This window comes from Streptomyces sp. PT12, from assembly GCF_003311645.1.
Taxonomy (GTDB): Bacteria; Actinomycetota; Actinomycetes; order Streptomycetales; family Streptomycetaceae; genus Streptomyces.
Map to the genome: position 1 here is coordinate 1 of NZ_QEST01000190.1, position 55,227 is coordinate 55,227.

Below are 55,227 nucleotides of genomic sequence, written 5' to 3' on the forward strand. Positions count from 1 at the left end.
ACACCGCTCAACGACCAAGCCCCAGGCGAGGCACTCCAGATCTCAAACGCGCTCTTAGAGCGCGTTTGAGATCTCCCGTGTCGGCGGGGCGGTGGGCTCGTTGGGCTGTGTATGAGTCGTTCGGGGAGGGGCTATCCGTCGGATCTGTCGGATGAGCAGTGGGCGTTGGTCGAGCCGTTGCTGCCGCCGCCGAGGACGGGGCCGAAGGGCGGACGACGGGAGAAGCATCCGCGTCGTCGGATCGTCGAGGCCATCTTGTACATGGCCCGTACCGGCTGCCAGTGGCGCTACCTGCCACACGACTTCCCGCCCTGGGAGACGGTGTACTGGTACTTCACGCGATGGCACGAGGACGGCACGGTCGAGAGAATCCACGACGCACTGCGGACGCGGGTCCGGCAGGCCGACGGCCGTCGCCCGGAGCCCACGGCCGGGTTGCTGGACTCGCAGTCGGTGCGTGCGGCGGACACCGTGCCGAGGTCCACCAGCGGGTACGACGCGGGCAAGAAGACCACAGGCCGGAAGCGGTTCATCGTCACCGACACCCTCGGGCTGCTGCTGGCCGTCCACATCACCGCGGCGAGCGTCCAAGACCGCGACGGTGCACGGCGACCACTGCTGTGGACACGCCTGGACCACCCCTCGGTACGGAAGATCTGGGCGGATCAGGGCTTCGCCGGCCGCCTGGTCACCTGGGCTGGCGACATCCTTGGCCGCACGGTGGAGATCGTGCGCAAGCAGCCCGGCCAGCGCGGCTTCCAGGTCCAGCCCAAACGCTGGGCGGTGGAACGAACGCTCGGCTGGCTCATGACGCGCCGCCGCCTGGCCCGCGACTACGAGACCAATCCCGAACACTCCGCCACCATGATCCGCTGGGCCATGACCGACGTCATACTCCGCCGACTCACCCGAGGACACCCCTCCACCCGACCCGGCCGCAAACCCCTCCGACGCACCACCTGAACCAGATCTCAAACGCGCTCTTAGGTCGGCCGAATTCGAGGAGCTCAGCGCTCGGCTGGGGTTTCCCAGCCGAGCGCTTGTGAGGCGGTTCGGTGCCCTCAACGCGAGCCCGGGGCGGGCGTCTTGGCCGCCCGCCGTCTGGCGTGCGGCGGCGGGCGCGCCGTGGGCGCTGCGGGCTACTCGCCCATCGCCGCGATCAGTGACTTCGGGCGCATGTCCGTCCACGTCGCCTCGATGTGGGCCAGGCAGGCCGCGCGGCTCTCGGGGCCGAAGGTGCGGGTCCAGCCCGCGGGGACGTCGGCGAACTCGGGCCACAGCGAGTGCTGGCCCTCGTCGTTGACCAGCACGAGGAAGACGCCGTCCTGGTCGTCGAAGGGGTTCGTCATGGCGTGGTCCTCCCGGGAGCGGGGATCGGAACGGTGGTGTCAACGGTGGTGTCGGGGACAACGGTGGCACAGGGAACGAGGTCGGTCACCGGGGCGTCGGGGGCGGCGGCGACCGCTTCGAGGAGCGAGGTCAGCTCGCGCACGATGCCCTCGGCCTCCTCGGGCGCGACCGCGCCTGGGAGGTGGTCGAGGCGCAGGCCCAGCGTCTCGTCGGCGGCGAACGCCACGAGCGTCAGCGGGTAGTGGGTCGCGTCGCGGCCCTCGGCGCCGGTCAGGCGCAGCCCCGAGGCAGGGCGCGCCAGGGCGACGCGGTCCAGCGGGTAGTTCTCGAAGACCACGTGGGTGTCGAACAACTCCCGCCGCCCGACGGCGCGTTGGATCTCGCTCAGCCCGATGTGCGCGTGCGGGAGCAGCGCGGCCTGCTCGTCGCGTATGCGGTGCAGCGTGGCCCGAACGGTCTCGGCGGGGTCGAGGCGCACCCGCACCGGCAGCGTGTTGATGAACAGCCCGATCATCGATTCCATGCCGGGCAGCTCCGGCTGGCGCCCCGAGACGGTGGTGCCGAACACCACGTCGAGCGCGCGGCAGCGGCGGGCGAGCAGCAGGCCCCAGGCCGCCTGGACCGCGGTGTTGAGCGTGATGCCCTCGGCGCCAAGGCCGCGCAACGCCTTGGTCGCGGTGTCGGGGAGCGACGCGGCCAGCGTGGCCGGGCCGCCGCCGTCCGCGGCGCCCGCGCCGGGCGCGGTCAGCCGCGGGGGCTCCCCCACGCCCGCGAGCGCGGCCCGCCACGCCTCGCGTGCCGCGCCCCGGTCGCGGGTGGCGAGCAGCGCGAGGTGGTCGCGGTAGGGGGTGACGCGTTCGAGGGTGTCGGCGGCGCCGCCGTGGGCGTGCAGCGCGAGCAGCTCGCGGATCAGCAGCGGCGCGGACCAGCCGTCGAGCACGAGGTGGTGGTTGGTCAGCACGAGCCGGTGCTCCTGCGGGCCCCAGCGGGTGAGGGTGAAACGGATCAGGGGCGGGCGGTCCACGGCGAAGCGGCGGCGCAGGTCGGCCCTGGCCAGCCGGTCGAAGACGCGCTCGCGGCGCCCGGGGGCGACGCGGGTCAGGTCGAGCTCGCGCCAGCCGGGTTCGAGCGGGGCGGGGATGACCTGGACGGGGTGGCGCAGTCCCTCGTGGACAAACGCGGCCCGCACGTTGGGGTGGCGGGTCAGCAGGGCCTTCGCGGCGGCCCTCAGGGCGGCGGGGTCGAGGGGGCCGTCGAGCCGCAGCACGAACTGCGCCTGGTAGACGTCGGTCGCGGCCGGGGCGTAGAGCGCGTGGAAGAGCAGCCCCTCCTGGAGCGGGGTGAGGGGCAGCACGTCGTCGAGCCCGGGGTAGGCGCGTTCCAGGTGGGCGATCTCGTCCTGGTCGAGCCGGACGAGCGGCAGGTCGGAGGGGCTGCGGCCACCGGCGCCCGGGGTCCTGGCGTGCAGGACGAGGGAGTCGAGCGCCGCGAACCACAGGTCGGCGAGCGCCCGCACCTCGGCCTCGGCGAACTGCCCTTCGGTCCAGGTGAGTACGGCGGACAGCCGGGGTCCGGCCTCGCCGTCGAGGGTGACGGCGTTGATGTCGAGCGCGTGGGAGCCGAGGCGTTCGGGCGCGCGCCCGCGGGGTGCGGCGGCGGGCTCGTCCGCGATGCCCCAGTCGGCGCCTGGGCCCGCGGTGAGGCGGCCCAGGTAGTTGAAGCCGAGCGCGGGGGCGGCGGGGCCTGTGAGCCCCGGCGCGGGATCGGGGTCGAGGTGGCGCAGGATCCCATAGCCGATGCCCCGGTCGGGAATGGCCCGCAGCCGTTCCTTGACCCGGGTCAGGGCGTGGCCGAGCGCGGGCGCCGCGGTCCACACGTCGGTCCAGGCGCACCCCGTGGGCGGCAGCCGCACCGGGTAGAGGGCGGTCAGCCAGCCCACGGTCCTCGACAGGTCGGTGTCGGGCAGGTCGGGCCGCCCGTGGGACTCGAGGTCGAGCAGCAGCCCACCGGTCGCGGGGCGCCCGCGGCGGCGGCGCCACTCCTCCACGGCGAGCGCGAGCCCGGTGAGCAGCACCGGCTCGACGCCGCAGTGGAACGCCGCGCCGACCTCGGTGAGCAACGGCCTGGTCCGGCCCGGCGGCAGCGTGACGGCCAGGTCGCGCGCCACGCGCGGGGCGCCGGGGGCGCCGGGCGGCGGGGCGGCGAGCGGGGGCTCGGGCTCGGCCAACGCGCCGGTCCACAGCGGCAGTTCGCCGCGGCGGCTGCCGTCGGCGCCCTGCGCGGCCAGGGCGCGGGCCCACGCGGGGAAGGTGACGGGCGGCGGGGCGGCGTCGGCGACGTCGGCGGCGTCGGCGGCGTCGGCGGCGTCGGCGGCGTCGGCGGCGCGGTCATCGGCCAGGGCCCGGGCGGCGGCGGCCAGTTCGGGCAGCAGGACGCGCCAGGAGACGCCGTCGATCGCGAGGTGGTGGACGACGAGCAGCAGCCGCCCGTCGCGGTCGGGCCCGCGGTCGATGAACGCCGCCGCGACCAGGTGCCCTGCCTCGGGATCGAGGCGGTCGAGCGCCGCGCCGAAGGCGTCGCCGAGCAGCGCTGGCAGGTCGCCGTCGGGGCGGCCTTCGGCGGCGACGCGGGTGACGCGCTCGGCCACGGGGACCCGCCCCGCGGGCAGCGCGGCCAGGTGCCACTCCCCCTCGGCGGCGCGCAGCCGCAGGCGCAGCGCGGCGTGCCGGTCGACGAGCGCGCCGAGCGCCGCGGTGAGCCGCCCGACGCTCAGCCCCGCGGGGGTACGCAGCACCATGTGCTGGCTGAACGAGCGCCGGTCGCCGCCCTGTTGGAGCCACCAGCGGACGATCGGGGTGAGCGGCACTGGCCCCGATCCGTCGTCGGGTTCCGCGGGGGCGGGGGCGTTCTTCGCGGCGTGGGCCTCGGCGCGGGCCTCGGCGCGCGCGGCGAGCCCGGCGACCGTGGGCGCGCGCAGGACGTCGTTGACGGTGATCCGCAGCCCGGCGTCGTGGGCGCGGCTGACGAGCTGGATGGCGATGATGCTGTCGCCGCCCGAGTCGTAGAAGCCGTCGTGGACGCCGATCGATGGCAGCCGCAGCAGCTCGGCGAAGATGTCGCGCAGCACGCGCTCGCGCTCGCTGGTGGGCGCGGCGGGCTCATCGGCCCGTTCCTCCGCGGTGGGGGCGGGCGGGGCGGGGGCGGGCAGCGCGGCGCGGTCGGGCTTGCCGTTGCGGGTCAGCGGCACGCGTTCGATGACGGCCCACGCGGCGGGCACCATGTAGTCGGGCAGGGTCGCCACGGCGTGGCGGCGCAGCGCGTCGAGGTCGATCTCCGCGCCTTCGGCGGCCACCAGGTAGGCGACCAGGCGCTTCTCGCCCGGCCTGTCCTCGCGGACCACCACGACGGCCTGGCCGACGCCGCCGTGCCCGGCGAGCGCCGTGGCGACCTCGTCGGTCTCGATGCGGAAGCCGCGCAGCTTGACCTGCCCGTCGGCCCTGCCGCCGAACGCCAGCGTCCCGTCGGGCAGCCAGCGCGCCAGGTCGCCCGTCCGGTACATGCGGGCGCCCAGGGGCCCGAACGGGTCGGCCACGAAGCGTTCCGCCGTCAGCGCCGCCCGCCCCAGATAGCCGCGCGCGACGCCCGTGCCCGCCAGGTACAGCTCGCCCGTCACCCCCGCGGGCACCGGCTGGAGCCAGGGGTCGAGGACATAGGCGCGGCCGCCGTCGAGGGGGCGCCCGATCGGGATGCCGCGCCGCGCGGCGGGCTCGGCGAGGTCGGCGTCGGTGACCCGGTGCCACGAGGCGGCGGTGGTCAGCTCGGCGGGACCGTAGCCGTTGACGACCTGGACGCCGGGGCAGTGCCGCCGCACGGCGCGCACCGCGCGGGGCGGCACGACGTCGCCCCCGGTCCACACGGTGTCGAGGCCGCGCAGGCAGGCCGGGTCCTCCTCGGCGACGAGCTGGAAGAGACCGGCCGTCAGCCACAGCCCCGTGGGGCGGGTCTCGGCGACGAGGCGGCGCAGGGTGCGCAGGTCGAGGTCGCCCGGCGGTGCGATGACGACCTCGCCGCCGCCCAGGAGCGGCACCCACAGCTCGAGCGTGGAGGCGTCGAACGAGTGCGGCGAGTGCATCACCATGCGGCGGGCGGTGGTGGGCTCGAAGCACGCGTCGTCGGCGAGGGCGAGGATGTCGCCGTGGGTGATGGCGACGCCCTTGGGGACGCCGGTGGAGCCCGAGGTGAAGATGGCGCAGGCGAGGCGTTCGCCCTGGATCGGGACGCGGGGTGGGGCGGCCGTGAACGCGTCGGCGGCACCGTTGAGTTCGTCGAGCTCGATGACCAGGGGCGCGCCTGGCGGCCGGTCGTCCGCGGGCACGCCCGGCCCCGTGACGAGCACCACGGCCTCGGCCTCGGCGATGACGCGGGCCTGGCGGGCGCGCGGCGCGCGGGAGTCAAGCGGCACATAGCAGCCGCCGCTCGCCAGGACGGCGAGGGCGGTCACCGCGTAGGCGACGCCGCGTTCCATGAGGAGCGCCACCCGCGTCTCTGGGCCCACGCCCGCGGCGGCCAGACGGGCGGCGAGCGCGTCCGACCTGGCCACCAGCTCGGCATAGGTCAGCGTCTCCGCGTCCGAGCGCAGCGCCACGGCGTCCGGCGTCCGGCGCGCGTGCTCGGCCACGCGCTCGGGAACGCTGCGCGCGCTCCCGCGGGCGCCCCGGCCGTGTGTGGCGCCCCAGCGGGTCAACAGGCGGGCGCGCTCGGCGGGTTCGAGGATGTCGGCGGCGTGCAGCGGGGTGTCGGGGGCGTCGGCGAGCAGCGTTAGCAGCCGGACCAGGCGGTCGCACAGCGCCCGCGCGGTGGCGGGCTCAAACAGGCCGGTGCGGTATTCGAGCAGCCCGTCGAGGCCGAGGAAGGCACCGTCGGGGGCGCGGCGGTCATGGAGGCTGAACGCCAGGTCGCACTTGGCGGTTCCGGTGGCGACCGTGCCGATCTCGGCGCGCAGGCCCGGCAGTTCGACGCGGTCGGGCGGGGGCGGGGTGACGACGAGCATCACCTGGAAGAGCGGCGGGCCGGTCTCGGGCCTGTGCGGCCGCACCGCCTCGACGACGAGCTCGAACGGCACGTCCTGGTGGGCGAACGCCGCGAGGTCGGCCGCGCGGACCCGGCCGAGCAGCTGGCGCAGGGTCGGGTCGCCCGAGGTGTCGGCGCGCAGCACCAGGGTGTTGACGAAGAACCCGATCAACGCGTCGAGCCGGGGGTCCTGGCGGTCGGAGACCGCCGTGGCGACGGGGATGTCGGTGCCCGCGCCGAGGCGGCTGAGCAGCGCGGCGAGCGCGGTGTGGACGGCCATGAAGAGGCTGGCGCGCTCGGCGGCGGCCAGCTCGGCCAGGCGCCGGTGCGGCCCAGGGGGGAGCGTGAACGCGACGGTGGCGCCCTCGTCGGTCGGCGGCGCCGCGTGGTCGGCGGGCAGCGCGATCCGGTCGGGCAGCCCTTCGAGGGCCGACGTCCAGTGGGCGAGGCGGCGTTCGGTGTGCGGGGTGCGGGCGTCCTCGGTGCCGAACACCGCACGCTGGTCCAGCGCGAAGTCGGCGTACTGCACCGGGAGTCGGGGAAGGAGCCGGGGCGCGCCCCGCAGCCTCGCGGCATAGGCGGCGCCGAGCTCGGCGGCGAGCGGGGCGAGGGAGGCGTGGTCGCACGCGATGTGGTGCAGCAGGAGCAGCAGGGTGCGTTCGCCGGTCTCGGTGGTGAACAGCTCGGCGCGCAGCGGGGGTTCGCGGTCGAGCCGGAACGCGTGGCGGGCGGCGGCGGCCAGCGCGGCGGGCAACTTCGCGGCGGCGACGGCCGTTTCGGCGAGGGTGGGGCGGCCTTCGGCGGGGGGAAGGATCCGCTGGTGGGGGTGGCCGTTCTCCTCGCGGATCACGGTGCGCAGGATCTCGTGGCGGTCGGTCAGGTCGCCGAGGGCGGCGGCGAGGGCGGCCTGGTCGGGGGCGCCGTCGAGGCGCACGGTGAGCGGCACGTTGTAGGCGCGCTCCACCCCGGCGTGGCGGTGCAGGAACCACAGGCGGCGCTGGCCGAACGACAGGGGCGGCAACGCCGGGCGCTCTCGCGGGACTTCGGGAGCGCCGGGCGCCGGGGCGCGCGCGGCGAGGTGGGCGGCGAGCGCGGCGACGGTGGGGTGCTCGAAGATGTCGCGGACGTCGAGGTCGGCGTGGCCCGCGGCGCGCACCCTGGCGGCCAGGCGGGCGGCGCGCAGGCTGTCGCCGCCGAGGTCGAAGAAGCTGTCGTGCGGGCCGACGCGCCCCGTGCCGAGGAGTTCGGCGCAGAGGGCGGCAAGCCGGCGTTCGAGCGCGGTGGTGAACGCCGGGGCGGGCGCGTCGCCAGGCGCGCGCTCGGGCGCGCCATCGGGTGCGGGGAGTGCGGCGCGGTCGAGCTTGCCGTTGGGCGTGAGCGGCAGGGCGTCGAGCGTCACCAGGCGCGCGGGGACGAGGTGCGCGGGGAGCCGTTCGCGCAGCCGGGCGCGCAGGAGTTCGGGCAGGCGTTCGGGCAGGTCGTCGGCCGGGGTGGTGCCGTCGGGCACGACGTGGGCGACCAGCTGCGGCTCGCCGCCCGCGGGGTCGGGCGCGGCGGTGACCGCGGCGGCGGCCACGCCGGGGGCGGCGAGCAGCGCGGCCTCGATCTCGCCCGGCTCGACGCGGTGGCCGCGGACGCTGAGCTGGTCGTCCGCGCGGCCCACATAGTGCAGGTCGTGGACGAGCCCGCCGTCCGCCGTCCACCGGGGCACCCAGCGGGCCAGGTCGCCCGAGCGGTACAGGCGCGAGCCTGGCGGGCCGAAGGGGTCGGCCACGAACCTCCCCGCGGTGAGGGCCGGTTGGCCGAGATAGCCGCGGGCGACGCCCTCGCCGCCGACATACAGCTCGCCCGTCACCCCAGGCGGCACCGGGCGCAGCAGGGCGTCGAGCACCCGCACGCGCGCCCCGGGGAGCGCGGTGCCGATCGGGCTGCCCGGGCGTTCGGCGTGGCCGGGGGTGAGGGCGGTGCGGGTGGTGTGGACGGTGGTCTCGGTGATGCCGTAGAGGTTGGCGGCGGCGGGCGCGCCATCGCCGTGCCGCGCGAACCAGCCGCGCAGGGCCGAAGGCGTCAGCTTCTCGCCGCCGAAGAGGAGCCAGCGCAGGGCGAGTCGGCGCCCGCGCGCGGGGTCTTCCGCGGCGGCGGCGTCGAGCGCGGCGAACGCGGACGGCGTCTGGTTGAGCACCGTGACGCGCTCGGCGGCCAGCAGGTCGAGAAGCGCCAGGGGCGAGCGGGCCACGTCGCGCGGGACGACCACGAGGCGGCCGCCGTGCGCCAGCGCGCCCCACAGCTCCCACACGGAGAAGTCGAAGGCGCACGAGTGGAACAGCGTCCACACGTCGCCAGGGCCGAAGCCGAACTCCCGCGCGCCCTCGGTCAGCAGCGCCACCGGGCCGCGGTGGCTGACCACCACGCCCTTGGGGCGGCCCGTCGACCCCGAGGTGTGGATCACATAGGCGGCGTGCGCGGGCGTCAGCGGCGCGCGCCGGTCGGCATCGGTGAGGTCCGCGGCGGGATCGAGGCCGTCGGCGTGGGGCTCGGCCAGCGCGGCGGCCAGCTCGTCGGGGGTGAGCACGAGGACGGGGCGCGTGCCGTCCAGGATCAGCCGGACGCGTTCGGCGGGCCAGTCGGGGTCGATGGGCACCGCGGCCGCGCCCGACGTGGCGACGGCGAGCAGCGCGGTCACCAGGTCGGCCGAGCGCGGCAGCTGGACGGCCACGGCACGCTCGGGCGCGGCGCCGCGCCTGACGAGGGCGCGGGCCAGGCGGTTGACGCGGGCGCTGAGGTCGCGGTAGCGCAGGACCGTTCCGCCGAAGGTGACGGCCGGGGCGTCGGGGAAGCGGGCGGCGGCGCGTTCGAAGAGGCGCGGCAGTGTGAGTCCCGTGTCGGGCACGGACGTTGGGCGCGCCACCAGGGCGCGGCGCTCGCCGCGCGACAGGTGCGGCATGCGGCCCGCGGCCCTGTCGGGGTCGGCGGCCAGGGCGGCGAGCAGCCGGACGCAGCGGCGCGCCTCGGCCGCCGCGGCGCGGGCGTCGTGCCGCGCCGGGTCGGCGTCCACGTCGACGCGCAGCCCGCCGTGCCCCTCGTCCGGGTAGACGGTGAGGGACAGCTCGCGCACCGGGCCGATGGCGACGTTGCGCATCGCCATGGGCCGCCCGGCGAAGTCGCGGCCATAGCCGAACGGCAGAACGTTGACCGCGACGTCGTACAACCCCCGCCCGCTGCCCGTCAGTTGGAGGTCGCGCAGCAGGTGCTCGTGCCGGTAGCGCGCGTGGGGCAGCACGGCCGCGAGCTCGTCGCGCGCCGCCCGCGCCAGCTCACCGGCCGCGCGCCGGGGGCGCAGGGGCAGCCGCAGCGGCAGGACGTTGGACGCGGTGCCCGCGGCCAGCCGGGACGTGGCGCGGTCGCGGCCCGCGACCGGAAGGCCGAGCACCACGTCGGCGCCGCCGCCCGCGCGGGCGTGCGCGAGCAGCGCGCCCGCGGCCACGACCGCGTCGGGCCAGCCGACGCCGAGGCGGCGCGCGGTCGCGCGCAGCGCGGCCAGGCCCGCGGCGGGGAGCCGCGCGGTGCCGCGCGCGGCGAGCCCGCCCCGGGGCGCGGCGCCCGACGGCGCGAGCCCTGCGGCCCTGGCGCGCCAGAAGGCGCGGTCGTCGGCGAGGGCGGGCGACGCGCGGTAGGCGCGCTCGGCGGCGAGCAGCGCGTCCGGCGCGTGGGGCGAGGGCGGTGGCGACTCGCCCCGTTCGAGCGCGGCGTAGAGCCGGGCGACGCGGCGGGTCAGCAGCGCGCTGCCGACGCCGTCGAGCACCAGGTGGTGACAGGCCAGGTGCCACACGTACCGGGCGTCGGCGAGCCGCAGCAGCGCGGTGCGGAACGGCGGCCCCGAGGCCAGGTCGAACGGGCGGGCCACGTCATCGCGCGCCCACGCCATCGCCGCCGCGGCGGGGAACGGCTCGCCGCGCAGGTCCACCACGGCAAGGCGCCAGGGCGGCACGGGCCCGTCCCACTGCCGCGGCTCGCCTTCGCCGCCGGCCGCGGGATCCACCGCGAACCTGGCCCGCAGCGGCCCCGTCTCGGCGACCGCCGCCGCGAACGCCGCCTCGAAGAGCCCCGCGTCGAGCGGCCCCCCGATGTCCAGGGCGACGCCCACGTGGTAACGCCCCGGCGCGGCAAGCCCCGAGCCCACCCAGATGCCGCGCTGCGCCGTCGTCAGCGGCACCCACCCGGTCACCGGGGGACACCCGGCACCGTGTCATGGGCGCGCAGCGAGGGGGCGAGCAGCTCGCCGATCTCGGCCAGCGGCCCCGGCCTGCCCATCTCGGCGTGCCTGCTGTCCACCGCGCGCACATCCGGCTTGCCGCCGTCGACATACGGGCCCCACTGCTCGGCCGCCACCTCGGGCGAGGTCTCCAGGGCGGTGACGACCAGCAGGTCGCCGCTGTAGCGGGAGGGGACGTGGTCGCGGGCGATGACGGCGTTGTTGGTGTAGACGCGGCAGATGGTCTGGATCATCTCCTCGTCGAACGTGGCCAGCAGGCCCGTGTGTTCGCGGGCGATCTCGATGAAGCGGGGGTAGGTCAGCTCCTCGTCGGCCCACAGGGCCGGGTCGTAGCCGAAGAAGTCGAGGACGGTGCGCATCACATGGTCGGGCCCGAAGACGACCGCGGGCCGCTCGGCCGCCGCGCTGTCCTCGCCCCCGTTCTCGCCGCCGTTCTCGGCGCCGCCGTCCCCCGCGCCATCGGCGGAAGGCCGCGGCGGCGGCACCGCGTCGAGCACGGCGAGCAGCCCGACCCGTTCCCCCGCGCGCTTCAGCCGCACGGCCATCTCGTGCGCCACGAGGCCGCCGAACGACCAGCCGAGCAGGTGGTAGGGGCCCGTGGGCCGCACCGTGCGCAGCTGGGCGACATAGTCGGCGGCCATCTCGGCGATGGACCCCGGCAGCACGCGCGAGCCGTCGAGGCCGCGCGCCTGGAGCCCGTACACCGGCTGGTCGGGGCCGAGCGGCCCGGTGAGACCCGCGTAGGACCACGCGATCCCGGCCGCCGGGTGCACACAGAAGAGCGGCGGGCGCGTGCCCTCATCGCGCAGCGGAAGCAGCACCCCCGTGCCACCGCCGAGCGCGGGCGCCTGGGGCTCGGCGCTGCGTTCGGCGACGGCCTCGGCGGCGGCGGCCGTCTCGGCGGGCGCGTCGGTGGAGCGCACCTCGGCGAGCGGGCGGTGCGCCTCCCGCGCGGTGCGCGTCAGCAGCGCGAGGAACCGCTCGGCGAGGTCGCCCGCGCGCTCGGCCGTCACCAGGTGCGGCCGGTACTCGACCTGGAGGTGCAGCACGTCGCCGCGGTGGCTGAGGACCAGGCCCAGCGGGTAGTGCTGCCGGTCGTCGCCGAACGCCCTGGTCACCCGGAGCCCCGGCACGGGCTCCTCGAACGTCCGTGCCTCGAACGGGTAGTTGGCGAACGACATCATCGTGTCGAACGTGTCGCCGCTGTTCGTGATGCGCCGGATGTCGGTGAGGCTGATGTGCTGGTAGGGCAGGAGCGCGGCCTGCTCCGCCTGCAAGCGCACGAAGAGGTCGCTCAGCGACTCGTCCGGGTCGAGCCGCACCCGGGTCGGCACGGTGTTGATGAACAGGCCCACCATCCGTTCCACGGCGGGCAGCTCGGCCGGGCGCCCCGAGACGACGGTGCCGAACACGACGTCGCGCTGGCCCGTCTCCTCGGCGAGCACGATCGACCAGCACGCCTGGAGCACGGTCGCCACGGTCACCCCGTGCCGCCGCGCGGTGTCCACCAGCGGCCTGGTCACCTCCTCGCCCAGGCCGAACCTCAGGTGCCGCGACTGCATCGGCTCGCCGGGCTCGGGGTCGCCGAGCCGCGTGGCGCGCACCCCGGCGAGCGCGGTGCGCCAGGCCGACTCGGCGGCGCGCTCGTCCACCCGGGACAGCCAGCCCAGATACTCGCGGAACGGCGTCCCCGCGGGCAGCCCGTGCGGCGTTCCGGTCACGATCGCGCCGTAGTGGGCGAAGAGTTCCTGGAGAACGATCGGCAACGACCAGCCGTCGAGCAGGATGTGATGCGTCGAGAGCACAAGGCGGCAGCGCCCGCCGCCGAGGCGGATCAGCAGCAGCCGAAGCAGCGGGGGCCGCACGGGGTCGTAGGGCCTGGCGCGCTCCCCGGCGACGATGCGTTCGGCCTCGCTCTCCCGCTGCTCGTCGGGCAGCCCGCTCAGGTCCACCTCGTCGAGCGGCGCCTCGACGCCGGGCCGCAGGATCTGCACGGGCTGGGGCAGCCCGGTGTGGACGAACGCGGCGCCGAGGTTGCGGTGCCGGTCCAGCAGGGCGCGCCCCGCGGCGCGCATGGCGTCGGCGTCGAGGTCGCCGTCGAGTTCGAGCCAGAACTGCACGGTGTAGAGCGAGTGCGGGGCGTCGCCTGGGTCGCCGTCGTCCGAGGCGTTCAACGCGCCAAGCAGCAGGTGGTAGAGCATGCCCTGCTGGAGCGAGGAGACCGGCAGGATCTCGTCGAGGCCCGGGTGTTCGCGCTCAAGCCACTCGATGTGCTCCTGGTCGAGGCTGACCAGCGGGAAGTCGGACGGCGTGCGCCCCCCGGCGCCCGGCTCGATGGCGTGCGCGGCCAGCGCGTCAAGCGTCTCGAACCACGCCTCGATCAGCCGGTCGACCAGCGGGTCGTCGACGACCCCAGCCGCCCACGAGAACCCGATGCGCAGCCCGGTGCCGTCCGGGCCGTCCTCGGTCAGGGCGTTGATCGACAGCGGGTGGTCGAGCGGCATGTCGGCGTCGGCGCCCGCCGTCATCCCGGTCTCGGGCGCGGGCGACCAGTCATCGGCGCCGCGGTCGGCGGGCAGGAGGAAGCGGCCGAAGTAGTTGAACCCGATGTGCCGCGGCTCGGCGGCGGCCAGCGCGGGCCCCGTCTCGGGGTTGAGATAGCGGAGCATGCCGAAGCCGATGCCCTTGTCGGGGATCTCCCTCAGCTGCTCCTTCACCCGCCGCAGCGCGCGCCCAAGATCGGCACCGCGCGGCAGCGCGTCGGCGGCGAGCGGGGCGCCGGGGGCCAGGCGCACCGGGTACATGCTGGTGAACCAGCCGACGGTGCGCGACAGGTCGGCGCCCGGCACGACCGGCTCGCGGCCATGGCCCTCGACGTCGATCACCACGTCCTCGTCGGTGCCGAGGCAGCGCTGGACGGCGATGGCGAGCGCGGTCAGCAGCACGTCGTTGATCTCGCAGTGGAACGTGGCGGGGATGGTGGTGAACAGGTGCCGCGCCCGTTCCGCGCCATAGACCGCGGTGCGCGAGCGCGAACGGCCGGTGGTGTCGCGCGCGGTGTCCAGGGGGCGGCTGGCCAAACGGGGGCCGGGCACGGCCAGCGTCCGCTGCCACAGGGGGAGTTCGGCACGGCGCTCGGGGGAGCGGGACTGCTCGTTCAGGGCGCGGCTCCAGTGGCGCAGCGACGTCTCGACCGGGCGCAGGCGCGGGCGGCGGCCCTCGGCGACGTCCCGGTAGGCGCCCACCAGGTCGGGCACGACGATGCGCCACGAGACGCCGTCGCACGCCAGGTGGTTGGCCATGAACAGCAGCCGCCCCGGCTCCGATGGCCCCGCGTCGAACCAGACGACGCGCACCATCCGGCCCGCGCGCACGTCCAGCTCCTCCTTGGCGCGCTGGATCTCGCGGGCCAGCACGCGCCCGAGGTCGTCGCCCGAGGCGCCATCGGTGGGCACCCGGCGCACGCACGAGGCGGCGGAGACGGCGCCGACCGGCTGGACGTCGAGGGACCAGTCGGCCGTCGAGCGGTCAAGGCGCATCCGGAACGCGTCGTGGTGGTCGATCAGCGCCTGCGCGGCGGCGGTCAGCCACTCAAGGCGCAGTCCGCCCGGCACGCGCAGCAGCACGGCCTGGTGGAAGCCGTCGATGGGCCCGCCCTGGTCGCGCAGCCAGTGCACGATCGGCGTGAGCGGCACATCGCCCACGGCGGCGACCTCGGTGCCCGTGGTCCGCTGGGTGGTCTCCCTCGCCGCCTGGGCGAGCGCCTGGACGGTCTTGTGCTCGAAGACGTCCTGCGGGGTCAGGACGAGGCCCGACTGGCGCAGGCGGCTGACCAGTTGGATGGACATGATGCTGTCGCCGCCGAGGTCGAAGAAGCTCTGGTCGCGCGGCACGTCGGCGGCCCGCAGGACCTCGGCGAACGCGGCGGCGACCACGTCCTCGCGCGCCGGGGGCTCCTGGGCGGCCTGTTGCCGCTCCTGGACGGCGGGCGCGGGACGTTCAACGGCGGGGGTCGGACGTTCAACGGCGGGGGTCGGACGTTCAACGGCGGGCGCGGGACGTTCGACGGCGGGGGTCGGACGTTCGAGGGCCGCCGCGGGCGCGGGAGTCGGCGCCGGGGCCGCGAGGGGCGCCGGGTCGGTGTCACGGGCCAGCTTGCCGCTCGGGGTGCGGGGCAGCGCGGCCGTCGGGCGGATCTCGGCGGGGACCAGGTGCGCGGGGAGGCGTTCGGCGAGCCAGGCCCGCAGCGCGGCCTGGTCGGGCGGCGCCGCGCCGTCCGCGGGGACGGGCCAGGCGATCAGCCGCGCGTCGCCCGCGTGGTCGCCGCGGACGCCCGCCATCGCCTCGGCGACGGCGGGGTGGCGACAGAGCGCGGCCTCGATCTCGCCCAGCTCGACGCGGAAGCCGTTGATCTTGACCTGGGCGTCCACCCGGCCGAGGAAGTCGAGTTGGCCGTCCGCGCGCCAGCGGACCAGGTCACCCGTCCGGTACATGCGCGACCCCGGGGGCCCGAACGGGTCGGCGGGGAAGCGCTCGGCGGTCAGCCCAGGCCGCCCCAGATAGCCGCGCGCGATGCCGTCGCCCGCCAGATACAGCTCCCCAGGCCGCCCGGGCTCCACGGGCCGCAGCGCCCCGTCGAGGACCCTGACCCCGACATGGGCGAGCGGGCGCCCGATGGGTGGCGCCCCTTCTGCGCCCTCCCCTTCAGTGCCCTCCCCTTCAGTGGCCTCCTCACCGGCCCGCCACGCGGTGGCGTAGACGGTGGCCTCGGTCGGGCCGTAGACGTTGAGCAGCCGCGTCCCCTGCATCGTCGTGGTCACCCTGGCGACCAGCGAGGCGGGCAGCGCCTCCCCCGCCATCGCCAGCGTGCGCGCCGACAGGTCGAGGTCGGTGCGTTCGAGCAGCTTGCCGAGCACCGAGGGGATCGCGCACACCAGGCCGCCCGACCAGCGCGGCGGCTCGTCGTCGAGCAGCGAGAGGAGGTTGGCGACGACCTCGACCGTGCCCCCGGTGGCCAGCGGCGCGAACACCTCGGCCACCGAGACGTCGAAGCTGAACGACGTGGCGGCGAGGCTGTGCGCGAGCGCCGCCGCGCCCAGCTCGGCCTCGGCCCACCCAAGCAGCGGCGGAACGTTGCGGTGCGGGACGACGACGCCCTTGGGCGTGCCCGTCGATCCCGAGGTGAAGATGACATAGGCGGGGTGGTCGGGCAGCAGCGGGGCGTGGCGTTCGGCGTCGGCGACGTCGTGCGCGGCGGTCGCCGCGAGCTCGGCGGCCACGGGCGCGCCGTCGACGACGACGACCGCGCCGCGCGCGTCGCCCAGGTCGCGAGCCGCGCCCGCCGCGTCGGTGACCAGGCACGATGGCCTGGCGTCGCCGATCATGAAGCGCAGCCGCTCGGCCGGGTAGGCCGGGTCCAACGGCAGGTAGGCCGCGCCGGACTTGAGGACGGCGAGCATCGCCACGAGCGCGTCGGCCGAGCGCGGCAGCAGCAGCCCGACCACGCGCTCGGGGCCCGCGCCCCGGCTGATCAGCAGCCTGGCCAGGCGGTTGGCGCGCTCGTGCAGCTCGCGGTAGGTCAGGCGCGCCGAGCGGTCCCGCACGGCGATCGCGTCCGGGGTGCGCCGCGCGGCGGCGTCCAGGACGGCGGTCAGCGTGCCGGGGGCCGAACGCCGCGGCGCGGGCCCGCTCCAGGCGCGCACCGCCGCGGACTCCCCGGCGCTCAGCAGGTCCAACGCGCCCACCGCGCGCCCCGGGGCGGTGACGGCGGCGGCCAGCAGGGTGCGGAAGCGCCGGGCGTGCGCGTCGAGGGCGGCGCGCGGGTAGCGTTCGGCTGGCCCGGCGACCAGCACGCGTGTGCCACCGTCGGCCCCGCCCTCCTCGATCACGATCCGCGCGGCGCCGGGGGCGTCGGCGGCGTCGGCCGCTTCGGCGCCCATGCGGCGGGCGGTCGCCCGGCACGCGCCGAACCGCAGCGGCGACACGGGCTCGCGCACCTCGGCGACGGTGCCGTAGAGGCGGGCGCCGGGTCCGGTGAGGCCCAGCTCGCGGCACACCTCGGCGTGCCGGAACCGCTGGTGCCGCCGCGCCCTGCGCGCCTCGGTGCCGACCTGCCTGACCAGCTCGGCGAACGGCGTTCCAGGCCCTACGTCGAGGCGCAGCGCGGCGGTGTCGCCCGCGGCGGCCGGGGTGCGTTGCCCGGCCCGGTCGGTGCGGCCGTCCACCGGCAGGCCGAGCACGATGTCGCGGGCGCCGGTCATCCGGTGCAGATAGGCGGCGACGGCGGCCAGCAGGACGGCGCGCGGGTGGGCGCCGCAGTAACGGGCCGAGGCGCGCACCCGGTCGGCGTCCGCGGCGTCGAGCGCGACGGGAGCGGAGACGGCCGTCCCGGCCGCGTCGTCGGGCGCGTGGTCGGGGGTGGGGTCGGGGGTGGGGTCGGGCGCGCGGTCGGGTGCGGGGAGCGCGAGCGGTTCCGGGCGGTCGGCGAAGCGCTCGCGCCAGTACGCCGCGTCGGCCTCGCGCTCGGGCGAGGCCGCGTAGGCGTCGAGGGCCGCGGTGAAGCGTTCGAGCGGCGCGAGGGCGCCCTCGTCGGGCGACGCGCCCTCGATCAGCGCCGTGTAGACCTCGGCGGCGCGGCGGCTGACGAGGGCCGCGCCGAACGCGTCGAGCGCGGCGCGCGGGTGCCGGTGGAACCACGTGTGGCGTTCGGGGCCGAGCCGCAGCAGCGCCTGCGCGGACCGTATGTCCCGTTCCGCGGAGGCGAGTTCGGCGCGGATCCACGCCTCGGCCGCGGCGGCAGGGTCGGCCTCGCCCTCCAGGTCCACCAGGGTGAGCGGCAGCCCGCCGCCCTCGGTGAACGCGGGCGCCCCGGCCGCCTCGCCCGTGGCGCGCAGCCGCATGGCCGCCGCCTCCTCGACGACGCGGCGGATCGCGTCCTGCAACACGGTCACATCCACCGGGCCCTGGATCTCCACGACCTCGGCGACGGGGTGCTCAGACATGGCTGCCAGCTCCTTCGGACCGGGACCGGTCGGCGGCTTCGGGGCTCGGATTTCCGGGTCCTGAATGTCCAGGGCCTGAACCTCCAGGGCCTGAACCTCCAGGGCCTGAACCTCCAGGGCCTGGATTTCCGGCGTGGGGATACGGGTGGAAGCCTCGGCCCGACTTCCTGCCGAGGCTGCCGTCGGCGACCAGCCGCGCCAGCAGCGGCGTCGGCGTGAAGCGCTCGTCGCCGGTGTGCTCGCGCAGCACGACGAGCGTGTCGACGACGGTGTCGAGGCCGATGAGGTCGGCCGTGCGCAGCGGGCCTGTGGGGTGCCCGAAGCAGTCCTTGAACACGCGGTCGACGGTGTCAGCGTCGGCGGTGCCCGCCTCCACGACCGCGGCGGCCTCGTTGACCGTGAGCATCAGGACGCGGTTGCTGACAAAGCCGGGGCCGTCGCCGACCACGATGGCCTTCTTGCCGAGACCGGCCAGGAGGCCGACCGTCAGCGCCAGGGTGGCGTCCGATGTGTGCGGGGACCTGATGACCTCAACGGTGTCCTTCAGGGGCGCGGGGTTCATGAAGTGGGTGCCGATGACCCGTTGGGGCCGCGCGGTGAACGAGCCGAGGCGGGCGATCGGGATGGCCGACGTGCACGAGGCGAACGCCGCCTCTGGCGGGCACACCCGGTCGAGCTCACGCAGCACCTCCTCCTTGACCGGCAGCCGCTCGGGGCCGCACTCCACGACGAAGCCGACCCCGGAGAGCGCGGACGGCTTCTCCGCCCAGGTCACCCGCTCATCGACCGGGCCGACGGCGCTCCGGCGCAGCAGGCGGGCGGAGCGCACCCCGGCGCGCAGGCGCTCGGGACCGGCCGCGCGCGCCGCGGGGTCGGGGTCGACCACGACCACGGGGTGGCCTGCCGCGGCGAAGCACTGGGCCACGCCGGTCCCCATGGTCCCGGCGCCGACGACGCCGACCGGCAGCCCTGTCGTGTCAAGCGGCTCACTGTCCTTGCTCTCGGCCACGCGTGGGCCTCCCTCCCGGTCGGTGCGGTGGTGGTCGGTCGACCGATCCCCGGTGTCAGTCGGTGAACGGTGTCAGTCGGTGAACGGTGTCAGTCGGTGAACGAGGTGACGGCGGCGTGCGCCAGGGCGATCAGGTCGTCGGCCAGGGCCACCGCGGTCGCCTCGTCGAACAGCTCGGTCCTGTACTCGACGGCCAGCTCGCCGTCGGCGACGCTCCAGTGCAGCTCGGGCGGCGGGCCCTTGGGCCTCTCCCCGGTGCCGCCGTGGTCCACGGTGATGTCGAACGCCGGTGGCCCGCCCGGGAGTCGCGCCGCGGGCGCGTCGGCGCGCAGCCGGGCGATCCGCTCGCTCAGGGCGGTGAGCGACGGCTCGTCGGCGACGTCGATCACCAGCGGCAGGGGCCCGCCGCGCTCCCCGACGAGGCCGAGCAGCAGCGCGTCGGCCTCGGCGCGGTCGGTCAGCAGGGTGGCGAGCGCGGCGAGCAGCCCGTCACGGCCGAGCGCCGCGGCCAGGTCCGCGGGGAAGGGAACGGTGTGCCGGGCCATCGCGCCCTCGCCGCCGCCCTGGGGGCGAGGGCGGTCGGTCGGCAGCGCGAACGGCCCGATGCCGCCCAGGAGTTCACGCCAGCGCGGGTCCGCGTCCCGGTGCCGCGCGGTGGGCCGCCCCGGCAGCGCGGAGAGCGGCGGGTCGGTCTCGCCCGTGGCCGCCCACAGCAGGTCGAGCAGCGAGTCCATCAGGGCCGCGATCGTGTCGCGCTCGAAGAGCTGCGTGCTGTACTCGACCACGACGTCGAGGTCGTCGGCGCCCGCGCGCTCCCCGACCACCACCGAGATGTCGAACTTGGCGGTCCCCGGCGGGAGTCCGGGGAAGAGCGGCCCGCCATCCTCGTCCACGGCCGGTCCGAACAGGCTCTCGCCGAACACGACGTGCGGCGGCAGCGTCTGGTGCACATACATGACGTCGAAGATCGGGTTGCGGCCGGGGTCGCGGCGCGGGGCGACCTCGCGCACCACCGCGTCGAAGGGGATCTCCTGGTTCTCCAGGCCCTCGATGACGACGGTGCGCACGCGCCGCAGCAGCTCGGCGAACGTCGGGTCGCCCGAGAGGTCGGAGCGCAGCGCGATCGTGTTGTTGAAGAAGCCGAGCAGGCCCCACAGTTCGGGCCTGGTGCGGCCGATGGTGGGGGTGCCGATCACGATGTCGTCCTGGCCCGACCAGCGGGAGAGCAGCGCGTTGAGCCCGGTGAGCAGCACCATGAAGAGGGTGGCGGACTCGCGCCCGCCCAACGCCCGCAGCCGGGTGACCAGTTCGGGCGGGATGGTCAGGCCGTACGCGGCGCCCGCGAAGTCCATGCGGGCGGCGCGCGGCCGGTCGGTGGGCAGTTCGAGGGCGGGCGGCTCGTTCAAGTGCTCGCTCCAGTAGCGGAGTTCGCCCTCAAGCAGCCCGTTGTCCATCAACTCGCGCTGCCACAGGGCGTAGTCGCGGTACTGGACGGGCAGCGGGTCGAAGCGGTGCACGCGGCCCTCGCGGCGCGCCGCGTAGAACTGCATCAGCTCACCCATCAGGATCTGCGGCGCCCAGCCGTCGTTCACCGCGTGGTGGGTCAGCCAGCAGAAGAGGTGGTCGTCGGGCGCGAGGCGGATCAGGGTGACGCGGACGAGCGGGTCGCGTTCGACGTGCAGGACGCGTTCGGACTCCACGCGGATGATCGCGCGCGCCGTGTGCTCGGCGTCCGGCTGCCCGGTCAGGTCCTCGTAGCGGAAGAAGTCGCCGAGCCTGGGCCTGATGACCAGCGTGGCCCTGCCGTCCACCGACACGAAGTTGGACCGCAGCGCCTCGTGGCGCTCGGCCAGGTCCTCCCAGGCGAGGCGCATCGCCTCGGGGTCGATGGGGCCCCGGTGGCGGGCGGCGCCAGGGAGGTTGTAGAGGGTGGTCGCGGGGTCCATCTGGTGGTGGAACCACATGCGTTCCTGGCCGTAGGAGAGCACCGGCTCGCCGCCGCGGCGGATGGGCGGCAGGGCGGCGTCGCCGGTCGCCTCGGGGGCCCGCGCGGGAGCCTCGGGGGCCTCGGCGGCCTCGGCGGCCTCGGGGGCCGTGCTCGCCGCGGCCGCGGGCAGCTTGGCCGAGATGGCGGCGGCCAGGTCGGCCACGACGGAGTGGTCGTAGATGTCCACCATGCGCAGGCTGACGCCATAGCGCTGCTCGACCCGCTCAAGGAGCAGCAGGGCGATGATCGAGTTGCCGTTGATGGCGAAGTAGTCGTCGTCGGGCGCCACGTCGTCGGCGTAGAGCAGCTCGGCGAGGGAGCGCCGCAGCCAGGGCAGCACGTCGTCGCCGCCGACCGGCCCGGGCTCGGGCTCGGGCTCGGGCTCGGGAGCCGACTCCGGTTCGGCGGCGGCGGGTTGACCGGGGGCCCGCTCAACGAGCGGCGGCGCGACGGGCGTTGCGGCGGGCGTTGCCGCGGGCGGGGCGGCGGGTGCCGCGGTCAGGATCTCGCCGTCGGGGCGGGCCCAGCAGCGCACGCCGCGGAACGGGTGCCCCGGCAGCGGAACGCGCCGCGCCACGGGCGTCAGCGCCTCCCAGTCGGGGTCGCACCCCAGCTCGTACAGCCGCGCCAGCACCCCGAGAACGCCGTCGGTGCCGGGGGCCGCGGTGAGCACCGTGGCGTCAGCGCGGCCCGCCACATGGTCGGCGAGCAGGTCGCTCAGCTCGCCACGGGCGCCGAGCTCCACGAACACCACGGGCCCCGCGGCCAGTTGCTCGTCGGCGGCGGCGCGCAGCCGCTCGGGCCTCGGTGGCGCCCCGGGTCCCGGCGCGGCGGCCAGCTCGGCGGTGTCACCGGCGGTCAGCGCGCCGTTGAGGTGGCGGACCGCGTAGCGGGAGAGGCCCGAGCTGATCAGCCCGTCCGCCGCGATCCCGGCGCGCCCGAGCGCGGCGTGCGCGGCCAGCTGCCCGCGCACCGCATCCGCGTGCGCATCCGGCATGGGGAGCGCCGCGGGCAGCGGCGCCAACGCCCCGAGGTCGGACGGGGGTTGGGCGTCCCCCGAGAGCAGGAACACCACCCGGGGCGCGGGCCCGGCGGCCCTGGGCGCCCCGTCGAGCCGCCGCCATGTGACCGCGGCGGCGAGGCCGACGGCGAGGTCACGCGTCCTGGTGGCCACCACGCCCACGCGGTGGGCGTGATGGTCGCGGCCCGCGTTGAGCGTCCAGGCCACATCGGCCAACGCCGGGCCGCCATCGCGGAGTTCGAGGGAAAGGCGCTCGCAGAGGGCGATCAGCTCCGCCTCGCCACGGGCGGAGACGCCGACCACCCGTGGCCGCCCGTCGGGCGGCGCGGCGGGCGCGGGCGGCGGCTCCTCGACGACCACATGCGCGTTGACGCCGCCGAGGCTGAACGAGCTGACCCCGGCCCGCCGCACGCCGTCGGGCCGCCAGGGCCTCAGCGCCGTGACCACGTCGAGCCGCGCCCCTTCCAGGTCCACCTCGGCGGCGGGCCGCCTGAAGTGCAGCGTCGGGTACAGCTCGCCGTGCCGCACGCTGAGGATCGTCTTGACCAGGCCAGCGATGCCCGCGGCGTGGTCGAGGTGGCCGACGTTGGTCTTCACCGAGCCGACGGAGAGGGGGCGCCGCTCCCCCGGGCGCGCCAGCGCAAGGCCCTCGACCTCGACGGCGTCGCCGAGCCTGGTGCCTGAGCCGTGCGCCTCCACATAGCCAGCGGTGGCGATGTCCAGGCCCGCGCGGTCCCAGGCGCGCCTGATGACATCGGCCTGGGCGCGGGCGCTGGGGGTCGCGATGGTGGCGGAGTGGCGGCCGTTGTGCACGGTGGCGCTGCCGCGCAGCACGGCGTGGATGAACGCGCCCTCGTCCAGGGCCCGTTCGAGGGTGGTGAGCAGCAGCACCGCGCCGCCCTCGCCGCCGCCCGCGCCGTCCGCGGCCTCGTCGAACGCGCGGGAGCGGGCGGTGGGCGAGGCGATGCCGGGGAAGTCGGCGACCGACGCGGCGGGAGCGATGACATGGCGCAGGCTGACGCCGCCGACCACGGCGTAGTCGGCGTCGCCGTCGCGCAGCTCGCGGCAGCCCTGGTGGACGGCGACGAGCGAGCCGTTGCAGCCGGTGTCCACGCCGTAGCAGGGCCCGGTCAGCCCGAAGAGGTGGGAGACGCGGGCGGGCAGGGCGAACGGGATGTTGCCCATCAGGCTCAGCGTGCCGGGCTCGGTGACCAGCGGCAGATAGCCGTTGCTCGGCGAGCTGAAGATCACCGCGGTCCTGCTGTCGCGCAGCGCCGACGGCGCGTGGCCCGCGTTCTCCAGGGCCTCCTGGGTGAGGTGCAGCGCGAGCCGGTGCTGCGGGTCGGTGACCTCGGCCTCGCGCCGTGAGAGGCCGAAGAACTCGTGGTCGAAGAGGTCGATGCGGTCGAGATAGCCCAACTCCGGGTAGGCGCCCGCGGGATCGAGCCCCGTCGACTCGACGCGCTCGGCGGGGATCGGCCGCACGGAGTCGCGGCCCGCGCGCAGGTTGGCGCGGAACGCGGCCAGGTCGGGGGCCTCGGGGAAGCGCGTGGCGATGCCGATGACCGCGACGGGGGCGGCCTGGCCTGGACCTGTCATGAGAGCACTCCGTTCATGCGGCGTTCACGCGGCGGCACGCCGTCACAGCTCGTAGGCGACCGGGGCGGGGCGCGCGGGCGTCGGCGGACCCTGCGGCCCCTGGCGTTCCCCTGGGCCCGGATCCGGTGGCCCCGCGGCGTCGGCGGGCTCGGGGCCCACGCGTTCCGTGATCGCGCCCGCCTGGGCCGCGACGGTGATGAGGTCGAACAGCTCGCCCGCGCGCACGACCCCCGGCCAGCGCTCGTCGAGGCGGCTGTAGAGGTCCACGATCTTGAGCGAATTGCCGCCCACGCCGAAGAAGTTGTCCTCAAGGCCCACGTCGCGGTGGCCGAGCACGTCGGCCCACATGTCCCACACGGCCCGCTGGTGGCCGCTCCAGCGCTCCTGGCCCGGCGGCCTCGCGCCGCCCGGGGGCTCGGCGGGGACGAGCGCGGCGAGCGCCGCGCGGTCCGCCTTCCCCATGGGGGAGAGCGGCATCCGCTCCATCGGGACAAACCTGCCCGGCAGCGCCTGCTCGACCAGAAAGCCCCGGCAGTGCCTGCGCAACTCCCGTGCGTCGGGCGGCACATGCCCCGCGGCCGCGGTGAGGAACGCGATCAGCCGCGGCGCCTCGCCGCCCGTGTCCGCCCGCACCACCACGGCCTGGTCGACCGCGGGGTGCGCCTCGATCGCGGCCTCGACCTCGCCCAACTCCACGCGCGCGCCCCGGATCTTGACCTGGTGGTCGGTGCGCCCGTGGTAGTGCAGCGCGCCGCGCTCGTCCCTGCGGGCGAGGTCGCCCGTGCGGTAGAGGCGGGCCCCCGGCGGCCCGAACGGGTCGGCGACAAAGCGCTCGGCGGTGCGGCCAGGGGCGCGGGCGTAGCCGATGGCGACATACGCGCCGCCGATGTACAGCTCGCCCGTGGCGCCATCGGGCACAGGGCGCAGCCGCTCGTCCAGCACATGGGCGGTGGCGCCAGGCCAGGGGCGGCCGATGGGGATCCGTTCGGCTGCGGGGTCGGGGTCGGCCTCCACGACGCACGAGACGACGGTCTCGGTCGGCCCGTACTCGTTGGCCAGCCGCGCGCCCGGGAGGCGTTCGCGGTGGGTGCGCACCAGCTCGGGCGTGCACACCTCGCCCGCGACGACCACCAGCCTGAGGCTGTCGGGGAGTTGGCCGGGCTCGGCGAGCAACCTCCGGTAGTAGGAGGGCACGACGACGAGGTGCGTCGCGTGATGCGCGCGGGCCAGCGCCGCCAACTCGGGTGCCAGGCGCAGCTGCCGGGCGGTCGGCAGCAGCAGCGTGTGGCCGCCGCCGAACGCCCAGAACATCCCGGCGAGCATGCCGTCGAACGACAGCCGCATCGCCATCAGGAACAGCGAGGGCTCGCTCCCGTACACCGCGCCGCGCGGGGCGACGGAATCGGCGAGCTGGCCCCGGCTGACCAGGACGCCCTTGGGGACGCCGGTCGATCCCGAGGTGTAGATGAGATAGGCGGGGGCGCTCTCGGGCACGTCGGCCGGTGGCCCGGCCTGGGCGCCCGCGGCGGCCAGGGCGGCGATGTCCAGGTCATCGGCGGCGAGCACGGGCGGCGCGTCCCGCAGTGCCGTGACGTCCCGGTCGTCGCGGGTGGCGAGCACGACGGCGCAGTCGGTGTCGTTGAGCAGGGCGCGCAGCCGGGTGGGCGGCAGGTCGGGTTCGAGGGCCGCCCAGGCGGCGCCGACGCGGAGGGCGGCGAGGACGGCGACGACGGCGAGCGCGCTCTGTTCGAGGCGGACGCACACGCTGCTGCCGGGGCGCGTTCCGTTGCGGCGCAGCAGCGTGGCGAGCCCGGCCGACGCGTCGTCGAGCGCGCGGTAGCTCAGCGACGTGTCGCCGATGATGAGCGCGGTGGCGTGCGGGGTACGGGCGGCCTGGGCGCGGAAGGCGGCCAGGAGGGGCAACGACCTCGGGTGCGTCACGGCGCGGCCTCCTCAGGCGTCCCTGATCAACAGGCGTGCGGGCCCGGCGAGTTCGGGCAGGGGATGGTCATCGGGGACCGCGAGCACCAGCGGGGCGCCGTCCGCCGTCGGCTCGCCGGTCGGCGTGAACCCGGCGAAGCGCAGGGTGACCAGCATGGTGCGGTTGACGGGGGTGGGCAGGAAGTGGGCGACGGCCCTGCGGCCCCCCGCGCGCGCCTGTCTGACGAGATGGGCGAGCAGCAGGCCGCCGACGCCGCGCGACGCGACCCGGCAGGACATCAGCAGCAGCCGTAACACCGCGTCGTCGGGCGTGAGTTCGGTGACGGCCAGGCCGATGATCCCGTAGTCGCCGAAGCGGTCGGTGAGCCTGGCCAGCCTGACCTCGTGGTCGGGCGACGCGGCGAGCTTGCGCAGCTCGTCCTCGTCATAGGTGAGCCCGGTGCTGTTGAGCTGATGGGTGCGCACGGTCAGCTCGCTCGCCCTGGCCAGGTCGGCCTCGGTGGCGGGGGCGACCTCCATCACCAGGTCGAGCGACGCGAGGAACGTCCGCCGGTCGCCGCCCGACTCCTCCTCGGCCCTGCGCCGCCGCCACTCGGTCCGGTAGAGCTGGCGGCGCCCCGCGGCCTCGGCGGTCACGTGCGCGGGCTTGAACTCGGGGCGTTCGGGCAGGTCGGCCGCCACGTGGGCCGGGTAGCAGCGGACCGCGGGCAGCGCGGCGGCGACCTCGGCGCGCTCGGCCGGGTCGTTGTCGATGAACGCGATGGTGTCGAGGCCGATGCTGAGCGCGTCGGCGATGCGGGAGATCGCCGCCGACTTGGCGCCCCAGCCGATCCGCGCGGCGCAGAACCACTCTTCGAGGCCATGCGCCTGAAGGTGCGCGGTGGCCACGTCGTGGTCGCCGCGGCTGACGACGGCGTGCAGGATGCCGCGCTCGTCCAACGCCCGCAGGACGCCCGGGACGTGGGGGAACGGCACGGGGTCGTCGCCCTCGAGCACCACGCCGTCCCACACGGTGTCGTCCAGGTCCCAGACCAGGCACTTGACGGTCGGCGCGCCCTCCCCCGCCATCAGGCACCCGCCCCGAAGCGGCGCATCACGTGGGCTGCTATGTGGAGTTCGGACACTTGCTGCGCTCCTTCGATGATCTCCATGATCTTGGCGTCACGGTAATGCCGGCCGACGCGGCTGTCGGACGCGCACCCCGCGGCGCCGAGGATCTGCACGGCATCGCGCCCGGCCCGCGCGGCGGCGTCCGCGGCCGCGTACTTGGCGACGATCGTCTCGGTGACCCCGCGCCCAGGGCCCCCGGCCCTCGACCTGGCGGCGCGCGCGGCGAGTTCGCGGGCCGCCGCGGCGTCGACCGCGATGCGGGCGAGCAGCGCCCCGACCGCCTGGTGCCCGCCGAGCGGCACGCCGCCCTGGAGGCGCGTGGCGGCGTGGGCCGCGGCGTCGGCGACGCACGCCTCGGCCATGCCGACGCAGCCCCACGCCACCGTGAACCTGCCGTGGTCGAGCGCGGTCGCGGCGACATGGGAGAGCCCGGCGCCCGGCGGCGCGACGCGGTGGTCGGCTGGCACCCTGACGCGGTCGAGGGCGACATGGGCGATCCCGGCCGCGCGCATGCCCAGCTGGCCGCGCACCGGCTCGCGGGTCACGCCGGGCCTGTCCGTCTCGACCAGCACGGCGGCGGGCTTGCCCCCGGTGCGCCCGAGCACTAGCAGAACGTCCGCGTCCTGCCCGAAGGTGACCCACTTCTTGCGGCCCGTCACGGTGAGCACGGCGCCGCCCGCGGTCTCCTCGACCGCGGTCTCCACCTCGCCGAGCGCGCTGCCCGCCCCCTCCTCGGTGGCCGCGAACCCGGCCGTGAGCGTTCCATCGGCCAACGCGGGCAGCCAGTGGGCGCGTTGGCCCCGTGTGCCCCAGCGCGCCAGCGCCGCGGCGACCATCGACTGGACGGTGAGAAGCCCGCGCAGCGCGCTGCACACCCCGCCGAGGTGGGCGGCGGCCTCGCCCAGCTCGGCGGGGGTCAGGCCCGCGCCGCCGTACGCGGGGGGCAGATCGGCGGCGAGCAGCCCGGAGGCGGCCAGGTCGCGGCGCACGCCCTTGGGCACGCGCCCCTCCCTGTCCCAGTCGGCGGCGGCGTCGCGCGACGCGGCGGCGAACCCGGCCGCGGCGGCGACCAGCCGCGTCCCCGCGGTCTCAGTGGTCGCCGGCATGGGTCCGCTGTGCCGCGTCGGCGCCCGTCTTGCGGCGGACGAACTCGGTGAGCCGGTGCGCGGTGCGGAAGCTGTCGAGGTCCAGGTCCTCGACCTCCACGGTGAGGGCGAAGCGCTGCTCGACATAGGTGACCAGCTCAAGGGCGAACAGCGAGTCGACCAGGCCGAGTTCGAAGTAGTCGTCGTCGGGCCCGATCGGCCGGCGCAGCGCGTCGGTCAGGAACGCGGTGATCTCGTCGGTGATCGCGTCGGTGATCGCGTCGGCGGTCGGCTCGGTGTCGTGGCTCATGCGGTGCCTTTCTGGCTCGGCCCGCGCCCCCGCGGGCCCATCTCGACCAGCAGCACGCTCCAGGCCGCCACCGGGCTGACGTTGACGAGGACCACCAGGTCGCCTTCGGCGAGGTCACGGCGGTCCACGGCGGTCCACAGGTTCAGGAAGATGTCGTTGGGGCCCAGGTGGCCGTAGCCGCGAAGGTTCTCCCGGCACGAGGGCAGCAGCTTGACGTCCAGGGTCTCCTCGGTGAACGCCAGGCCGCCCGCCGAGAGGTTCTGGCTGGCCCAGCCCGCGATGTCGCCGCGCGTGCGGCCGTTGCGCGCCAGCAGCTCGTCCACCAGCGCGGCCAGGCGGCGCCTTGTCTCCATGGCGAGCCGGAACGAGTAGCCGGGCAGGTCACGGCACTCCTCCCGCCAGGTGGCGGTGGGCCGGTCGCGGTAGTCGAGGGAGAACAGGTCCCAGTAGGCGCCGTTGGTCCGCTGCACCAGGTCCACCACCCGTGCCGGGGCCGGGACGTCGCCGGGGCGGGAGAGCAGGAGCGCCTGGCCGCTGTCGCCGTTGACGGTGACCGGGTGCCGGTAGCGCCCCTGGCCCGCGGGCTTGCTGCCGTGCACGACGAGCGCGTGGCGCAGCCCCGGATCGGCGGCCAGCAGGCCGCGCGCGGCGAGCAGGGCGGGGGCGATCGAGACGCAGCCGAGGCCGCCGACGGTGAACGTGGTGGCCTCGGTCGCGCCGAGCGCGTGCTGGAGGCGGGTGGCGTCCGAGCTGATCAGCGTCTCGGGCGCGCGCGGCTCGACCACGATCAGCGCGCCGATGTCGCCCGCCGCGATCCCGGACTCGGCGAGCACCGTGCGGGCGGCGCGTTCGGCGAGGTCGCCCGCGGTCAGCCCGTCGTCGGCGAGCACGGTGTCGATGCCGAGGTTGAGGCACGTGCGGCGGTCCGCCTCGGGCAGCTCGGCCAGCTCGGGGAGTGCGGCGACGGGGCGCGCGCTCTCCGGCAGGTGCCAGCCCGCGGCGTCGACCGCGATCGGTGTCGCGGCGCGGAACGTGGTCTCGGCGTTCACAAGCGCTCCCCACCCGTTCAAGTCTCGGACACGGGAACACTACCGCTTTTATAGAAGATACGTAAGTACGTAATTTAGGATGGGGGGTGGCCTCGGGTCTGGAATGCTGGGGCCCCACGACCCGGCTCGCCCCCCCACGGAAGGCCCTCATCGTGCAGATCGTCTGGAAGCGCAACGGCCTGGTGCTGGCCGCTGGCGCCGTGTGCATCGTCGTCAACGGCCGGGGCATCGGGCCGCTGTGGCTCACCGGCGTGGGCCTGCTGCTCGTCGGGCTCGTGATGCGCAGGCTGATGACCCTCGCGCAGCGCCCCCCCGCCGAGGGCGAGGCGCCGCCGCTGGCCCTCGATGTGCCGGTCAGCGGACGCTGGATGGCGCGCAACGGCCCCGCCACCAAGGTGCCGAGCCACACCCACAACCTCGCCCAGACCTATGCCATCGACCTGGCCAGGCGCCCGGCGCCCGAGCCCGTGTGGCTGTGGCCCCTGACGCGGCGGCCCGAGTCCTACCCGTCCTTCGGCGAGCCACTGACGGCCCCCGCGGACGGCACGGTGGTGGCCGCGGTCGACACGCAGCGGGACCATCTGACCAGGACCTCCCTCGCCGGACTGCTCTATGTGCTCGGGGAAGCCTTCGTGCGCTCGCTCGGCGCCCCCCGTCATCTGCTTGGCAACCACCTGGTTCTCGACCTGGGTGACGGCGCCTATGCCGTCTTCGCGCATCTGCGCCGCCGCTCGATCGCGGTGGCCGTGGGCGACCGGGTGACGGCGGGGCAGCCGCTGGCCGAGTGCGGCAACTCGGGGAACTCGTCCGAGCCGCACCTGCACTTCCAGCTCATGGACGGCCCCGATGTCACCTCGGCGCGCGGCCGGCGCTTCAGCTGGCGTTACCAGGACGACGAGGGCCGGGAGCACCGCGGCGTCCCCGAGGACAACACGTGCTTCGTCCCGGCTCGCGACGCCGCGGGCGACCGCCCCTGAGGACCCGCCGCCCCTCGCCCGCTCAACGCGCCCCGTGGCCCGGCTCCAGCAGGAACCGCACCGCGCTGACCCGGCCGTCGGGCGCGAACGCGCCGAAGGCGAACACCCCTTGGCGCCGCGCCGCGTTCCCGCCGCGGCTCGTGGTGTAGCGGGCGGCGAAGCGGTTGCCCTCGCGCAGCGTCTCGTGTACCTCGACGGGGTAGGTGTGGCCGCGCCCGCGCGCGTTCTCAAGGGACTTCAGGACGCCGGAGCGCTGCATCGTCCGCCCCCCGACGTGGTGCACCGCGTCGAACGTGTGGAAGCGGTCGTGTGCCTCGGCCACCGGCACATCGGGGTCGTACCCCGCGGCGTAGTAGGCGCGCAGATAGTGCGCCGGGTCCTGGGCCGGGGTCGGCTCGACGCCGGGGGCGGGCGGCGGCGCGGGGGCGCTGCCCGGCTCGGCGCGGAACCCGCTGTCGGCGGGGCGGCTCGCGTCGGCGCTCTCCCAGCCGGGGCGGCTCGCGGAGAACGCCGACGAGCGGGCCACGCGCCCGTCGTCGGCCATCTCGGCGAACGTCGCCACCTCGGTCGCCGTGGTGACCCGCCAGATCATCGGCGTGCTGAGGGTGTAACGGGCGGCGGCCCTGCGCCCCTCCACGACCACCTCGTGGAGGTGCAGCTCGAACGGCGCGCCCAGCTTGCGCCGCGAGGCGAGGCCCTTGAGCGTCTTGGCCCGGTCGAACTCCCTGCCGTTGACCTCGTGGGCGCCGTCGGGCACGTGATAGCGGTCCCAGACCTCATCGACCGGCTCTGAGCCGTCGACGACATCGGCGTTGTAGGCGCGGAGGTAACCGGCGAAGTCCTCCGCGGCGGTGGGGCGGTGAGTGGTGCTCAAGGTGCTCTCCCGGATGTCTCGGTGGGGGTGACGCCACCCTTCGGACCCAGGGGCGGCGGGGTCGTGATGCCGAACTCCCTGCGGAGGGCTGCCTGGGCGGCGAAGTAGCCGCACATGCCGTGCACGCTGGGGCCTGGCGGTGTGGAGGCGGAGCAGAGGTACACCCCGGGCAGCGGAGTGCGGTACGGGTTCCAGGTGGGGGTGGGCCGAAACACCGACTGGGTGAGCGTGATGGCACCCGCGCCGATGTCTCCCCCAGGGTAGTTGGGGTTGTACGACTCATACGCGGCCGCCGGCACCCCGCGCGCCGCGACCACCGTGTCGGCGAACCCCGGCGCGTACCGCTCGATGCGGCGGGTCACCAGCGGAACGGGGTCGCGCGCGTCGCCGTTCGGCACATGCGCGTACGCCCACACCGGGCGCCGCCCTCCCACGGCGCGCCCCGGGTCGGTGACGGCCGGGTCGACCAGCAGCACGAACGGCTCGTCGGTCGGCTCGCCGCGCACGGCGGCGCGCTCGGCCGCCAGCGTCTCGGCCCGGGTGCCGCCCAGGTGCACCGTTCCGGCGCGGCCCACGTCGGGATCGGCCCAGGGGATGGGCCCCTCGACCAGGAAGTCGGCCTTGGCCGCGCCAGGCCCGTAGCGGAAGCGGGCCAGCGCCCTGCGGTAGCGCGGTGGCAGCCGGTGGCCCGCGAGCGCGAGCAGGCCGCGCGGCGTGGTGTCGAGCAGCACGACCCGGGCGTCCAACTCCGCGAGGTCCGCAACCCGTTGGCCGGTGACCACCGACCCGCCGTGCGCCCGCAGGTCCGCCACAAGGGCCTCGGCGATGCGGACGCTGCCGCCCTCGGGCAGCGGCCAGCCGCCGGCGTGCGCCAGATGCCCGAGCAGCAGCGCGATGGCGCCCGACGGCACGCCGGGCAGCCGCCCCACCGAGTGCGCCGCGACCCCGGTGAGCAGCGCGCGGGCCTCCTCGGTGCGCAGGCCGTCGGCGCGCAGCAGATGGCTCAGCATGCGCGGGGCGAGCAGCGGCGGAACGGCGAGGTCGCGCGGCAGCGAACGCTGGCCCGACAGCAGGAAGTCGGCCACCCCGGCGCTGTGCCGCACCAGGGGCGCCATCAGCCGCCGCCAGCGCCGCCCGTCCCGGCCCAGCCGCTCCGCGGTCGCGTCGAGGTCGCGGTAGGCGAGCGCGGCGGGCCGCCCTTCGATCGGGTGACCGTAGGCCACGGGCGGCTGGAGCAGCCGCACGCCGCGCGCCGCGAGGTCGAACTCCCTGAAGAACGCCGACGCCGCCGCCATCGGGTGGACGGCGGCGCACACGTCGTGCCACACACGGGAGTCGAACAGCGCCTCGCCGCGCAGGCCACCACCGAAGGCGGCGGCCTGCTCGTGGACGCGCACGATCAGCCCGGCGCGCGCCATGGTGACGGCGGCGGCGAGCCCGTTGGGGCCGCTGCCGACGACGGCGACATCGGCGCGCGTCATCAGGGCTTTCCTTCGTGGATGCCCCGGTTTTCGGGCCGGGGAGGGGACGAGGCTCCTGCGGAGCAGGGCAGGGAATGCCGGTTCGCCGTCAGGGCGGACCGGCGTGCGCGGTCCACCGGCCGACCGCCGCCGCTCACGCGGGAGCTGATGGGTTGTGAGGTGTGGCGCGGCAGGTCAAGCGGGCGTTCAGGTACCGCTTTTACCCTGCGGACGGGCAGGCGGCTGAGCTGTCGCGGGCGTTCGGCTGTGTCCGTCTGGTGTACAACAAGGCGCTTGAGGAGCGCACCCGGGCCTGGTACGGCGAGCAGCGCCGGATCTCCAACCCCCGGCACGAGCGGCGTGACCGGGCTCGCCTGGCGCGCGCGCAACGGGAGCTGTCCCGCAAGGCGAAGGGCTCGGCCAACCGTGAGAAGGCCCGCCGCAAGGTCGCCCGGGTCCACGCCCGGATCGCCGACCGGCGCCGGGACTTCCTCCACCAGCTGTCGACTCGACTCGTCCGTGAGAACCAAGTGGTCGTGATCGAGGACCTCTCCGTCCGCAACCTGCTCAAGAACGGGCGCCTCGCGCGCGCCATCTCGGACGCGTCCTGGACGGAACTCCGCTCCATGCTGGAGTACAAATGCGCCTGGTACGGGCGCGAACTCGTGGTGATCGACCGCTTCTTCCCCAGCTCCAAGCTGTGCGGAGCCTGCGGCACGGTCGCGGCGAAGATGCCGTTGAACGTCCGGACGTGGACGTGCGAGTGCGGCACTACACATGACCGTGATGTGAACGCGGCACGCAACGTCCTGACCGCCGGGCTGGCGGCAGCAGCCTGTGGAGACGGTGTAAGATCTCAACGGGAGTCCTCCCGAACACGGCAGTCGTCGATGAAGCAGGAACCCCAGCGGGCGACCGCTGGAACCCCCCGCCTTCAGGCGGGGGAGGAAGTCAAGCCAGCGCGTCCTCGGCGCTGAACTGCTGGCTGGCGAGCCTCCGGTACACCTCGTCGGACCCGATCAGCTCCTGGTGGGTGCCGATCGCGCGCACGCGCCCCTCCTCCAGCACGATGATCCGGTCGGCCTGCCGGATCGTCGACAGGCGGTGCGCGATGGCCAGCACGGCGCACTCGTTGGCCGCCTCGGCCATCGCGTCGCGCAGCGCGGCCTCGGTGTCGCTGTCGAGGTGCGCGGTCACCTCGTCGAGCAGGATCACCTCGGGGCGTTGCAGCAGCGTGCGGGCGATGGCGAGCCGCTGCCGCTGGCCGCCGGAGAGACCGGCGCCGCGCTCGCCCAGCTCGGTGTCGAGCCCTTCGGGCAGCTCGGCGACGAACTCGTCCAGGCTGGCCAGGCGCAGCGCGCGGGCGATGTCGGCGGCGTCGGCGCCGGGGTTGGCATAGGTGAGGTTCTGCCCGATGGTGCCGCGCAGCAGCGGCGCGTCCTGCTCGACATAGCCGACCAGCGAACGCAGCCTGGCCAGCGGAAGCTCGGCGATGTCCTGGCCCGCGACCCGCACCGTTCCGGCGTCGGGCCGCTGGAAGCGCTCGATGAGCTGGAACGTCGTCGTCTTCCCCGCGCCCGACGGCCCGACGATCGCGGTCAGCCCGCGGCGCGGCAGCGAGAAGGAGACGTCGCGCAGCACGGGCGCGTCGCCGTGGTAGGAGAACGAGACGCCGTCGAACGCAACCGCGGGCGCCGTCTCGTCCGGCTCGCCCTGGGCCTGGGCCTTGACCTTGACCTGGACCTGGGCCTTGACCTGGGCCTTGGCCTTCGGGCCGTGCGAGCCCTCGCTCTCCTCGCTCTCCTCGCTCTCCTCCTGCGGGATCGTGCCAAGCTCGGTCACGCGCTGGATCGCGGCGCGGCCCTGCTGGATCTGGCCGATCGACATAAAGAGCATCACCAGCGGCGACACCAGGTAGAAGAGGTACATCACGAACGACGTCAGGTCGGCGGGCGAGAGCGACCCGGTGGCGACGCGGGCCATGCCCCAGGAGATGACAACGGCGAGCGAGAGCTGGGTGCCGACGTTCATCGCGGGCGTCAGCAGGGAGTTGAACGCCGTGACCCTGATACCGCTCCGCCTGGCGCGGTCGGCGAGGCGGGCCAGCTCCTCGGTCTCCCGCTCCTCGGCGCGCGACGCCTTGACGGTGGTGATCGCGCCGAGCACGCGCTGCAAGCCCGAGCCGTACGCGCCGACGTTCTCCCGGTTGCGCAGGGCGGCGATGCGCACCTGGCGGGCGAGGAGCAGCGCGGCGCCGCTGGCGAGGCCGAGGCAGCCGAGCGTGGTGAGCAGCAGCTTCCAGTCCAGCCGTGCCATCAGCACGACGCTGCCGATCAGCATGAACACCGACGTGACGACCTGGGCGAGCGCCTGCGCAATGACCAGGCAGGCAATCGAGGTGTCGGAGATGGTGCGCGCGAAGACGTCGCCGTGCTCGAGGCGCGAGAAGTGCGGGATCTGGCTGCGCAGCAGGCGCCCGCCCAGGATCCTGCGGGTGTCGAAGACGATGTTCTCGCCCGCGCGCCCGATGGCGTAGGCGTGCCCGGCGTTGAGCGCGGCGTCGGCGACGAAGAACAGCGCGATCAGCGTGATGGGCCAGGCGATCGCCTCATCCAGCGCCACGGCCTCGATCAGCCGCCCCAGCATCCAGGGCTGGGCGAGCGTGGCGGCCGCGCCGACCAGGCCCATGCCGATCCCGGCGATCAGCAGGGCCCGGTGGCGCGCGACGATCTCCCGCATGTTCATGGAGGTGCTCACCGGGGCGTTCATGCGGGCTTCGTGTAGGAGGTGATGAACAGGCCGGCGGCGGGAACGTAGTCGGTCCCCTGCCAGTCGCTGTACCGGCCCTCGGGGACGAGCCCGGCGTCCCTCGCGTAGCCGTCCACCTCGTCGGGCGTGAGCAGGCGCACCGTCTCGGTGCCGATGCGGTGGGTGCCGTCCGCCTCGAACCAGACCGTGGAGACGTGCCAGATCTGGTTCTCCATCAGCAGCGTGGCGTGCATCTGGATGCCGGTGTTGGGCTCGGGGTAGGGCACGAACAGCGTGGTGCGCGTCAGGCCCTCGTGCTGCGCGACGATGCCGGGCCTGTTGTGCGTCTCGACCACCAACCGGCCACCGGGGGCCAGGTGTTCGGCGGCGCGGGCGATGGCCTGGCCCTGCCCCTCGGGGTCGAGGAGCAGGGCGAGCGTCGAGCAGACGCAGTAGACCAGGCCGTAGGTGCGGCCGTCGCGGTAGGTCCTGATGTCGCCGAGCTCGGCGGCGACATCGCCGTCCCCCGCCCTCTTCTCCGCGGCCTTCTTCTCCAGGGCCGCCAGCATCTCCTGCGAGGAGTCCACACCGGTGATCGGGCCGACGCGGCGCGACAACGGCAATGCGATCCGGCCGGTCCCCACGCCGAACTCCAGCGTGCCCGCGGCCGGATCGGGGTGGAACCCGGCCAGCCCTTCGACCGCGGCGCGCGTGGCCGCGTCATCCTGGAAGATGCGGTCGTACCAGCCCTCGAACTGTTTGCCGTAGCCAATGTCCGCGATCGTCATGGCTTCTCCGTTCCTTCGTTGGTGAAACGCCCGCGGTGGGAGCCCGCGACCTTTGCGCTGCCCCTGCTCGGCCCCTTTACGCGGCCTTGAGAAAGGGCACCGAGACCGGGATCATCGGCTGGTAGGTGGAGACGTAGAGCACCTCGGGGTCCTCGCTCTCGTCATGCCCGGGAGCCCGGACGATGGCGAGCTGGAAGCCGCGCACATCGGTGACGTTCGACGCGTCCCTGATCTGCTTCCTGATGAATTCCGCGAGCACCCTGAAGGGCGGCGATCCCGTCGGGTCCTCGCCCTTGGCGATGGACTTCAGCATGCTGCTGCATATGTCGAACACCGCCTTCTCCCTGCGGCGCGAGGAGAACCAGATCGCCTGGATCGGCTTGCGCGTCTGGATCAGGTCGAGCTCGATCCACGGGGAGGTCTCGCGCTTCTCGTCGAGCGTGCGGTAGAGATAGTGAAAGTCGTGTGTCGCGGGATTCGGCGCGAAGAACTTCCAGTTGGGGATGAGCGAGAAAAGGTCCTTCTCCCTGATCCCCTCGAAAGCGGGGTGCGGGTGCTGCGCGGCGAGCGTCGTCACCAGCAGGGCCGCGCCCGCGGCGCGCGTCACGCCACCGGGTCCGGTGAACGCCTCCTTGACGAAGTCGGTGACCTTCACTTCTTCTCACTCGCCTTTCCCTGCTCCGCCGTTCCCTCGATCTGAGCCGTGGAGGCCGCGGGTGCCGCGGGGACCGCCGCGTCGGCCCCTGGCGCGTGCTCGTCGAGGAAGGCCGCGATCAGATCGGCCGCCGTACGGGCGTGGCGCGCGTCGGTCAGGATCGTGTCGTGCCCCGCGCGTTCGACGACCTTGACCTCGCCGTACCGGTCGGCCGCCTGGTGGGAGCGCGCGATCTCGTGGTACATCAGCAGCTGGTCGGGGTCGATGTCCACGGTCACCTGCGCCGCGACGACGAGCCCGGGCGCCCGCACCGGCGCGAGATCCGCGTCGAACCCCGCGAACTCCTCGTGCACCGCCTCCCATTCGCGCGAGGCCGCGGCCCACAGGCGGGAGTCGCTGTAGAGGGCGAACGCCTTCTTCCGGTAGGCGTGCGGCAGGTCGTCCACCCAGCGGGGGCGCGACATCAGCGGGCCGAAGCCCAGCCTCGTCCAGCGCGCCAGGTCGGTGAGGGAGTCGGTGAACAGCTCGCTGCCCTTGCGCTGCCTGCTGGAACGCACCAGCTCGCCGGGGTGTGTGGGGTCGAGGTAGACCATCCCCGCCACCTGGTCGCCCAGCTGCTCCACGGCGCGGCGGTTGAGCTCGGCGCCGAGCGAGTGCCCGACGAGCACCACCTTGCGCCCCTCGGGCACGATGTCGCGGACCAGGTCGACGAGGTCGTCCACGGACTCCTGGATGCCATAGGGCGAGGTCCGCACGCGGCGGCTGGCGGCGTAGCCCGCGCGGGAGTAGGTCACCACGGGGTGCCCGAGGTCGAACGCGAGACGCTCGACCATCCACGCGTAGTGCTCGGCGGTGGAGGCCAGCCCGTGGTTGAGGACGAGAAGCGGGCGCCCCGCGCCGTCCCTGCCGCCGGTGTCGTAGGTGAGCACGTTGCCGTTGCGCGTGGTGACGGTGCGGGTCGCGGGCCAGCCAGCCACCGCGCGGGCGCGCCGCTGCGAGGTCAGCACGCCCACCGCCGCGGTGCCACCGGCCAGCATCAGCAGCGCCGTCTTGACCAGCCGGTCGTCGCGGTCGGCGACCGCGGGGTACGTCTTGGGCACGGTGGTGTAGGCGACCATGGGGTGCATCGCGGGGAAGGCGGTCATGAAACGGCCAAGGCCCATGACGAACGCGTTGGCGACGTGGAAGCTGCCCGCCGCGCCGATCAGCGGCCTGGTCAGCCGCCCGCCCGCCAGGTAGACCACGGGGAAGAGGCACTCCATCGCCAGCACGGCGTGCTGCGTCACCTGGGTCGTGCGCGGGTAGCGCTGGGTCAGCCGGTAGGCGCGCTCCCAGCCGTAGGTGCGGGTGCGCATGACGCCGGGCAGGGCCGAGCCGTCGCGCCACTTGGTGCCCGCGAGCTTGGCCCAACCCGACGCGGCATACGACATGTTGGCCTGGATCGCCAGGTACCACATGAGGGCGTCCTTGACCTGCGTGCTGTCGGTCAGCCTGGCAAGCCCCGTGACCGCCTGCACCTGGGTGGCGACCTGGTCCGAGCCGTCGGTGCCGTAGCGGTGGCGGGCCTGGAGCAGGGTCGTGGTGGCGCCGAGGTAGAGGTTGCCGAGGCCGCGCCACTTGCTGTCGCCCGGCAGGAGCATGCCGAGGCTGCACGCGACGCGCGTCGCGTGCAGGGCGAGCGTGGTCCTGCGGCCGCTGACGGCGTTGGTGAGCTTCTGGATCGCCGGGATCTTGCTCTCCGGCGTCTGTTTCATGATCTCCCAGTCGTTCAGTCCACCGGGAGCGAGATTCCTGTGCTGGTGAAGGTATTCCAGGGAAGAAGAAAGACTGGAGAGAGCGGCAAGACGTTCCGATATGCCTATCGCTCGATTCCGGGATATCGGAATCGGAGAGAACACAGAAGAGGCGATCTTCTTGACCAGCTTCATACGACGGTTCCTCCGCGTCGAACCGGCTGAAGGTAGGGTAGGGGGGCTGCCGGGCCGCGATTGCGCCGCGGCCCGACAGCTCTCTCGCAGCTCCCGGAGCGGGCCCGGGAGGTTTGATCAGAAGCCGGTGGCACGGCTTCTCAAGAGGTGGCGCTCACTCAGTCGTTGATCCCGGCCTCGTACGCCTGCACGCCGAGCCAGGCGACACCGGCGCCGCCGGCGAAGCCCACGCCGAAGGCGACGAGGCCCGGCGTAGCCTGAACCGGCATCACGGCGCCGAACTCACCGGTGGTCTGGTCCGACAGCTCCTCGGGAGCCACGGCGACCACACTCTCGATGATCTTGCTCATGTGGTTTCTCCTTCTGTTGTCGCGCCCGCCCGCCGCCGACGCCCCACGCGGGACGCGCGGGTGCCTGCGCCGTGCGGGAGCGGCGGGGAATCAGTGAAGTGACGGTGTGCGGCTGAAGGTGACGCTCGATCAGCCGAAGACGGCGCCGCAGACGTAGGCGCCCACCACGGAGGCGGCACCGGCGACGGCACCGCCGACGTACCAGCAGGTGGCGACGCCGGCCGCCGGAGTGGCCAGAACGGGCGACTTGACGTCGTCCTGGTAGCCCTGCTCCATCGGACCGAGCTGCTGCTCGTTCATGAACGAGGCGATCTTCTGCTCCATGGGAGCTCCCCTTCTGTCTTTTTCTTACCCGGTGTTGCACGCCGGATCGAAGAGCGGTCCGGCCATGCCTGGCGGGGCCCGCCAGGCAAGCCTCGGAAGGAATTTCCTTTACCGCGCGGCGCCCGGAGAAAAGCCGTCGCGCGGCGGTGGAAATGCCCTGCGGCCTCGGGAGCGCTACGCGCGTCACACGAAGACCCAAGGATGGTGCGGCAGTTCAGCTCACTGGGATGCACGCGGCATCCGCCCCCGTCATGGACCGGAGCCCCACCCGGCCAGCCGGGCGAAATCTACACATCGTAAAGATTCCGCAAAGAGACTCCCCCACTCGGAGACGACCATGTGCCTTGCGATCACTTCTTCTCGCTCCGGGGAAGAGTCTGGGACACAGGTCGCACCCTTTTCCACCCCCCCTCGATCAATGTGATCTATGTCACTCGACAAGATCGAATGTTTAGTACAACCCTCCAAAGCCCAAGCGTGACCGCTGAGTTAATCGGACATGAAAGCGCATCACTTTGCGCGGCGGATTTCCCCGGTTGCCCGAGTTGCCCGGCATGCCGGGCTCTGCGGGCGGGCGGCGCGCGGCAGTTGACCGGCGAACGGTTTGCGGGCGGATTCGCGCGATTTTCTCTGCAAATTGCCCGCGTAAGCGCCCGGATCGGGATCTTCCAGCCGATCCCTCAACGGAACCGGGCGAACAGGCCCCCTCGGGCGGCGGCGGCACGCCGTGTGACGGCGCTTCACACCCCGTTCACCGCAGGCCCGTTGGGTGATCACACCCCGTCACTGTCCGGAGGGGAAGGTGTCCTCCTCGCCCCTGCCGTGCTCGTAACGGTGCAGCGGGTCAAGGGCGCGTGTGCGGTCCAGATACAGGAAGGCGTCGTAGCGGTCGCCGAGCACGGTGGGCACATAGTTCCCGAAGCGCTCGGTGTCCGGGCGGTAGACGACGCCGATCGCCCGGTGGCCGAGGGGCGCGCGGCGCCACGAGGCCGCGCCGTTGCCGTTCCACGCGAAGAGCGCGGAGCGGCCGCCCAGCGCCTCGTGCAGCAGGCGTTCGACCGTTCCGGACCTGGCCGGGGGCATGGACATCGCCCGGGGCGGCAGGCCCCAGTCGTCGGCGGCCACCACCGTGCCCTCGTAGGTGCCGAGGCCGACGAGCACCACGCCGTCGGCCGCGTGCCGCTCGCGCAGCAGCTGCCCGACGTTCACCATCCCCGCGTCGGCCATGTCGGTCGCGCGGGCGTCGCCGATGTGGGTGTTGTGCTCCCAGATCACCGCACGCGCCCCTGGGCCCTGGCGGTCCATCAGCCGGTCGAGGGTGTCGGCCATGTGCGCGTCGCGCACGTTCCACGACTCGGGCCCGCCGCCCACCATCGCCCGGTAGTAACGCTCCGCACCGGCCACCGTCTCGGCGTTCTGCCACGCCGCGAACTCCGTCGGCGACCCGCCCGTGGCCGCCGCGCGCTCGCTTTCGGCGTGGGCGCGCGCCCCGGCGAGCAGGGCGACGACCTCCTCCCTGCACCCCTCGGGCACCAGGCTGGTGGAGAGCGCGTAGCTCTGCGGGTCCTGGGCGTAGGGCTCGAAGCAGCGATACGCGACCAGCGCGCGCTCCACGTGCTCGGGGTCGTGGGCGCGCACATGGTCGAGCACCGCGTGCAGCGACTCCCACAGGCTGTAGACGTCGAGCCCGTGGAAGCCGACGCGCCGCTCCTGGGGCAGGGCGAGGTTGTGCGCGCGCAGCCACCGGGCGAAGCGCACGACCTCCGTGTTGGCCCACATCCACCGGGGCCAGCGTTCGAACGCGTCGAGCACCGCCGCGGGGTCATCGGGCGCGCCCGGTGCCCCGGTGACGCTCTGGTGCAGCACGTGGCAGTCGGGCCAGTCGCCCTCGACGGCGACGAACGAGAAGCCCTTCTCCTCGATCAGCCGCCGCGTGAGGTCGGCGCGCCACCGGTAGAAGTCGGCGGTGCCGTGCGACGCCTCGCCGATCGCGACATACCGCGCGTCGCCGATCCGCTCAAGCAGGGGGTCGAGGGAGCGCGGCCCCGCCAGGGGGAACGCCTCGTCCCGCGCCGCCGCCGCCATGCCATCGGGGGATCCGTCCATGCCGCGTGCCATCGCCCATGCCTCCTCGGTCACCGCGGTCGCCGCCGTGGCCCCGGGTATCCCGGCGCGCCGCGTGCGTAACCCGTTTCACCGGCGCGCACCTGGGCACCCGCGCCTCTCCGGCACCAGAGGGCCCGGTGCCCACCGCGCCGGAACGGAAGGAGCCGGGACGGAAGGAGCCGGGACGGAAGGAGCCGGGACGGAAGGAGAGCGACATGGCCGACATCGCGGAGCGGGACCTCGACGACCTCTGGAACGAGTTCCAGGCCGTGGTGAACATGACCTCGCGCGAGCTGAACGACTGGCTGATGACCCTGTCCGCGGGGGAGGACTCCGAGGAGCTTCCCGACCAGGCGGGGACGCGCACGGGCCGCGGGGTGCTCGAGATCCTGGGCAAGCGCCGCAGGGACCTCACCGACGACGACATCGACGTCATGCGCGAGGTCGTCGGCATCGTCACCGCGGAGCGCGGCACGGACGACCTGGACCCGAGCCCTGGCCCCGCCGACTGGCGTCATCGCCTGATGACCGTGGGCCACGACCCGCTCAAGCCCCTGACCTCGGACGACGGGTACTCGCGCGTCGACCAGCGGTGAGGCGTTCCCGCGGGGGCCGCGGAAGCGGCGGACGCTGGCACAACTGTCGGGCGGATGCCCGCCTTTTCCCGACGACTGTCTGATGCCCTTCGGTGACCGCCCGTGACAGCATGCTGATCAACCCCAGGACTCCCGCCACTGCCCCCAGGCGGGGGAACCACCCCCGGGCGGGCGAGCCGCACACCTGGCCCGCCCGGGGCGCGATCCTCCGCGAGTAGCGTGAGGCTCCGCGAGTAGCTTCGACGTCACCCGACCGCCGCGCCTGCGACCCCACCGTCCGGAGAGCGCCCGCCGCCCGAGGCGGACGCGCGCCTCAACGACCGCGAGCAACCCCGCCGTTCGGCGAACGCCTGCAGCCCGGGGCGACGGCCCTCAACGACCCCGAGCGGCCACACCCTTCGCCCGGCCGCAGGCCAACGACCGTGAACCGTCCCACCGTTCGGCGAACACCCGCCGCACACCTCGCGGGGGGGCGGCCCTCAACGACCCACAACAGCCACGGCGTTCGCCGACGCGCACACGTCCCCCCACCATCGCGGCGAGGCCAGCGCAGCGTACTCGCAGCGGCCTACCCTCGGGTGAGCACCAGTACCGCGTTCTGGCCGCCGAAGCCGAACGCGTTCGAGATCGCCGCGTCCAGCCGGGCCGGGCGTGGGCGGTGGCCCGTGACGATGTCGAGGGCGCACGCCGGGTCCTGGGCGCGGAGGTTGGCGGTGGGCGGGATCTCCTGGTGCTCGAGGGCGAGCACCGTGAGCGCCGCGCCGATCGCGCCCGCCGCGCCGAGGCAGTGGCCGAGCGCGCCCTTGGGCGCGGTGACCGGTGGCGGCGCGCCGTCGAACGCCCGCAGCAGCGCCAGCGCCTCGGCCGCGTCCCCGGCGGGGGTCGACGTGCCGTGCGCGGTGATCTGGCCGATGTCGCGCGGGGCGCATCCCGCGTCGGACAGGGCGGCGCGCAGGGCGCGTTCCGCGCCCGCGCCTTCGGGGTCGGGCGCCACCGGGTGGTGCGCGTCGCTTGTGGCCGCGTAGCCGAGCAGGAGCGCGCGCGCCTGCGCGCCCCGGCGCAGGGCGTGGTCCTGGCGCTCAAGCACGAGCGCCGCGGCGCCCTCGGCGAGCACGAAGCCGTCGCGTTCGACGTCGAAAGGACGGGCCGCGGCCTCGGGTTCCGCGGTGCGGCGGGACAGGGCGCCCATCCGGGCGAAGCACGTGGCCGTCATGCGCGCCCGCCCCGACTCGCTGCCGCCCGCCACCGCGATGTCGCACGCCCCGGCCAGCAGCAGGTCGCGGGCCACGCCGATCGCCGTCGCCCCCGACGCGCACGCGCTGGCGACCGTGAACCCGGGGCCGCGCGCGTTGAGGTCGATCGCCACGGTCCCCGCGACCATGTTGGGGACGCTGCGCGGCAGCGCCATCGGCGAGACCGCGGCCGGGCGCCCCGCGGCGAGCTTGGCGAACTCCTCGGCGTAGGTCTCCAGGCTGTTGCTGCCGACGCCCAGGATCACCGCGACCCGGTCACCCGGCCACGTGGCCGGGTCGAGCTTGGCGTCGGCCACCGCGCCCCTGGCGGCCGCGAGGGCCAGATGGGCGAAGCGGTCGAGGCGCCTCGCGGTCACCCGGCCGTGCGCGGCGACGGCGTCGAACCCCTCGATCCGGCACGAGATGTCCACCGGCAGCCCGGCGAGCACGGGATCCCTGCGCGCCAGGCCCCTGCCGCGGCACAGCCCCGCCCAGGTCTCCTCGGGAGTGTTCCCCGCCGGGGTGAGCATGCCGATGCCGGTCACGGCGACCGGGTGTGCGGAGGGCGGCACAGGGGCTCCTTCCGTGGCGCCGACAGCCGTCTCAGGCGTCGTCACCCCTGGTGGTGGTGGGCTCACGTAGCGTAAGAGCGGGCTCGGGGGGCGGCCACCGGAGACACGGCTTTGGGGCGGGCGGGGAATGGGAGCCGCGCCGGGCCCGTTCCCGCAGGATCGACAGCACCGCGCCGACAGCGACACACGAGGAGACGCCCTATGGCAGACGCCCAGGTCCATGACAGCCCGACCGAGTGGGTCAAGGAGCACATCCGCGTCTACGTGGAGTCAGGCGGCCGCGAGGGCCATCTGTGGAACGGGACCCCCACGCTGCTGCTCACCACCAAGGGCCGCAGGTCGGGGCTGCTGCGCCGGACGGCGCTCATCTACGGCCGCGACGGTGACGCGTTCGTGGTCGTCGCCTCGCAGGGCGGCAAGCCCGCCCACCCCTCCTGGTATCTGAACCTGGAGGCGGAGCCTCGGGTCGAGGTGCAGGTGGGCACCGAGGCGTTCACGGCGACCGCCCGCACGGCGACGGCGGATGAGCGCTCCCGTCTGTGGCCGCTGATGGCGGACATCTGGCCCGACTACGACGCCTACCAGAAGAAGACCACCCGCGAGATCCCGGTCGTCGTCCTCGAACGCGCCTGAGCGCCGCCCCCTGGAACGCCCCTGGAACGCCCCTGAAACGCCCCGAGAACGCCCCGGGAACAAGGAGAACGGCGCGGACCGCCCGTCCGCGCCGTCAGCCTTGTCGTCCGCTCCTTGTCTACTTCTTGTCTACTTCTCCCGCGCCTTTGCCTCCTTGGCTGGCTCCTTGGCTGGCTCCTTGGCCCCCGTCGCGGGCCTCCGTCGCGGTGATCCTGGCGAGCGGCCCGTTGTCGGCCCAGCAGGGCGCGTCCCAGCGGAGGACTCCGGTGCCGCCCGCGCCCGCGTCGCAGTAGGAGGCCGCCGCGACCGGGTCGAGGAACGCCGCGTCCGTCTCGATGTCGATGCCCGCGTAGGGCGAGCCAGGGAACGTCTGGGCGCCGACGTTCAGCGCGTCGTACGGGCAGCCCTGGGGGGTGGCGAAGCAGGCGGTGCCGGTGCCGATGGGCTCGGCGCCATAGCCGCTGGTGTCGAACGCCACCGTCCAGATGACCTCGTCGGGCAGGAGCAGGGTGCCGCCGAAGTCGAAGACGACGGGGTGGGCGATGCCGTCGTTGCACGTCCCGGTCGCCGCGTCGTACCAGCGGCCCGCGTCAACTCCTGTGCACTTGACGGGGTTGGCGGAGGGGCGGTACGGGATGGTGGCGATGTCGGTCTGGCTGGCGAGCAGGGTGCCGGGCACGGGGGTGGGCCCGGAGTTGTCGACTTCGTAGACGTTGATCGTGACCGGGTGGTCGAAGGTCACATCGGGCGAGGAGAAGCAGTCGTTGGTGTTCCAGCGGCCCGCCTCGCAGGCCCAGCTGGAGAGCACGACCTCAAGGGACTTCAGCTTGCGGTGCCCGCCGGGCCCGAAGCCCACCTCGTCACCGAACTCGCTGGTGCCGGTCGCCTGGTAGCCGAGCGACGCGACATGCGGGGGAAGCTCCGCGGGGATCGAGTCGTAGATCACCTCGGTCCTGGGCGCGGGCTGGGGCAGGTCGCCCGAGGGGACGGAGTGGATCACCTGGTCCCCGCCGGGTTGCGCGAGCGCGGTGCCCGCTCCCGGGGAGAAGGCGGCCGAGGCCGCGGCGATCAGGACGGCGGCTCGGCCGAGAAGACGTCTCGACCCACCGTTCCCTGCGGTGTTCCCACGCGTGCGCACACTTGCTCCCGTCGGGCGATCCTTCCGGACATGATCAGAACGGATGCTAAATCGCCACAGAAGCCATCAGAGGCACCCACACCCCCCTGACCACCCGAACGGCACAATCGGGTCCGTTCAACGATTCCCCGGGGCGGGGCCGACGCCGCGCCCCGGCGTTCAGGCGCCGTGGTCGTGCCCGTGCCCGTCCGTGGTCACCGTGAACTCCGCGGTGCGGACGACTCCTTCGTGCTGGAAGTCGAGAAAGAGGCGGTAGGTCCCGGCACTTGGCGCCCGCGTGTGGAACGTGATGTCCGGGCCGCCCGCCAACTCGCCCGGGTGGACGTGGAGATACGCGAGGTCACCCGAGCGCAGCACGACCAGGTGGCCATCGGCGCCGAGGTAGGGCTCGAGGTCGGTGACCGGCTGCCCGTCCCTGCTGATGGTCAGGGTCAGCTCGCTCTCCTCGCCCTCGTTCAACGCGCCGTCCAGGGTGACGGTGTATCCGTCGACGGTCGCGGTGCGCGCGGGCTCGGGCAGCGGCTCGGGGGCGTACTCCCCCGCGACGGCCACGTCGGCGCCCAGCGTCAGCCCGCCGTCCGCGTCGCCCGCGGGCACGAAGTCGGCGAAGACCCGGTAGGTGCCCCCGGCCTCGAACGTCAGCGGAACGCTCCAGGTGCCGTCGTCGCCGAGCGTCGGGTGGACATGCTGGAATCCCGAGAGGTCGCGGCGGACCACGATCAGGTGCATGTCCTTCTCATGGCTCGTGTCGTACGCCGTCAGCGGCTCGCCTTCGGGGCCGAGGACGCGGAAGCGGAAGTCGGTCTCCTCGCCCGCGGGCAGCGCCTCGGTGGGCGGGGCCAGGGTGTAGCCGCGCTCGGAGACCTGGAGCCCGCCGGGGCCGTCGGCCACGGCCTGCTCGCCATGGCCGCCCCCGTGCCCGTCGTCGTGGCCCTCGTCGCCGCCCTCGTCGCCGCCCTCGTCATGGCCCTCGTCGGCCTCGGGCGCGTGGTCCGCGGCGTGGACGGCGGGCTCGGGCTCGCCCTCGGTCACCGGGTCGACGACGCGCCCGAGGCCGAACGCCGCGCCGAAGGCAAGCGCGATCCCGGCCCCGAAGGCACCCACTCTGGTCGCGGTGTTCATGGCTGCCTCTCCCTCGTTCCATGGTCCATTCCGGGCGTTCTCCCAGCACCCAATACCCCCCGAGGGTATAAGTCAAGTCGAAACGCATACCCCGGTCGGGTATAGGCGTGGAGGGCGTCCGGGTCCCGTTAAGGCGGCGCATTGGGTAGCTTGGTGCGCCCATGCCCTGGGAGGGGGGACGGGCACATTGGCGGAGCGGCGGCTGACACGGCAGGAGCTGATCCGGCGCCGGAGGCGCGGCGGATTCGTGGGGCGCCAGGGAGAGTTGGACGCGTTCCGGATCAATCTCGCGCGCGATCCCTCGGACCCCGGCTTCCAGTTCCTGTACCGCGTCAGGGGCAACGGCGGCGTCGGCAAGACCTGGCTGGTGCGGCAGCGGGAGCACATGGCCCGCGAACGCGGCGCCCTCACCGCCCTTGTGGCCGACGAGACGCGGGGCCCGATCGAGGCCATGGCGGCGATCAGCGACCAACTCAGGCGTGCGGGAAGCCCATTGAGGGCGTTCGACAAACGGCTCGCCGAGTACAGGCAGCGGCTTCACGAGGCGGAACGCGGCCAGCCCGCCGAGCCACCGCCCGGCGACCCCGGCGCCGCGCCCTCACCGTCCGCGGGCAGCGTGGCCGCGGCCCAGGCAGCCCTGGTCGGCCTCGGCGCGCTCCCCGGGATCGGCGCGCTGGCCGGGGCGCTCGACCCCACGAGCGTGGCGCTTGGCACCGACCGGATGCGCTCCGCGCTCGCCGGGCGGCTGCGCGGGCACGACGACGTGCGGCTCGTGCTCGACCCGCTCGCCGCGCTGCCCCCCCGTCTTCCTGGCCGACTCGCGGCCGTCGCCCGCGAACACGGCCTGCTCGTCCTCGTCTTCGACGTCTACGAGCGCGTCGGCCCGACGCTCGACGCGTGGCTGCGCACGGTCGTCTGCGAGGAGACCCTGGGCACCCTCGAGCCCAATGTCGCGGTGGTCATCTCCGGGCAGGGCAGGCCCGACAGCGGCCACTGGCGCGACTGGGCGGACCTGGCGACCGAGGTCCCGCTCGACGTCTTCACCGACGAGGAGGCCCGCGCGCTGCTCACCGCGCGCGGCGTGACCGACGAGCCCACGGTGGAGCTGATCCCGCGGCTCTCCGGGCGCCTGCCCGTGCTGCTCGACATGCTCGCCCAGCCCCGCCCCTCGTCGCCCGGCGAGGTCGCCGACCCGACCGAGACGGCCGTGGGGCGTTTCCTCACGTGGGTCACCGACCCCGACCGCCGCGCGGCGGCCCTCGACTGCGCGCTGCCGCTCCAGCTCGACGAGGATGTCTACCGCGCCGTGGCCAGCGCCGCGCCGCCCGCGCGGCACCCCCGCCGCCATGAGCTCCTCGTCCAGGCCGAACGCCGTCTCCGGCGTGCCGCCCCCGCCCTGCCCGAGGCCCGCGTCGAGGCGGCCTCGCGAGAGCCGGTCCAGCGTGGCCAGGCGTCTGGCCAGCACGATCGGCGGCTGGAAGATCGCGTTGACGACCGCCGTGAGGAGCCGCACGCGCAACGTGTGCGCCGCCGCCCACGTCAGCACCTCAAGCGGCTCCCACACGTGCGAGCCGGGCGGCCCCGGCCCGATCGCCCGGCCGGAACGCGCGGGCAGCGACAGCCGCTCGGTCACCGACACACTGTGGAACCCTGCCTCTTCAACGGCCGCCGCGACCGTCACCCCCCCTCGGGACCCGCGTCGGGCCCGAAGGTGGGAAGCTCGAAGCCGATGCGTGGAACGCTCATGCCCATGGGGACCGGGCGCGCGCCCTCAACTCATCGGTCCCCCGGCACCCCGGCGAGGAAGTCGAGCACCAGCGGCGTCGCCACATCCGCGAACTCCTCGAAGTACGCGTGCCGCGCCCCGGGGATCAACTCAAGGCGCGCGCCCGGGATTCGACCGGCGAGCAGCGGCGCGTTGGCCGTCGGGTTGAGCAGGTCGTCCGTGCCGTGCACGACGAGCGTCGGCGCGGCGATCGACGGCAGGACGTCCCACGCGTCGTGCCGGTTGCTCGCGGCCAGGTGGCGGCGGCGGGCGAACGGTGGCATCCCCGGGTCACCGACCGTGGTGAAGGGGCCCCGGTGCGACGCCAGCCACTCCGGCGTGTACATGAGTGAGAGAAGCGCGTTCAACGCCGCCCGCGGGTCCGCCGCGCCGAGCGACGCCCCGACGTCGTCACCGCGCTTCACCGCGTGGCGGCCACCCGGCGACGTGCAGCCGAGCACGAGGCCGCGCACCCGCTCCCGATGCCGCGCGGCCAGCCACTGCGCGATGCGCCCGCCCATCGACGTGCCGTAGACATGGGCCCGTTCAACGCCGACGGCATCGAGCACCGCGAGCGCGTCATCGGCCATCTCCTCGGTGCGGTAGAGCCGATCGGGCTTGTCGCTCGCCCCGGTCCCCCGGTGGTCCATGGTGATGGTGCGGTGCGCGCCCTCGAACCCGGCCCGCACCGGATCCCACCACCTGTGGCTGTTGGACTGCCCGCTCAGCAGCAGCAACGGCGGTCCCTCGCCCGCCACTTGATACGCGATACGGGTCCCGTCCGGCGCGATGGCGAACGCGGAGGGGCGGGCGTCGAAGAGCTGAGGCACACCTCGACCCTGCCACACCGCCGAGCGGCCACCGAAACGACCGGGTGGTCAACGTGCCGAGCGCCCGCCGACACGAGCCCCGCCGGACGCGGTGCGTTGGCTCTTGCCTTCGGCCGGAGTCCCGCTCTTTTGAGGTGCCGTGGGGGCGGCTGCCGAGGGCTGCTGCTGCGGGGCGCCCTGTGAGGCGGCTGCCGAGGGTCCGGTGGTTTGTGCCGTCGGCCGGAACCCCCTCCCCCGTAGGTGCCGATCTTTGACCCGCACCGCCCCACACCCGGCACTCGGCCGACGGCGAACGGGAGGACGTCAAGACCGTAGCCCCCCGCCAAGCCGCCCGCAGAGCAGCAACAACCCCCTACGCCCGCCCGAACATTCGCGCGCCCGGCACCGAATCCCCCACCCCCGTGAAGTAGTCCGTGAACGCCCGGACGAACTCCTCCTCCGTGATCCGCCCATCGCCGTCCACATCCAACTCGCGGAAGCCATCGTTGAGTTCGGCCGGGTCCACCCGCGTTCCGCCGAAGAGGGCGCGGTATTCGTCCGCGCACAGGTGGCCGCCGCCGTCCGCGTCCGCCGCGCGGAACATCGCGCGCACGGCCACGTGCAGCCCCTTGGTGAGATATTCGGGGTCGCGGCCGACCCCGGCCAGCGTGGCGGCCACGAACTCCGCGCGGGTGACGCGCCCGTCGCCGTCGGCGTCCATCGTGGCGCTCATCTGCCGCCACCACGTGTCGAACGCCGCATGGACTTCGCCCTCGCGCTCGGCGCTCAACTCCAGTGGCCAGCACACGTTATGGGCCATCGCCCGCAGGTCGGCGACGCCGATGCGCCCGTCGCCCGTCTGGTCGAGGACCTGCCGGAAGAACGCGTCGAGCCGCGCGGGGCGCGTGTCGCGCGCGCGGGCGCGGGCGTGGGCGCGGCGGTGACGGGGCGCGCGGGCGGCGGCGGGGCCGTCGGCGCCCGGGGGAACGCGGTAACGCCACCGGTCAGGCAGCCGCGTCATCACGTGCCGCGCGCCCCGGTGAACCGCCCACGACAGCGCGGCGGCGCGGCGGCCACGCCTGATCCCAAAGCGTTCGCGGAAGGCGGGCGGCAGATCCGCGACGGTCAGCGTGGCCACCGTCGACGCGGTGAGCGCGCGCAGCACCGGCCACGCGGGCCCGAGGCGCCCGAGCCGACCGGGGCGCGGCGCCTCGCGCAGGATGCCGTACAGCAGGTGGCGGACCTCGGGCCCGTCCTCGAGGCGTTCGCGGATGGTGCGCTCGACATACCCGGGGACATCGCCCGCGGTCGGCGGCCACAGCTCGTCGGGCAGCCCGAACTCGGCGACCGTGGCCCGGAACTCCCGGTAGAGCGCGTCGAGTTCGGCGGGGGTGAACGGCCTGCCCGACAGCTGGCGCAGCGCGGTCAACGCCTCGTACAGCGTCACGAGCACCCACACCCGCACCTCGGGCTCCTCCGCCGAGTAGGCGCGGCCCGAGGCGTCGGTGCCGTGGATGCGCCGGTGCGCGCGGTCGAGGCGCGCGACCTCGCGCCGCAACGAGTCCAGGTCCGCGAAGAAGAGCCGCCGCCCGCTGTCCATCGTGTGCTGGACGCGGCGCCACGGGTGGGCGCGATAGGTGGACCAGTCGCTCATGCCCGCGGCGACGGCGGGGTGCGCGACCTGGAGCACGAGCAGCCGCCAGGCGACCAGCGCGATGCGCCGCTCGCCAAGGGTGCGCCGCAGCAATGAATCGGGATAGGTCATCAACGCCTCCCATGGTGTGGCCGCGGCCAAGAGAAGGATTCGCGGCGCGCAGCCACACCCAACCGCGCCACCGAAGGGCGGGGCGCGCGTTCGCCGCCAAACCACTCGTTCGAGCGAACGGCCTTGTGAGGCCCGGGCGTTGGGCCTGGAACGCGCCACGCCCCGAGGTTGGGAATCCCCGGGAGCGGGATAACGCCCCATGCGGGCCGCGCCGTTCCGGGGAGCACCGCCACCGACCGAGAGGACTTCCCCTGTGAAGGGGCCGGGTCGAGGCCGGGGCGGACGCCGCCGTCCTCCTCGCACGCGCGCAGCAGGGTGCCCACGGCGGCGGTGAGTTGGGCGTAGGTCTCGTTCACCGCGTCGCGGGCGGCCGCGGCGGTGAACGCCTCGCCGAGGCCGCGCTTGAGGCGGACGTAGGTGGCGAGCGTCAGGAACCACGCGCGGAACGCGTCGAGCGGGGCGCGCGTCGCCAGCAGGTCGGGGGCCCCTACTCCGGGGCGCCGACCGCCAGGGCGCCACGCCCAGCTCGACGTTACCGCTCCGTAACTTACCGGCGGGTTACCCCCGCGTCGCCCCGGTGCTTCACTGCCATCAACCTGGCAACGGCGCGAGGAAGGTCCCCCCATGTCGCCCTCATCCGGCCCGCGTTCGACGTTCACCCGCCTCCTGGCCACCGCCGTGGGGCTCGGCACGGCCCTGGCGCTCCTCCCCGCGTCCGCGACCGCGGCCCCGTCCGCCGTCCCGTCCGCGGCCCCGACCGCCGTCCCGTCCGCCGTCCCGGAGTTCTACGATCCCCCCGCCCAACTGCCCGACGCCGACGGCGCGTTGATCCGCACCGAGCCGCTGGCGCTCGGCGTGCGCCTGCCGGGGCCCGGGGGCCCGCTGCCCGGCACGGCCACCCGGCTCATGTACCGGTCGACCGACGCGGGCGGGCAGCCGATCGCGGTGACCGGCGCCTACATCGAGCCCGCCGCGGACTGGGCGCACGGCGGCCCGCGCCCGCTGGTGGCCCTCGCGCCCGGCACCATGGGGCAGGGCGACCAGTGCGCGGCGTCGCTCGCCCTCGAGACCCCGCTCGGCATCGACCTGGGTGGCGGCTCCCTCTCCGTCGGCTACGAGAACCTGGCCATCTACCGCTTCCTGGCGCGGGGCGTCGCGGTCGTGGTCACCGACTACGCGGGCCTTGGCACCACGGACCGCGTACACACCTATGTCAACCGCGTGGACGAGGGCCACGCCCTGCTCGACGCCGCCCGCGCGGCCCGCGCGCTCGACGGGACGTCGCTGACGGCCGACTCGCCGGTCGGCCTGTACGGCTACAGCCAGGGCGGCGGCGCCACCGCGGCCGCCGCCGAGCTGGGGGCCGTCCACGCGCCCGAACTCCCCCTGGTGGGCAGCTATGTGGGCGCGCCACCCGCCGATCTGACCGAGGTCATCGAGGGCATCGACGGCAGCGCGCTCGCCGGGGCGATCGGCTGGACGATCAACGGCGCGGCCCACACCGATCCAGGGCTCGGCGCCGTCATCGACGAACACCTCAACGACGAGGGGCGGGAGGCGTTGAACGGCACGGCCACGATGTGCGTCGGCGACGCGATCCTGCGCCACGCGTTCGCGGACACGCGGGACTGGACGGCGACCGGGCGGTCCGTCGGCGAGATCGTCGCCGCCGAGCCCGAGGTGCGGGCGTTCCTCGACGAGCAGCGCGTCGGCGAGCGCGTTCCGACGGGCCCGGTGCGGGTGGCGACGGGCGTCAGGGACGACATCGTGCCGCACGCCCAGGCCCGCCAACTCGCCGCGGACTGGTGCGCTTCGGGGGCGGACGTCACCTATGCGCCGATCCACCTGCCTGGCCTCGGCGACGGCACGCTGCTCAACCACCTCGTGCCGCTCATCACCGACCAGGGCGCGGCGATCTCATGGCTGACCGACCGCTTCAACGGCGAGGGCACCCAGGGGAGTTGCCCCTGAGGCCCGCGCGGCGGGCCCACGGGAAGCCGTGGCGGGCCGACGGGGAGCCGTGGCGGGCCCACAGCCGTGCCAGAATCGGCCGCGTGCACGCGCCGCCCGAAGCCCCCTGGCCCGTCCGGGCGTTGGGGAGGCTCAACGCCGCCTATCCGTGGAGCCACAACCACCACTACCACCGCTGGATCATGCGCCAGGTCCCACGGCGGTTCGGGCGCGCGCTCGATGTGGGCTGCGGCAGCGGGGAGTTGGTGCGGCTGCTGGCCACGCGGGCCGCGCTGGCCCGGGGCATCGACGCCGACCCGCGCATCGTGGAACACGCGCGCGAGGCGACCGAGGACCGGGCGAACGTCGAGTACGCCGTCGGTGACGCGCTCGGGGATCCCGCGGCCAAGGGGCCCTGGGATGTGATCACTTCGGTGGCCGTGCTCCACCATCTGCCGCTCACCGAGGCGTTGGAGCACCTGAAGGCCCAACTCGCCCCCGGAGGCACGCTGATCGTGGTCGGCTGCCACGTCCCCGCCACCCCCGTCGACCACCTGCTCGGCGCCGTCGCCGTCCCGCTCAACCCGCTCATCGGCGTGGCGCGCAACCGGGGGCGGCGGCCAGGGCGCGCGCCCGTCGCCATGAGCGCACCGACCGTGCCGCCCACCATGACGTTCCACGAGATCGCCTACGAGGCGCGACGCGTGCTGCCGGGGGCCGGGCCGCGGCGCCGGGTGTTCTGGCGGCACACCCTGGTGTGGCGGCGGCCCGACGGCGGAGCGCCCCGTTAGAAGCCCTCGGGTTCGCGCGGGGTGTACGGCTCGGAGAGGCGGGTCAACTCCTCTTCGTTCAGGGTCAGTTCGACGGAGCCTACGGCCTGGGTGAGCTGTTCGGGCTTGGTGACGCCGACGATCGGGGCGGTCACGGGCGACTGCTGGAGGATCCAGGCCAGGGCGACCTCGGCGCGCGTGACGCCGCGCTCATCCGCGATCGCGCCCACCGCGTCGACGATCGCGCGGTCCGACTCGACGGCCTGGCGGTACATGCGCGATCCGAACGGGTCGCTCTCGCTGCGCGGCGTCGCCGTGTCCCACGGGCGCGCGAGACGCCCCCTGGCCAGCGGGCTCCACGGCAGCACGCCGATGCCCTGGTCCGCGCAGTAGGGCAGCATCTCGCGCTCCTCCTCGCGCATCAGCAGGCTGTAGTGATTCTGCATGGAGACAAAGCGCGTCCAGCCGTGCAGGTCAGCGGTGTGCTGCGCCTGCGCGAACTCCCATGTCCACATGGACGAGGCGCCGATGTAGCGCACCTTCCCCGCGCGCACCACGTCGTGAAGCGCCTCCATCGTCTCCTCGACCGGCACCTCGTGGTCGAGCCGGTGGATCTGGTAAAGGTCGATGTAGTCGGTGCCGAGGCGGCGCAGGCTCGCGTCGACCTGGGTGAGGATCGCGGCGCGCGAGAGGCCGCCGCCCTTGGGGCCTGGGCCCATGCGGCCATACACCTTGGTGGCGATGACCACCTCGTCGCGCGGGGCGAACTCGGCGAGCAGCGCGCCGGTGATCTCCTCGCTGGCGCCGAGCGAGTAGACGTTGGCCGTGTCGAACGTCGTGACGCCCGCCTCGATCGCCGCCCGGATGAACGGGCGTGACGCATCGAGCCCCACCGCCCAGGGGTGCGTGCCGCGGGCCGGGTCGCCGAAGCCCATGCAGCCGAGCACGATGCGCGAGACCTCGAGCCCCGAGGCCCCGAGCCGGGTGTACTTCAACACCGCTCCTCTCGTCCCGCGGCCCGAGGGCCGCGTCAGGGGAGAACGTTAGCCCCGGCCCGTCACGCCCGTGGAGGCGGCCCCGCGGTCCTTGGGTCCTCCCGGGGCCTCATGCCATCACGGTGCCCGCGCCGACCGGCCGCCGCAGCAGCGCTTCGTCCAGCACCACCCGCAGCCACGGCGGGGCGGTCACCCGGGTGACCAGGTGCTGCCGCGCCATCCTCAGGCGCACCCTGCGCCCGGTCTCCTCCTCATCCGCGTCGGGATGAGCCGCCCGAACGGTGACCCGTGCGTACTCCTCCGTCTGGAACAGCCCGGGCACAACGTCACCGCGATAGATCGACATCCGGGAGGCGGCACCCTCCAGACTGCTGAAGACGTCGAACCCCTCCGGAATCGCGTCGCCGAAGCTGTGCCACCAGCCCCGGGCCCTCGTCTCCCTCGCCAGACCCACCAGCGCCTTGGTCGTCTCCTCCGACGCGCCGTAGATCCCGCATATGGTCTGAACGTCATGGCTCCGCGTCGAGGTGAGCCCCGACTCGATCCGCCACATCCTCGCCTCCGACCACTCCAGCTTCCTCGCCGCCAGCTTGAGCGTCAGCCGCGCATCGGTACGCAACTCCCGCAGATGCCGCCCGAGCTGGCGCCTCGGAACGGTCGACCCCGGCATCAATTCCCCCATCAAACTCCTTCCCTCCATCACTGTCGTCGTCGTCTCGTTGAACACCGGACATGGGTGGTGGCCCGGTACCCCGGGCGGGATTGGAGCCCCCGCCCGACGACACAGACGTCTCTCGCCGCGGCCCGTTGCACGTCAACGGGGATGATGTCGCTGTACTACGCGCCGCGCGTACCCACTACGAGG

The 55,227-nt window shown here is 74.5% G+C and carries 34 protein-coding genes; 7 read left to right on the forward strand and 27 right to left on the reverse strand.

The genetic code is table 11. The annotated features are described in order from the left end of the window. Positions 1–111 precede the first annotated feature (111 nt). A complete protein-coding gene (locus DEH69_RS22590; RefSeq protein WP_113688840.1) occupies positions 112–963 on the forward strand; it encodes an IS5 family transposase in 852 nt (283 codons plus the stop codon). Between the two features lie 176 nt (positions 964–1,139). Here DEH69_RS22590 and DEH69_RS22595 read toward each other — a convergent pair whose 3' ends face one another. The 10 genes from DEH69_RS22595 to DEH69_RS22640 form a co-directional block, all read right to left on the reverse strand. Beyond that, on the reverse strand, positions 1,140–1,349 hold the full coding sequence (locus DEH69_RS22595; RefSeq protein ID WP_113688841.1) for an MbtH family protein: 210 nt from the start codon (positions 1,347–1,349) through the stop codon (positions 1,140–1,142). Further along, entirely contained in the window at positions 1,346–10,645 is a 9,300-nt protein-coding gene (locus tag DEH69_RS22600; protein WP_113688842.1) for a non-ribosomal peptide synthetase, read from the reverse strand. The genes DEH69_RS22595 and DEH69_RS22600 overlap by 4 nt, the downstream gene beginning before the upstream one ends. Then, a complete protein-coding gene (locus tag DEH69_RS22605) occupies positions 10,642–17,694 on the reverse strand; it encodes a non-ribosomal peptide synthetase (protein ID WP_113688843.1) in 7,053 nt (2,350 codons plus the stop codon). The genes DEH69_RS22600 and DEH69_RS22605 overlap by 4 nt, the downstream gene beginning before the upstream one ends. Then, positions 17,687–18,703 carry a 3-hydroxyacyl-CoA dehydrogenase family protein gene (locus tag DEH69_RS22610; RefSeq protein WP_258534883.1) on the reverse strand — a complete coding sequence of 339 codons (1,017 nt, stop codon included), beginning with the start codon at positions 18,701–18,703 and terminating at the stop codon, positions 17,687–17,689. The genes DEH69_RS22605 and DEH69_RS22610 overlap by 8 nt, the downstream gene beginning before the upstream one ends. 89 nt (positions 18,704–18,792) lie before the next feature. After that, the gene (locus DEH69_RS22615; protein ID WP_113688844.1) at positions 18,793–23,310 is read right to left on the reverse strand and encodes a condensation domain-containing protein; all 4,518 of its coding nucleotides are present in this window, start codon (positions 23,308–23,310) and stop codon (positions 18,793–18,795) included. Positions 23,311–23,352: 42 nt separating this feature from the next. Continuing rightward, positions 23,353–25,251: a non-ribosomal peptide synthetase gene (locus tag DEH69_RS22620; RefSeq protein ID WP_113688845.1), complete on the reverse strand. Its 1,899-nt coding sequence runs from the start codon at positions 25,249–25,251 to the stop codon at positions 23,353–23,355. Positions 25,252–25,263: 12 nt separating this feature from the next. Continuing rightward, positions 25,264–26,319, reverse strand: coding sequence for an HAD family hydrolase (locus tag DEH69_RS22625; RefSeq protein WP_113688846.1), 1,056 nt, complete (start codon positions 26,317–26,319; stop codon positions 25,264–25,266). Further along, positions 26,319–27,467 carry an acyl-CoA dehydrogenase family protein gene (locus DEH69_RS22630; RefSeq protein ID WP_113688847.1) on the reverse strand — a complete coding sequence of 383 codons (1,149 nt, stop codon included), beginning with the start codon at positions 27,465–27,467 and terminating at the stop codon, positions 26,319–26,321. The genes DEH69_RS22625 and DEH69_RS22630 overlap by 1 nt, the downstream gene beginning before the upstream one ends. Then, a complete protein-coding gene (locus DEH69_RS22635) occupies positions 27,451–27,756 on the reverse strand; it encodes an acyl carrier protein (RefSeq protein ID WP_113688848.1) in 306 nt (101 codons plus the stop codon). Before DEH69_RS22635 ends, DEH69_RS22630 begins: the two co-directional genes overlap by 17 nt. Beyond that, positions 27,753–28,805 carry a 3-oxoacyl-ACP synthase gene (locus tag DEH69_RS22640; protein ID WP_258534884.1) on the reverse strand — a complete coding sequence of 351 codons (1,053 nt, stop codon included), beginning with the start codon at positions 28,803–28,805 and terminating at the stop codon, positions 27,753–27,755. Before DEH69_RS22640 ends, DEH69_RS22635 begins: the two co-directional genes overlap by 4 nt. A gap of 149 nt (positions 28,806–28,954) precedes the next feature. On the opposite strand from DEH69_RS22640, the gene DEH69_RS22645 reads away from it, so the two are divergent. Beyond that, a complete protein-coding gene (locus tag DEH69_RS22645; RefSeq protein WP_113688869.1) occupies positions 28,955–29,782 on the forward strand; it encodes a M23 family metallopeptidase in 828 nt (275 codons plus the stop codon). Positions 29,783–29,804: 22 nt separating this feature from the next. Here the strand turns inward: DEH69_RS22645 and DEH69_RS22650 are convergent, their stop codons facing one another. Further along, on the reverse strand, positions 29,805–30,656 hold the full coding sequence (locus DEH69_RS22650; protein ID WP_113688849.1) for a nuclear transport factor 2 family protein: 852 nt from the start codon (positions 30,654–30,656) through the stop codon (positions 29,805–29,807). Next, positions 30,653–32,137: an NAD(P)/FAD-dependent oxidoreductase gene (locus DEH69_RS22655; RefSeq protein ID WP_113688850.1), complete on the reverse strand. Its 1,485-nt coding sequence runs from the start codon at positions 32,135–32,137 to the stop codon at positions 30,653–30,655. Before DEH69_RS22655 ends, DEH69_RS22650 begins: the two co-directional genes overlap by 4 nt. A 161-nt stretch (positions 32,138–32,298) precedes the next feature. Here DEH69_RS22655 and DEH69_RS22660 point away from each other — a divergent pair, with 161 nt between their 5' ends. Further along, a complete protein-coding gene (locus DEH69_RS22660; RefSeq protein WP_113688851.1) occupies positions 32,299–33,093 on the forward strand; it encodes an RNA-guided endonuclease TnpB family protein in 795 nt (264 codons plus the stop codon). Here the strand turns inward: DEH69_RS22660 and DEH69_RS22665 are convergent. The 7 genes from DEH69_RS22665 to DEH69_RS22695 form a co-directional block, all read right to left on the reverse strand. Next, the gene (locus tag DEH69_RS22665; RefSeq protein ID WP_258534885.1) at positions 33,068–34,885 is read right to left on the reverse strand and encodes an ABC transporter ATP-binding protein; all 1,818 of its coding nucleotides are present in this window, start codon (positions 34,883–34,885) and stop codon (positions 33,068–33,070) included. The genes DEH69_RS22660 and DEH69_RS22665 overlap by 26 nt on opposite strands. Next, positions 34,882–35,652 carry a class I SAM-dependent methyltransferase gene (locus DEH69_RS22670; protein ID WP_113688852.1) on the reverse strand — a complete coding sequence of 257 codons (771 nt, stop codon included), beginning with the start codon at positions 35,650–35,652 and terminating at the stop codon, positions 34,882–34,884. Before DEH69_RS22670 ends, DEH69_RS22665 begins: the two co-directional genes overlap by 4 nt. Positions 35,653–35,728: 76 nt before the next feature. Beyond that, a complete protein-coding gene (locus DEH69_RS22675; protein WP_113688853.1) occupies positions 35,729–36,307 on the reverse strand; it encodes a hypothetical protein in 579 nt (192 codons plus the stop codon). After that, positions 36,304–38,061 carry an alpha/beta fold hydrolase gene (locus DEH69_RS22680; RefSeq protein ID WP_113688854.1) on the reverse strand — a complete coding sequence of 586 codons (1,758 nt, stop codon included), beginning with the start codon at positions 38,059–38,061 and terminating at the stop codon, positions 36,304–36,306. Before DEH69_RS22680 ends, DEH69_RS22675 begins: the two co-directional genes overlap by 4 nt. Positions 38,062–38,393: 332 nt before the next feature. After that, entirely contained in the window at positions 38,394–38,585 is a 192-nt protein-coding gene (locus DEH69_RS22685) for a hypothetical protein (protein ID WP_113688855.1), read from the reverse strand. Positions 38,586–38,714: 129 nt separating this feature from the next. Continuing rightward, the gene (locus DEH69_RS22690; RefSeq protein WP_113688856.1) at positions 38,715–38,909 is read right to left on the reverse strand and encodes a hypothetical protein; all 195 of its coding nucleotides are present in this window, start codon (positions 38,907–38,909) and stop codon (positions 38,715–38,717) included. Between the two features lie 783 nt (positions 38,910–39,692). Continuing rightward, the gene (locus DEH69_RS22695; protein WP_258534886.1) at positions 39,693–41,027 is read right to left on the reverse strand and encodes an erythromycin esterase family protein; all 1,335 of its coding nucleotides are present in this window, start codon (positions 41,025–41,027) and stop codon (positions 39,693–39,695) included. Between the two features lie 203 nt (positions 41,028–41,230). Here DEH69_RS22695 and DEH69_RS22700 point away from each other — a divergent pair, with 203 nt between their 5' ends. Further along, on the forward strand, positions 41,231–41,611 hold the full coding sequence (locus tag DEH69_RS22700; RefSeq protein WP_113688857.1) for a DUF3140 domain-containing protein: 381 nt from the start codon (positions 41,231–41,233) through the stop codon (positions 41,609–41,611). Between the two features lie 568 nt (positions 41,612–42,179). Here the strand turns inward: DEH69_RS22700 and DEH69_RS22705 are convergent. Beyond that, entirely contained in the window at positions 42,180–43,415 is a 1,236-nt protein-coding gene (locus tag DEH69_RS22705; protein ID WP_258534887.1) for a beta-ketoacyl synthase, read from the reverse strand. A 201-nt stretch (positions 43,416–43,616) separates the two neighbouring features. On the opposite strand from DEH69_RS22705, the gene DEH69_RS22710 reads away from it, so the two are divergent. Next, positions 43,617–44,048 carry a nitroreductase family deazaflavin-dependent oxidoreductase gene (locus DEH69_RS22710; RefSeq protein ID WP_113688872.1) on the forward strand — a complete coding sequence of 144 codons (432 nt, stop codon included), beginning with the start codon at positions 43,617–43,619 and terminating at the stop codon, positions 44,046–44,048. A 118-nt stretch (positions 44,049–44,166) separates the two neighbouring features. Here DEH69_RS22710 and DEH69_RS22715 read toward each other — a convergent pair whose 3' ends face one another. From DEH69_RS22715 to DEH69_RS22735, 5 genes are all read right to left on the reverse strand, one after another. Further along, positions 44,167–45,186, reverse strand: coding sequence for a hypothetical protein (locus DEH69_RS22715; protein ID WP_113688859.1), 1,020 nt, complete (start codon positions 45,184–45,186; stop codon positions 44,167–44,169). A 159-nt stretch (positions 45,187–45,345) separates the two neighbouring features. After that, positions 45,346–46,308, reverse strand: coding sequence for a hypothetical protein (locus DEH69_RS22720; RefSeq protein ID WP_113688860.1), 963 nt, complete (start codon positions 46,306–46,308; stop codon positions 45,346–45,348). Positions 46,309–46,906: 598 nt separating this feature from the next. Then, on the reverse strand, positions 46,907–47,989 hold the full coding sequence (locus DEH69_RS22725) for an LLM class flavin-dependent oxidoreductase (RefSeq protein WP_113688861.1): 1,083 nt from the start codon (positions 47,987–47,989) through the stop codon (positions 46,907–46,909). Positions 47,990–48,084: 95 nt separating this feature from the next. Next, positions 48,085–48,903, reverse strand: coding sequence for an alpha/beta fold hydrolase (locus tag DEH69_RS22730; RefSeq protein ID WP_113688862.1), 819 nt, complete (start codon positions 48,901–48,903; stop codon positions 48,085–48,087). Between the two features lie 352 nt (positions 48,904–49,255). Beyond that, positions 49,256–50,647 carry an oxygenase MpaB family protein gene (locus DEH69_RS22735; RefSeq protein ID WP_113688863.1) on the reverse strand — a complete coding sequence of 464 codons (1,392 nt, stop codon included), beginning with the start codon at positions 50,645–50,647 and terminating at the stop codon, positions 49,256–49,258. Between the two features lie 624 nt (positions 50,648–51,271). Here DEH69_RS22735 and DEH69_RS22740 point away from each other — a divergent pair. Continuing rightward, on the forward strand, positions 51,272–52,618 hold the full coding sequence (locus DEH69_RS22740) for a lipase family protein (RefSeq protein WP_113688864.1): 1,347 nt from the start codon (positions 51,272–51,274) through the stop codon (positions 52,616–52,618). An 83-nt stretch (positions 52,619–52,701) separates the two neighbouring features. Beyond that, positions 52,702–53,388 carry a bifunctional 2-polyprenyl-6-hydroxyphenol methylase/3-demethylubiquinol 3-O-methyltransferase UbiG gene (locus tag DEH69_RS22745; RefSeq protein WP_258534889.1) on the forward strand — a complete coding sequence of 229 codons (687 nt, stop codon included), beginning with the start codon at positions 52,702–52,704 and terminating at the stop codon, positions 53,386–53,388. On the opposite strand, the gene DEH69_RS22750 is transcribed toward DEH69_RS22745, so the two are convergent. Beyond that, positions 53,385–54,362 (reverse strand): aldo/keto reductase, encoded by a 978-nt coding sequence (locus DEH69_RS22750; RefSeq protein ID WP_113688865.1) that lies wholly within the window; start codon positions 54,360–54,362, stop codon positions 53,385–53,387. The genes DEH69_RS22745 and DEH69_RS22750 overlap by 4 nt on opposite strands. A gap of 109 nt (positions 54,363–54,471) precedes the next feature. Next, the gene (locus tag DEH69_RS22755; RefSeq protein WP_113688866.1) at positions 54,472–55,044 is read right to left on the reverse strand and encodes a Scr1 family TA system antitoxin-like transcriptional regulator; all 573 of its coding nucleotides are present in this window, start codon (positions 55,042–55,044) and stop codon (positions 54,472–54,474) included. Positions 55,045–55,227: the final 183 nt, after the last annotated feature.

Coding starts and splice junctions, on each gene's coding strand:
- DEH69_RS22590 (WP_113688840.1), top strand. CDS start 112: ATGAGTCGTTCGGGGAGGGGCTATCCGTCGGATCTGTCGGATGAGCAG.
- DEH69_RS22595 (WP_113688841.1), bottom strand. CDS start 1,349: ATGACGAACCCCTTCGACGACCAGGACGGCGTCTTCCTCGTGCTGGTC.
- DEH69_RS22605 (WP_113688843.1), bottom strand. CDS start 17,694: ATGTCTGAGCACCCCGTCGCCGAGGTCGTGGAGATCCAGGGCCCGGTG.
- DEH69_RS22615 (WP_113688844.1), bottom strand. CDS start 23,310: ATGACAGGTCCAGGCCAGGCCGCCCCCGTCGCGGTCATCGGCATCGCC.
- DEH69_RS22625 (WP_113688846.1), bottom strand. CDS start 26,319: ATGGCGGGGGAGGGCGCGCCGACCGTCAAGTGCCTGGTCTGGGACCTG.
- DEH69_RS22630 (WP_113688847.1), bottom strand. CDS start 27,467: ATGCCGGCGACCACTGAGACCGCGGGGACGCGGCTGGTCGCCGCCGCG.
- DEH69_RS22635 (WP_113688848.1), bottom strand. CDS start 27,756: ATGAGCCACGACACCGAGCCGACCGCCGACGCGATCACCGACGCGATC.
- DEH69_RS22655 (WP_113688850.1), bottom strand. CDS start 32,137: ATGACGCGCGCCGATGTCGCCGTCGTCGGCAGCGGCCCCAACGGGCTC.
- DEH69_RS22665 (WP_258534885.1), bottom strand. CDS start 34,885: ATGAACGCCCCGGTGAGCACCTCCATGAACATGCGGGAGATCGTCGCG.
- DEH69_RS22670 (WP_113688852.1), bottom strand. CDS start 35,652: ATGACGATCGCGGACATTGGCTACGGCAAACAGTTCGAGGGCTGGTAC.
- DEH69_RS22680 (WP_113688854.1), bottom strand. CDS start 38,061: ATGAAACAGACGCCGGAGAGCAAGATCCCGGCGATCCAGAAGCTCACC.
- DEH69_RS22685 (WP_113688855.1), bottom strand. CDS start 38,585: ATGAGCAAGATCATCGAGAGTGTGGTCGCCGTGGCTCCCGAGGAGCTG.
- DEH69_RS22690 (WP_113688856.1), bottom strand. CDS start 38,909: ATGGAGCAGAAGATCGCCTCGTTCATGAACGAGCAGCAGCTCGGTCCG.
- DEH69_RS22695 (WP_258534886.1), bottom strand. CDS start 41,027: ATGGCACGCGGCATGGACGGATCCCCCGATGGCATGGCGGCGGCGGCG.
- DEH69_RS22700 (WP_113688857.1), top strand. CDS start 41,231: ATGGCCGACATCGCGGAGCGGGACCTCGACGACCTCTGGAACGAGTTC.
- DEH69_RS22710 (WP_113688872.1), top strand. CDS start 43,617: ATGGCAGACGCCCAGGTCCATGACAGCCCGACCGAGTGGGTCAAGGAG.
- DEH69_RS22720 (WP_113688860.1), bottom strand. CDS start 46,308: ATGAACACCGCGACCAGAGTGGGTGCCTTCGGGGCCGGGATCGCGCTT.
- DEH69_RS22735 (WP_113688863.1), bottom strand. CDS start 50,647: ATGACCTATCCCGATTCATTGCTGCGGCGCACCCTTGGCGAGCGGCGC.
- DEH69_RS22740 (WP_113688864.1), top strand. CDS start 51,272: ATGTCGCCCTCATCCGGCCCGCGTTCGACGTTCACCCGCCTCCTGGCC.
- DEH69_RS22755 (WP_113688866.1), bottom strand. CDS start 55,044: ATGGGGGAATTGATGCCGGGGTCGACCGTTCCGAGGCGCCAGCTCGGG.